This is a genomic window from Shinella sp. CPCC 101442 (assembly GCF_024704725.1).
Lineage (GTDB): Bacteria > Pseudomonadota > Alphaproteobacteria > Rhizobiales > Rhizobiaceae > Shinella.
In genome coordinates this window covers 1-57,357 of record NZ_JALIQS010000014.1, presented here as the reverse complement: position 1 = coordinate 57,357, position 57,357 = coordinate 1, and the positions used below count along the sequence as shown (strand labels likewise).

The 57,357-nt window shown below is 59.2% G+C and carries 52 protein-coding genes and 3 pseudogenes; 18 read left to right on the top strand and 37 right to left on the bottom strand.

The window, feature by feature from the left end:
- Positions 1 to 41 precede the first annotated feature (41 nt).
- Positions 42 to 352: pseudogene (locus MUO32_RS27785) on the top strand (electron transfer flavoprotein subunit alpha/FixB family protein); the annotation flags it as partial.
- Between the two features lie 42 nt (positions 353 to 394).
- Here MUO32_RS27785 and MUO32_RS27780 read toward each other — a convergent pair.
- On the bottom strand, positions 395 to 1,510 hold the full coding sequence (locus MUO32_RS27780) for a helix-turn-helix transcriptional regulator (RefSeq protein WP_257951625.1): 1,116 nt from the start codon (positions 1,508 to 1,510) through the stop codon (positions 395 to 397).
- 126 nt (positions 1,511 to 1,636) lie between these two features.
- On the opposite strand from MUO32_RS27780, the gene MUO32_RS27775 reads away from it, so the two are divergent.
- Positions 1,637 to 3,643, top strand: coding sequence for a calcium-binding protein (locus MUO32_RS27775; protein ID WP_257951624.1), 2,007 nt, complete (start codon positions 1,637 to 1,639; stop codon positions 3,641 to 3,643).
- A gap of 437 nt (positions 3,644 to 4,080) precedes the next feature.
- On the opposite strand, the gene MUO32_RS27770 is transcribed toward MUO32_RS27775, so the two are convergent.
- Genes MUO32_RS27770 through MUO32_RS27735 form a run of 8 tightly spaced genes read right to left on the bottom strand, consistent with a single transcriptional unit; the run spans position 4,081 to position 12,711 of the window.
- Entirely contained in the window at positions 4,081 to 4,776 is a 696-nt protein-coding gene (locus MUO32_RS27770) for an LrgB family protein (protein ID WP_257951623.1), read from the bottom strand.
- Positions 4,769 to 5,143 carry a CidA/LrgA family protein gene (locus tag MUO32_RS27765; protein ID WP_257951622.1) on the bottom strand — a complete coding sequence of 125 codons (375 nt, stop codon included), beginning with the start codon at positions 5,141 to 5,143 and terminating at the stop codon, positions 4,769 to 4,771. Before MUO32_RS27765 ends, MUO32_RS27770 begins: the two co-directional genes overlap by 8 nt.
- On the bottom strand, positions 5,140 to 6,171 hold the full coding sequence (locus MUO32_RS27760) for an aldo/keto reductase (protein WP_257951621.1): 1,032 nt from the start codon (positions 6,169 to 6,171) through the stop codon (positions 5,140 to 5,142). Before MUO32_RS27760 ends, MUO32_RS27765 begins: the two co-directional genes overlap by 4 nt.
- A gap of 10 nt (positions 6,172 to 6,181) precedes the next feature.
- Positions 6,182 to 7,210 carry a Gfo/Idh/MocA family protein gene (locus MUO32_RS27755; protein ID WP_257951620.1) on the bottom strand — a complete coding sequence of 343 codons (1,029 nt, stop codon included), beginning with the start codon at positions 7,208 to 7,210 and terminating at the stop codon, positions 6,182 to 6,184.
- Entirely contained in the window at positions 7,207 to 9,147 is a 1,941-nt protein-coding gene (locus tag MUO32_RS27750) for a hypothetical protein (protein WP_257951619.1), read from the bottom strand. The genes MUO32_RS27755 and MUO32_RS27750 overlap by 4 nt, the downstream gene beginning before the upstream one ends.
- A complete protein-coding gene (locus MUO32_RS27745) occupies positions 9,144 to 10,151 on the bottom strand; it encodes an ABC transporter permease (RefSeq protein WP_257951618.1) in 1,008 nt (335 codons plus the stop codon). The genes MUO32_RS27750 and MUO32_RS27745 overlap by 4 nt, the downstream gene beginning before the upstream one ends.
- A 17-nt stretch (positions 10,152 to 10,168) precedes the next feature.
- The gene (locus tag MUO32_RS27740) at positions 10,169 to 11,740 is read right to left on the bottom strand and encodes a sugar ABC transporter ATP-binding protein (protein WP_257951617.1); all 1,572 of its coding nucleotides are present in this window, start codon (positions 11,738 to 11,740) and stop codon (positions 10,169 to 10,171) included.
- Complete coding sequence (locus tag MUO32_RS27735) at positions 11,740 to 12,711, bottom strand: substrate-binding domain-containing protein (RefSeq protein ID WP_257951616.1); 972 nt, start codon at positions 12,709 to 12,711, stop codon at positions 11,740 to 11,742. Before MUO32_RS27735 ends, MUO32_RS27740 begins: the two co-directional genes overlap by 1 nt.
- A 289-nt stretch (positions 12,712 to 13,000) precedes the next feature.
- Here MUO32_RS27735 and MUO32_RS27730 point away from each other — a divergent pair, with 289 nt between their 5' ends.
- Entirely contained in the window at positions 13,001 to 13,816 is an 816-nt protein-coding gene (locus MUO32_RS27730) for an SDR family NAD(P)-dependent oxidoreductase (RefSeq protein ID WP_257951615.1), read from the top strand.
- Between the two features lie 42 nt (positions 13,817 to 13,858).
- On the top strand, positions 13,859 to 14,719 hold the full coding sequence (locus MUO32_RS27725; protein ID WP_257951613.1) for a sulfurtransferase: 861 nt from the start codon (positions 13,859 to 13,861) through the stop codon (positions 14,717 to 14,719).
- A 177-nt stretch (positions 14,720 to 14,896) separates the two neighbouring features.
- Here MUO32_RS27725 and MUO32_RS27720 read toward each other — a convergent pair whose 3' ends face one another.
- From MUO32_RS27720 to MUO32_RS27690, 7 genes are all read right to left on the bottom strand, one after another.
- Positions 14,897 to 15,679: an ABC transporter ATP-binding protein gene (locus MUO32_RS27720; protein ID WP_257951612.1), complete on the bottom strand. Its 783-nt coding sequence runs from the start codon at positions 15,677 to 15,679 to the stop codon at positions 14,897 to 14,899.
- Between the two features lie 48 nt (positions 15,680 to 15,727).
- Positions 15,728 to 17,077 (bottom strand): ABC transporter substrate-binding protein, encoded by a 1,350-nt coding sequence (locus MUO32_RS27715; protein ID WP_374708731.1) that lies wholly within the window; start codon positions 17,075 to 17,077, stop codon positions 15,728 to 15,730.
- A gap of 52 nt (positions 17,078 to 17,129) precedes the next feature.
- Positions 17,130 to 18,458: an ABC transporter substrate-binding protein gene (locus tag MUO32_RS27710; RefSeq protein WP_257951611.1), complete on the bottom strand. Its 1,329-nt coding sequence runs from the start codon at positions 18,456 to 18,458 to the stop codon at positions 17,130 to 17,132.
- Between the two features lie 18 nt (positions 18,459 to 18,476).
- Positions 18,477 to 19,529 (bottom strand): branched-chain amino acid ABC transporter permease, encoded by a 1,053-nt coding sequence (locus MUO32_RS27705; RefSeq protein ID WP_257951610.1) that lies wholly within the window; start codon positions 19,527 to 19,529, stop codon positions 18,477 to 18,479.
- A 2-nt stretch (positions 19,530 to 19,531) separates the two neighbouring features.
- Positions 19,532 to 20,413 (bottom strand): branched-chain amino acid ABC transporter permease, encoded by an 882-nt coding sequence (locus MUO32_RS27700; RefSeq protein WP_257951609.1) that lies wholly within the window; start codon positions 20,411 to 20,413, stop codon positions 19,532 to 19,534.
- Positions 20,410 to 21,204 (bottom strand): ABC transporter ATP-binding protein, encoded by a 795-nt coding sequence (locus tag MUO32_RS27695; RefSeq protein ID WP_257951608.1) that lies wholly within the window; start codon positions 21,202 to 21,204, stop codon positions 20,410 to 20,412. The genes MUO32_RS27700 and MUO32_RS27695 overlap by 4 nt, the downstream gene beginning before the upstream one ends.
- Before the next feature lie 125 nt (positions 21,205 to 21,329).
- Positions 21,330 to 22,736: an LLM class flavin-dependent oxidoreductase gene (locus MUO32_RS27690; protein WP_257951607.1), complete on the bottom strand. Its 1,407-nt coding sequence runs from the start codon at positions 22,734 to 22,736 to the stop codon at positions 21,330 to 21,332.
- A gap of 440 nt (positions 22,737 to 23,176) precedes the next feature.
- On the opposite strand from MUO32_RS27690, the gene MUO32_RS27685 reads away from it, so the two are divergent.
- From MUO32_RS27685 to MUO32_RS27670, 4 genes are read left to right on the top strand one after another with little or no spacing between them, the layout of a single operon-like run.
- Positions 23,177 to 24,541, top strand: coding sequence for an LLM class flavin-dependent oxidoreductase (locus tag MUO32_RS27685; RefSeq protein ID WP_257951606.1), 1,365 nt, complete (start codon positions 23,177 to 23,179; stop codon positions 24,539 to 24,541).
- A gap of 28 nt (positions 24,542 to 24,569) precedes the next feature.
- Positions 24,570 to 25,538: a glycine betaine ABC transporter substrate-binding protein gene (locus MUO32_RS27680; RefSeq protein WP_257951605.1), complete on the top strand. Its 969-nt coding sequence runs from the start codon at positions 24,570 to 24,572 to the stop codon at positions 25,536 to 25,538.
- Positions 25,539 to 25,542: 4 nt separating this feature from the next.
- Positions 25,543 to 26,391, top strand: a complete 849-nt coding sequence (locus tag MUO32_RS27675; RefSeq protein WP_257951604.1) for an ATP-binding cassette domain-containing protein — start codon at positions 25,543 to 25,545, stop codon at positions 26,389 to 26,391.
- Positions 26,388 to 27,881: a proline/glycine betaine ABC transporter permease gene (locus tag MUO32_RS27670; RefSeq protein ID WP_257951603.1), complete on the top strand. Its 1,494-nt coding sequence runs from the start codon at positions 26,388 to 26,390 to the stop codon at positions 27,879 to 27,881. Before MUO32_RS27675 ends, MUO32_RS27670 begins: the two co-directional genes overlap by 4 nt.
- Positions 27,882 to 28,008: 127 nt before the next feature.
- Here MUO32_RS27670 and MUO32_RS27665 read toward each other — a convergent pair whose 3' ends face one another.
- Positions 28,009 to 28,914, bottom strand: a complete 906-nt coding sequence (locus tag MUO32_RS27665; RefSeq protein ID WP_257951602.1) for a LysR family transcriptional regulator — start codon at positions 28,912 to 28,914, stop codon at positions 28,009 to 28,011.
- Between the two features lie 84 nt (positions 28,915 to 28,998).
- Here MUO32_RS27665 and MUO32_RS27660 point away from each other — a divergent pair, with 84 nt between their 5' ends.
- Positions 28,999 to 29,709: an SDR family oxidoreductase gene (locus MUO32_RS27660; RefSeq protein ID WP_257951601.1), complete on the top strand. Its 711-nt coding sequence runs from the start codon at positions 28,999 to 29,001 to the stop codon at positions 29,707 to 29,709.
- Positions 29,710 to 29,973: 264 nt separating this feature from the next.
- On the opposite strand, the gene MUO32_RS27655 is transcribed toward MUO32_RS27660, so the two are convergent.
- The 10 genes from MUO32_RS27655 to MUO32_RS27610 form a co-directional block, all read right to left on the bottom strand.
- Positions 29,974 to 30,531 (bottom strand): helix-turn-helix domain-containing protein, encoded by a 558-nt coding sequence (locus MUO32_RS27655; RefSeq protein ID WP_257951600.1) that lies wholly within the window; start codon positions 30,529 to 30,531, stop codon positions 29,974 to 29,976.
- A 21-nt stretch (positions 30,532 to 30,552) separates the two neighbouring features.
- The gene (locus MUO32_RS27650) at positions 30,553 to 31,998 is read right to left on the bottom strand and encodes an NAD-dependent succinate-semialdehyde dehydrogenase (protein WP_257951599.1); all 1,446 of its coding nucleotides are present in this window, start codon (positions 31,996 to 31,998) and stop codon (positions 30,553 to 30,555) included.
- 23 nt (positions 31,999 to 32,021) lie between these two features.
- Positions 32,022 to 33,632 (bottom strand): ABC transporter ATP-binding protein, encoded by a 1,611-nt coding sequence (locus tag MUO32_RS27645; protein WP_257951598.1) that lies wholly within the window; start codon positions 33,630 to 33,632, stop codon positions 32,022 to 32,024.
- 7 nt (positions 33,633 to 33,639) lie between these two features.
- Positions 33,640 to 34,527: an ABC transporter permease gene (locus MUO32_RS27640; protein WP_257951597.1), complete on the bottom strand. Its 888-nt coding sequence runs from the start codon at positions 34,525 to 34,527 to the stop codon at positions 33,640 to 33,642.
- 38 nt (positions 34,528 to 34,565) lie between these two features.
- The gene (locus tag MUO32_RS27635; protein WP_257951596.1) at positions 34,566 to 35,519 is read right to left on the bottom strand and encodes an ABC transporter permease; all 954 of its coding nucleotides are present in this window, start codon (positions 35,517 to 35,519) and stop codon (positions 34,566 to 34,568) included.
- A 76-nt stretch (positions 35,520 to 35,595) separates the two neighbouring features.
- On the bottom strand, positions 35,596 to 36,372 hold the full coding sequence (locus tag MUO32_RS27630; RefSeq protein WP_257951595.1) for an alpha/beta fold hydrolase: 777 nt from the start codon (positions 36,370 to 36,372) through the stop codon (positions 35,596 to 35,598).
- An 11-nt stretch (positions 36,373 to 36,383) separates the two neighbouring features.
- Positions 36,384 to 36,602, bottom strand: coding sequence for a 2-hydroxymuconate tautomerase (locus MUO32_RS27625; RefSeq protein ID WP_257951594.1), 219 nt, complete (start codon positions 36,600 to 36,602; stop codon positions 36,384 to 36,386).
- A 35-nt stretch (positions 36,603 to 36,637) separates the two neighbouring features.
- A complete protein-coding gene (locus MUO32_RS27620; RefSeq protein WP_257951593.1) occupies positions 36,638 to 37,663 on the bottom strand; it encodes an LLM class flavin-dependent oxidoreductase in 1,026 nt (341 codons plus the stop codon).
- Between the two features lie 27 nt (positions 37,664 to 37,690).
- Positions 37,691 to 38,710 (bottom strand): flavin reductase, encoded by a 1,020-nt coding sequence (locus MUO32_RS27615; protein WP_257951591.1) that lies wholly within the window; start codon positions 38,708 to 38,710, stop codon positions 37,691 to 37,693.
- Positions 38,711 to 38,815: 105 nt separating this feature from the next.
- Positions 38,816 to 40,408, bottom strand: coding sequence for an ABC transporter substrate-binding protein (locus MUO32_RS27610; protein ID WP_257951590.1), 1,593 nt, complete (start codon positions 40,406 to 40,408; stop codon positions 38,816 to 38,818).
- A gap of 225 nt (positions 40,409 to 40,633) precedes the next feature.
- Between MUO32_RS27610 and MUO32_RS27605 the strand changes: the two genes are divergently transcribed.
- Positions 40,634 to 41,281: a TetR/AcrR family transcriptional regulator gene (locus MUO32_RS27605; RefSeq protein WP_257951589.1), complete on the top strand. Its 648-nt coding sequence runs from the start codon at positions 40,634 to 40,636 to the stop codon at positions 41,279 to 41,281.
- 208 nt (positions 41,282 to 41,489) lie between these two features.
- Here MUO32_RS27605 and MUO32_RS27600 read toward each other — a convergent pair whose 3' ends face one another.
- The 4 genes from MUO32_RS27600 to MUO32_RS27585 are packed head-to-tail and all read right to left on the bottom strand — an operon-like array spanning position 41,490 to position 46,065.
- A complete protein-coding gene (locus MUO32_RS27600) occupies positions 41,490 to 42,623 on the bottom strand; it encodes an LLM class flavin-dependent oxidoreductase (protein WP_257951588.1) in 1,134 nt (377 codons plus the stop codon).
- A gap of 22 nt (positions 42,624 to 42,645) precedes the next feature.
- Entirely contained in the window at positions 42,646 to 43,740 is a 1,095-nt protein-coding gene (locus MUO32_RS27595) for a glycine betaine ABC transporter substrate-binding protein (protein WP_257951587.1), read from the bottom strand.
- Positions 43,700 to 44,932 (bottom strand): proline/glycine betaine ABC transporter permease, encoded by a 1,233-nt coding sequence (locus MUO32_RS27590; protein ID WP_257951586.1) that lies wholly within the window; start codon positions 44,930 to 44,932, stop codon positions 43,700 to 43,702. Before MUO32_RS27590 ends, MUO32_RS27595 begins: the two co-directional genes overlap by 41 nt.
- 2 nt (positions 44,933 to 44,934) lie before the next feature.
- Positions 44,935 to 46,065: an ATP-binding cassette domain-containing protein gene (locus MUO32_RS27585; protein WP_257951585.1), complete on the bottom strand. Its 1,131-nt coding sequence runs from the start codon at positions 46,063 to 46,065 to the stop codon at positions 44,935 to 44,937.
- 242 nt (positions 46,066 to 46,307) lie between these two features.
- Between MUO32_RS27585 and MUO32_RS27580 the strand changes: the two genes are divergently transcribed.
- A complete protein-coding gene (locus MUO32_RS27580) occupies positions 46,308 to 47,177 on the top strand; it encodes a LysR family transcriptional regulator (protein WP_257951584.1) in 870 nt (289 codons plus the stop codon).
- 410 nt (positions 47,178 to 47,587) lie between these two features.
- Here the strand turns inward: MUO32_RS27580 and MUO32_RS27575 are convergent, their stop codons facing one another.
- The 4 genes and pseudogenes from MUO32_RS27575 to MUO32_RS27560 all read right to left on the bottom strand — a co-directional run bounded on the left by MUO32_RS27575 (position 47,588) and on the right by MUO32_RS27560 (position 49,560).
- On the bottom strand, positions 47,588 to 47,962 hold the full coding sequence (locus tag MUO32_RS27575; RefSeq protein ID WP_257951583.1) for a response regulator: 375 nt from the start codon (positions 47,960 to 47,962) through the stop codon (positions 47,588 to 47,590).
- A 410-nt stretch (positions 47,963 to 48,372) separates the two neighbouring features.
- Positions 48,373 to 48,578, bottom strand: a pseudogene (locus tag MUO32_RS27570) (cold-shock protein); the annotation flags it as partial.
- 323 nt (positions 48,579 to 48,901) lie between these two features.
- Positions 48,902 to 49,093: a DUF2934 domain-containing protein gene (locus MUO32_RS27565; RefSeq protein WP_257951582.1), complete on the bottom strand. Its 192-nt coding sequence runs from the start codon at positions 49,091 to 49,093 to the stop codon at positions 48,902 to 48,904.
- A gap of 167 nt (positions 49,094 to 49,260) precedes the next feature.
- Complete coding sequence (locus MUO32_RS27560; RefSeq protein ID WP_257951581.1) at positions 49,261 to 49,560, bottom strand: DUF982 domain-containing protein; 300 nt, start codon at positions 49,558 to 49,560, stop codon at positions 49,261 to 49,263.
- 119 nt (positions 49,561 to 49,679) lie between these two features.
- Between MUO32_RS27560 and MUO32_RS27555 the strand changes: the two genes are divergently transcribed.
- Positions 49,680 to 49,865 carry a hypothetical protein gene (locus MUO32_RS27555; protein ID WP_069058632.1) on the top strand — a complete coding sequence of 62 codons (186 nt, stop codon included), beginning with the start codon at positions 49,680 to 49,682 and terminating at the stop codon, positions 49,863 to 49,865.
- Between the two features lie 107 nt (positions 49,866 to 49,972).
- Entirely contained in the window at positions 49,973 to 50,155 is a 183-nt protein-coding gene (locus MUO32_RS27550; protein ID WP_257951579.1) for a helix-turn-helix transcriptional regulator, read from the top strand.
- Positions 50,156 to 50,368: 213 nt separating this feature from the next.
- Here the strand turns inward: MUO32_RS27550 and MUO32_RS27545 are convergent, their stop codons facing one another.
- On the bottom strand, positions 50,369 to 50,761 hold the full coding sequence (locus MUO32_RS27545; protein ID WP_257951578.1) for a hypothetical protein: 393 nt from the start codon (positions 50,759 to 50,761) through the stop codon (positions 50,369 to 50,371).
- Positions 50,762 to 51,361: 600 nt separating this feature from the next.
- On the opposite strand from MUO32_RS27545, the pseudogene MUO32_RS27540 reads away from it, so the two are divergent.
- The 5 genes and pseudogenes from MUO32_RS27540 to MUO32_RS27520 all read left to right on the top strand — a co-directional run.
- Positions 51,362 to 51,501, top strand: a pseudogene (locus MUO32_RS27540) (SOS response-associated peptidase); the annotation flags it as partial.
- Positions 51,502 to 52,210: 709 nt separating this feature from the next.
- A complete protein-coding gene (locus MUO32_RS27535) occupies positions 52,211 to 53,209 on the top strand; it encodes a calcium-binding protein (protein WP_257951577.1) in 999 nt (332 codons plus the stop codon).
- A 1,662-nt stretch (positions 53,210 to 54,871) separates the two neighbouring features.
- On the top strand, positions 54,872 to 55,102 hold the full coding sequence (locus MUO32_RS27530; protein WP_257951576.1) for a hypothetical protein: 231 nt from the start codon (positions 54,872 to 54,874) through the stop codon (positions 55,100 to 55,102).
- Positions 55,103 to 55,419: 317 nt separating this feature from the next.
- The gene (locus MUO32_RS27525; protein ID WP_257951575.1) at positions 55,420 to 55,662 is read left to right on the top strand and encodes a hypothetical protein; all 243 of its coding nucleotides are present in this window, start codon (positions 55,420 to 55,422) and stop codon (positions 55,660 to 55,662) included.
- Positions 55,663 to 56,053: 391 nt separating this feature from the next.
- On the top strand, positions 56,054 to 56,281 hold the full coding sequence (locus MUO32_RS27520; RefSeq protein WP_257951574.1) for a hypothetical protein: 228 nt from the start codon (positions 56,054 to 56,056) through the stop codon (positions 56,279 to 56,281).
- A gap of 696 nt (positions 56,282 to 56,977) precedes the next feature.
- Here the strand turns inward: MUO32_RS27520 and MUO32_RS27515 are convergent.
- A partial coding sequence (locus tag MUO32_RS27515) for a hypothetical protein (RefSeq protein ID WP_257951573.1) occupies positions 56,978 to 57,357 on the bottom strand: 380 nt, incomplete at its 5' end.

Genomic DNA, 57,357 nt, shown 5'->3' with positions numbered 1-57,357 from the left:
GCGCGCCTCGCTGCTTGACTTTTTTGTAAGAACCCGCGCCGGCCGGCAACTATGACGCCATCATCTCGGCCGCAACCTCGGTCGGCAAGAACGTGTTCCGCGCTGCTTGATTTCGCACAGGTCTCGGAAATCGTCGAGGTCATCAGTGCCGATACGTTCAAGCGTCCGATCTATGCCGACAATGCCATCCAAACGGTGCAAGGTCAAAATCGACCGATGCGGAGAAGGTGACAACCGTTCGCACGGCATCCTTCGCCGCAGCTCCGGAAGGTGCAGCACCTCGATCGAGACCATCCCGGCCGCTGCTAGCCCGGGCTTTCCCATTCACGTGAAGGGCGCACTATCCTTATCGCGTATTGAACACGTTAACGCACTGAGGAGGTGCCAGTTGGCATCAAATTCTCACGAGGCGAATAAGGTCCGACTGTCGATTCACCCCTGTTTTGACGAACACCGATTTCAGGTATTGGCGAGCGGTCCCAACAGATATTGCCATTGCCGCCGCAGCCTCCTTCAGTCTTGCGCCACTGCAGACAAGCGCCGCGAGCTGGGCTTCCCGTTCCGACAAGCCGAATTGTGACGAGAATTGCTCAGCTTTGAAAAGGCTTGTTTTCTCTGGGTCCGTTATCATCAGCACAGCAGACACCGACAGGCCATACCTTTCACCTCCTAACTGGCTGCCCGAAAATACTTTTACCGTGAGCGGGAGCCCGCGTTCCTGTGGAACGGACAAACGGAATAGCGCCGCCGAGCCGAAAACGGGGTGGAGAGTTCTTTTGAAATCGTGATCAGACGCACGCCGTATCGCTGCCTGTAGCGTGATGTCGGTGGCGTTATTCGTTGCTCGCACACGACTGTTGACGCACGACAGACTAGCGCAGTTGGAAAAAAGTGCACCTGCTTCGTGGTTGATGAATACAATCCGTCCCTCCTGATTTAAAAGAACGACCGCCTGGTCAACAAGGTTGAGAACCCCGTAACCTTGTGACTCCCGGTTCCTGCTTGTCTCCATTCGAATTCGTATCTCGTTTGCCTCGATCACGTGCGAGGCTAGAAGATCTATCGTCATCAAATCTTGATTGGAAAAATCAAGCCCCTGTCGGGCGGAGCGGCAGATAAACAGAACAGAGGAGCTTTCTTGGCTTGTCAGCTTGGTGGATGCTCCTAGTCCACCATCTATATGCCGAACGATTTCTTGATAGCGGCTGCTTTCAGTTATCGCTTGGAGCGGTAGAAAATCCGTCACGCGAAACGCTTTGCCTGACGGTATTCGGTTAAATGGCGCGTCTGCGAAATCATTCGCCCAGAGCGGCTCGAGGCTATTCAGCTCATCGCCTGCGAGCCTATTGCAGGCGAGGCGTACATCGGGACCGGACCGGCTCTCACGTGTCAGAATGACATGTTCGGCTCCAACCGCATCACGCAGGATATCTAGGCCGCTATGCGTGGTTGCCTCGTTCGCCCAGCCATAGATAGACCGGATCTTTTCCAGAACGTGTTCAGGTTTCACGCGGCATTACTCCCAGATAGGAATAGCGGAGCTGGTCTAGGCAGGCAATTATGTGTCGGATCACTCGCTTATCGCAAGACATGTTTCAGCATTCAAAGTCGCTGCGTGTCCACAGGAGATAAAAATATGCCTTTTTATATCACCTTGTATGGCGACAACTACGCCAACGTCCTTACGGGCCGCTCATGGATTACAACCGACCCGAGAACCGGCGTAGGTTACAACGATGACAATCAATGGTTTGACACGATCTACGGCCTTGGAGGTAACGATAAACTCTACGGCCTCGGGGGCAACGATACACTTCACGGCGGCGACGGCGATGATCAGTTATTTGGCGGCAGAGGCAATGATCAGCTGTTTGGCGGGCTTGGCAGCGATATTCTGAATGGTGACGAGGGCGACGATACGCTCTACGCCGGGGGTGGAGGATATGATCAACTCTTTGGCGGAACTGGCTGGGATACGTTTTGGGGCGCTGCCGAATACAACAGCGTCATGTGGGGAGATGATGGTGCGGACAGGATGTATGGCGGCACCGGGAACGAAGAGATGCACGGCGGTAACGACGCCGATACGTTGCGAGGCGGTTTTGGCAATGATCAAATGTGGGGTGATCATGGCAAAGATGACATGCAGGGTGGGGACGGCGATGACACCATGTCAGGTGGCGTAGGCGACGACCTGATAGCAGGGGATGCCGGTGCAGACGTTATCTATGGGAACGAAGGCAGAGATAATATTTCCGGTGGGAGTGGCAACGACGTAATCTGGGGCGATGGCGTCAATTTGATCTTCGAGTCCACTTACTATCACAATGACACGATTAATGGTGGGACTGGTAACGATCAAATCTACGGCGGAGTCGGCCTAGACACCCTCAATGGAGGCTCCGGCAGGGACACGATCTATGGCGGCACCGGCGACGATGTAATTGACAGCGGAGATAGTGACAACGGGATGATATTCGTTCTCGGAGACGTCGATTACCTCTATGGCGATGACGGCAATGACAAGATCTACGGCCGCAACGGCACCGACTATCTCTATGGCGGCAGTGGGGGTGATTTGCTGAGTGGTGGTAATGGAAACGACCAGCTTGCTGGCGATTCCGGAAACGACAACCTCTACGGCGATGATGGCGCGGATGCGATACGCGGCGGCACTGGAAACGATAATGTAAACGGTGGCGCTGGAAACGATGCGCTCTGGGGCGACGAGGGCAATGATGGCGTCTATGGAAAGGAAGGCGACGACCAATTATGGGGTGGTGAGGGCAATGACGACATGTGGGGCGACGCTGGCAACGACATTCTGAGAGGCGGAGCCGGCGACGACGTGCTTCACGGGAATGACGGCGACGATATCCTGTTTGGTGATCAAGGGACAAACAGGATATTTGGGGAAAACGGAAACGATCGCTTTATCGCGAGCGATGCGATCGACCATATCAATGGCGGGGCCGGCGTGGATAGCCTGTCCTTTCTCGCCTATCTCTCAGTTGGCGTGTCCGTGAATCTAGCTTCAGGAAAAGGGCTCGCAGGCCACGCACTGGGAGATACTTATGTCGATATCGAGAACGTTGCCGGCAGTTGGGGAGCGGACACTCTTATCGGCAGTGCCGTAGCCAATAAGCTTTTAGGCGATAAGGGGAACGACGCCATTCGTGGTGGCGGTGGGAACGACAGGCTCGAGGGTGGCGACGGTGCCGATTCTCTCAGTGGTGACACAGGAAATGACACTTTGTACGGCGGAGTTGGTAGCGATTCTCTCAGGGGGGGCGCGGGGCGCGATATCATTTTCGGCGGTAGCGGAGCGGATGTTTTCCTCTATTCTTCTACAACAGACAGTGGCAGCGCTGCCGCAACCCGCGACGTTTTGAAAGACTTTGATCGCGCAGAGGGTGATCGTATCAATCTTTCTGGTATAGATGCTTCGGAAATAGCCAGCGGAAATCAGGCGTTCATATTCCGTGGCACAGCGAGCTTTAACGGAGTTGCTGGTGAACTACGTTACAAGGCGACCGATGGTGACGCCTATCTCTATGGAGATACAGATGGCGACAAGACAATCGATTTCTCGATCCAATTCGAGAACATTACTAATCTAATTGCCGCCGATTTTATTCTCTAGGCGAATACCATGAAAATCGCATTCCATTCGGAATTCGTGATGCGGCCGCCGGGCAGCTACTACCTGACATGGAATACTGGACGCAATTTCTCGCAGGCAGCCCACTAGTTTAGGTCTTGGATGAGTCAACTTGGGCGATCAATGGAGCTACCGGTCAAGGTATTGATGAAGGCCTCACACTATCCGTCGCCGGGAGCGACTACCAGTTCAATTTTCCAAATGGCAATACGGCTACGATGTTGGCGTATAAGGCAGCATGCCAAACCTTCGTAGCTAGGTGAGATCAGCAGGATGGCCTTGATGGGGATTTACTCGAGTGATTCAATTTGCTGAGGGGGCCGCTGATTAAGCTATTGAGCGGAGGCAAACCCCGCCACCGCATCAACGCTGAACACCGCAACGCGCGCCCTAGATTGCTTGGGAATAACGCACCGGGATCAGGTTACTGTTAGCAACGCTAGCCCATAAAGGATCGCGGTCATCAGAGCGCTGAGCAACATGCCGCAACTGGCAAGCGAGACATAGTCCGGCGAGACCGCCAAAGTTCGGGCAATCCCCATGGCATGCGAGGAAAGACCGAGGGAGAAGGCCCGCTCCTCCGGGCCGCTCTCGGGCACAAGGTTTTTCCACAGCGCGCTCGAAATGAAAGAGCCACCGACGCCGTTGCACATGACGCAGAGCATGGCGAGATTGTCCCACCCGCCCGTCAGACGCGACAGCGGCAGGGCAACTGCAAGCGTCGTCATCTTCGGTCCCATGCTCGCCAGGTAGGCCTGATTCAAGCCAAGCAGCCAACCGAGCCCGACGGCGGTGAGAATGCCTGTAACCGTCGACGCAAGCGTCGCCAGAAGCATCGCCTGCGCATTCCCACGGATGAGCATCCTTTGCTGCCAGAGCGGCAGAGCGAGCGCCACCGTTGCCAAGCCGACCAGGATTGTCAGCGGCCGGACATGCGCGAGATATTCGCCCGGCGCCACACCCAAGGTCGGCAGAAGAACGCAGAGCACGATGATGCCGAAGAACAGCGGATTGCGAAAGGCGGAGATGCCTAATTTCTCCGTCAAACGCCGGCTGATCAACCAGATCAGGATCGTCGCCGTCAGCCACGCCAGCGAAGGAAGGATGTTATCCATGCTTATTCTTGAAGAGGCAGAAAACCTTGACACCGACGACGAGCGACAGCACGAGCGACACAAAGATCGCGACCAGGATTTTAAGGAGAACCACCGCACCGAACCCATGAAGCGTCAAAAACCCGGCACCCAACGGATAGAGGAACAGCGGAAACTGGCGAAGAAGTGTCTGCCCGGCGGGTTCGACAATACCGACCAGCGACGGCACGCAGCAAAAGCCGAGGAAAAGCAAGGCCAACCCTATGAGCGCGGCAGGTGCCGGCAGGTGCCACCCCATCGCGAGCCCCTCACCCGCCGCCCATGCCGCGAGAATGACGGCAAGAGCACCGATCCATCGGCCGGAGGCCCGAAACCATTCTCTATTCATGCATTCGCCGGGAGCGGAATTTCGGGATGGACCAGGCCTTCCGCTCGCAGGTCCGACCAGAAGCCGGCCGGGATGACGTCGGTGAAATGCTCGACATTCGCTTCGATCTCGGCGGGTTTGACCGCTCCGAAGACGACGGACGCCACCTCCTGTGCGGCCAGGGGAAATTGAAGGGCCGCGGCCGGGAGAGAAACGCCATGCGCCCGGGCGACGTCCGTGAGATTGCGGACCCGCTCGATGATCGAAGGCGAGGCGGCACCATATTCGTACTTCGCGCCTTCGACCGCTCCCGTCGCCAGGATGCCGGAGCTGAATATGCCGCCGACGACGAGGCTCGCACCCCGCTTGCCAGCGCGGGCGGCCTCGTCGAAATAGATGTCATGTTCCAGCAGCGTGTAGCGCGATGCGACGAGGAAGACATCGAGATCGAAACGGTCGAGGAAACGATCGATCATGCCGCGCTCGTTAACCCCGGCGCCGATGGCCTTGATTTCCCCGCTCCGCTTCAATTCCTCCAGCGCCCGATAGCCGCCTTTCTCAAGATCACCGAGACGGGCGTTCAGCTCTTCTTCGCTGCGGAAATAGCCACTGTCGAGGTCATGGATGTAGAGCGCATCTATCCGGTTGATGCCGAGACGCTGCAAGCTGTCCTCATACGAGCGCATGATGGCATCGTAGGTGAAGACGTGGTGGTGCTCGAAAGGCAGGGCTCCGGCCCAGTTCACCGGCTTGAAGGATGCACGGTCGCGCGGCGCGCTCAAGAGGCGGCCGACCTTGCTGGTGAGAACGTAGGAGCCGCGTTCCTTTTCATAGAGCGCGCGGCCCGTCCGGTGCTCGGCCTGCCCGAGGCCATACCAGGGTGCCGTGTCGTAGAGGCGTAGGCCGGAATTCCAAGCCGCTTCGAAGGTTGCGCGGGCGGTCGGCTCGTCGATCGCTTCGTAGACGCCGCCGAGCGGGCAGGTTCCAAGTCCAAGGACGGGAATATGAAGGTTGGTCTGGCCTACGCGCCGGGTTGTATCGGTTCGCATGATCTGTGTCCTAGAGGTTTTTGGCGTCGATGACGCGACCCGTTTCCGCGGATCGATAGGCCGCTTCCGCCAGGGCATAGGTTTTCAGGCTGTCTTCGGCGGAGGTCTCGAAACCGCCCCCGTGCAGAAGCGTGTCGATGAAGTGCTGCTGTGTCCGCGGCACGCTGTCCTGGATCTGCGTCCAAGGCGTCGAGGTCCAGCCACGGCCATCGTCCTTTATCGTTTCGCGCCGCTGCTTACCGCCCGCATGGATCAACAGGACCTCACCCTCCAGAATCTGGATTGTGCCGCGCCGTCCCTCGATCTCACCGAGCGTTTGCGGAAACGGATTGGGAAAACGATGCGAAGCGTAGCTGACATCGACGATCGAGGTTACCTGATTATCGTGGCGCAGCAGGATCGTCGCTGCGTCCTCCCCGGCGAGCCCTTGCTTGACCGACTGGGTGAAGCACGAAACGTCACCGGCGTCGCCGAATAGGAAGCGCGCCAGATCCAGCATGTGGATACCCACATCCATGATCATAAAGCGCTTGGTCTTCAGGAGGTAGGGCTGGTTCGAATAGACATCGATGGCGTTGCGCCAGGAAAGGCGACCAAAGGTCGGTTCGCCGATTTCCCTGCTATCGAGGATTTCGCGGATGCGCCGAAAGATTTTTTGGAACCGAAAATTCTCGTGCACCATCACGGGCACACCAGCTTCGGCTGCGTTCGCGACGATACGACGGCACGTCGCGATATCGGGCGCGAACGGCTTCTGGACGATGACGGGCACGCGATGCCGGAGCGCCAGCGCGACCAGTTCCTCATGCGTTTCCATCGTGGTGCAGATATCCACGAAGTCGAAGACACCGGACGACAGCACGTCCGCTGTGTCGTGCCAGGCGGGAATGGCAAATTCAGCAGCGTAGTTGCGCGCCCGCTCGGCATCGAGATCGCAGACGGCGGCGATTTTTGCACCGTTCGTTTCAGACCAGCCATGAAGCTGGTTACGGGCGAAAAAGCCGCAACCGATGAGCAATCCCTTGAGGGTTTCCGTCATGGGGTATTTCCATACTCCAGGGAGAGGACGCCGTAGGCGCCGATACGAACCGTCTCGGCAAGCGCCTGCGGCGTGTGGAAAGCCGCGCGATCGAGCGCCGCCAGGTCAAAACTTTCCGCGTCCAGCAAAACGCCGGTGACCGCGATTTCGCCAGCAAGGTCGATGGTGACGGAACCGGCCGAGAGATTGGCGAAGAGAGCCTTTCTGCGGCCATCCTTCTCCCACATCACCTTCGCCAGATGACGATCGATGCCGGCAGACACGACGCATCCTCCCGCAGCCTCCGAGATCCAGCGCGCCACGTGGTATAGCGGATAAACCGCGCCATCCGGCCGATGGTCCCATCCATCGCGCTCATAGGGCTGCTGCGAGGCGACAAGCCCAAATGGGCCTGTTGCCGCGCCGAAAGCGAAGCGACCGATACGCCAGGGCGCAATCTGTGCGAGGTAGCCCACATGCCAGGCGGCAGCAAAGAGGCCACGCTGGCGCGGATCCTGCGCGGCCATGGCAACACGCTCGTCCGGCTGGTTGTCGACAGGCGCCGGACCGTAAGGATTGAGCCTTGCGCCGATGCCGACCGGCCCGATGGCCAACGGCAGACCGTTCGAAAGGTTTTGGGCGGAGGAGAGTATATGCGGCAGCGACTGCAACGTCTCGACGACCGACGCATCGTCGGCTGCGTGCACCAGCGGCGTCGTCGCGAAGGTGAGATGTTGGGCGCGTGCCGGGTCGGGCCGCTTGCGATTGAGCTCCGTGAAGAAAGCCGGTGTGCCGCCACCGCGCCAGCTCTCCGGAAACGCTGCCGCAAGTGCTGCTGCAAGCTGCCCTTCGGTAAGGTGCGGCGGACGCGCCTCCCCGGGCTGGAAGGACTGTTCGTCGATCTTCGCAAAGGCCGCGATGTACGAGACGGCGATACCTGCATCCCTGAAGACTTGCGCAAGCCCCTCCAACTGAGCGCTCGCCGCCCCCGGATCGTCGCCGCCGAGAATGACCTGCACATCGAGTGAAGCACCGGTGCGTCGCATCAGTTCCGCAAGCTGGCCAGCCGCCGCGAGCGTATCGCCGCGCGCCGCGTCGTAGCGAAGCAGAAGGCGGGCTGGCTTTAGCTCCGCCAACGCGTCGGCAAACCGGAGCGCGTCCCGCGCATCATCCAGACGGTCGAGCGGGAGCGCGTAACCCGGCAGCGTCTGCCCCTTGAGCGCCGGCACGGAAACGGGGGCGGCCACGGTCGCGTTCGTGCCATCGTCTGCAATCGAGACGATGACCGACTGCCCCATCGGAACCCCGGGATTGAGCATATAGGGATAGGGTAGACCGATGGGACGGCTGTAGGTCTTAAACGAGGCGTCGGACCAGTTGCGGTGATCCTCCATCTCGAAGACGTCGCCTGAGAAACGCGTGGAGACGCGAAGGCCGGCATGCAGTCGATGCGCTATGGCCTGAATGTCCATGAGCGGCTGGCCGGGGCTGATCTGAAGCGGGATGGTCAGCGTCCTTGCAGGCCCGGATGCATGCTCGACCTCCACCTCTGTGCCGGCAAACCCCGACAGGGGATGCAGGATGACGAAGCCCGTGCGGTTGGTTTTAAAAGGTGCATCCGCGTGGATATCCGCCGACGCCTCGACATGGCCTTCGGCCTGCGCCTTGAAGCTGATCTTCGCCAGGACACCTTTGCCGGACTCGCCGAAATAGGCGTCGTAACGCACATCAAAACCAGCTTCATGCTCGTCGATACACAAATCCGCGATGGCAGGCGCAGGCGTACCCCATCCGGGCGTGCGCACGAGGAAGCTGACGCCGCGGAGTATCTCCACGCCGTTCCAGCGTATCCAGCGCAATGCTCCCGCATCGAACGTCGCCTCGAGCGCGCCGGCCTTGAGAACGCGCTTTGCCGGCTCCTCGATAGCAGTGCCGGTCTGGATGACGGAAATCTTCATCGGGATTGCCTTTTCACGAAACTGTCGAAAGCGACGGCGGCCACGATGATCAGGCCGACTAAGATCTGCTGCACGTAGGGGGAGACGTTGAGGATGACGAGGCCGTTGAGAAGGACGCCGGTCAGCAGGGCACCGATGACCGTGCCGATGATGGAACCGGTGCCGCCGCGCAGGCTCGTTCCGCCGATCACGACTGCGGCAATCGCCGTCAGCTCATAACCCGAACCCGCCACCGCCTCCGCCGAATTCAGGCGTGACGCGAGCACGAAACCACCGAGACCCGAGCAGAAGCCGATCACGGCGTAGACCGCCGTCGTCACACGCGTGGTGTTGATGCCGGAAAGCCTGGCTGCATCGGGATTGGAGCCGACGGCATATACAGCGCGCCCAAAGCGTGTCTGGGTCAGCACGATATGCGCCAGGAAAGCCACGACGAGAAAGAGGATGACGGGAACCGGGACCGGCCCGATCATGCCCCGCCCCCACCAGCCGAAGGCGTCGTCGAAGCCCGAAATCGGCCCGCCATTGCCGATGGTCAGCGCAACGCCGCGAAACACCGTCATCCCGCCCAGCGTAACGACGAAGGCCGGGACCGAAAGGCGCGCGACGGCAAGCCCCTGCAGAAATCCCGCAAGCGTGCCCGCAGCGACGGCCGCGATGACGGCGAGAGGCCACCCACAGCCCGTGCCGTCGGCACTGAGCAGAAACCGTCCCTCGATACCACCCTTAGCTATTACGGCTGCCACGAGCCCGGACATCGCCACGAGCGAACCGACCGACAGATCGATACCGCGCGCGAGAATGACGAAGGTCATTCCCACGGCAATAATGCCGTAGATCGATACCTGCCTGAGAATGTTGAACAGGTTGAGCGGCATCAGAAAGCGTGGTTGCAGGACCGCGAAGAGCAGGACTAGCGCCAGGAGGAATATGAGCGGCGCAATCCTGCCGAGAACTGTAAAGGTCTGTGCGCGGTGCGTCGTGGTGAGGGGAATGCTGGACATTGAAATTTCCTTGGAAGTTAGTCGGCCTGCCGGGTCATCTTCGTCATCAGCTCTTCCGCCGAAGCCGATGCACCCGCCGTCTCGAAGACGGAGCGGCCTTCCCGCAGGACCACGATCCGGTCTGAGAGCGCCATCAGCTCCGGCAGATCAGAGGAGATGACGAGGACGGCCACGCCCTGCGAGGCGATATCGCGCATAAGCGCATGCACGTCTTCCTTCGCGCCGATGTCGATACCGCGCGTCGGCTCGTCGACGATCAGCACCTTCGGCCGGCGCGCAATCCACCGGGAGAGAATGACCTTCTGCTGGTTTCCGCCGGAAAGCGTTGCGATGGGGGCATGGAAGGAGCTGGCGCGGATGCCGAGCCGCTCTATGAAACCGCTGAAGAGGAGTTTTTCCGCCGTCAGATCGTTGAGCCAGCGGTAACGAGGCTGACAGGCGCCTGCGAGGGCGAAATTCTCGAGAACGGCACGCTCCGGCAGGATCGCCTGACCCTTGCGGTCCTCCGGCACGAGGCCCAAACCGGCGCGAATGGCCTCGGTTGTGGACGACGGCGAGAAGCGTTGCCCGCCGAGATGGATTTCACCGGCGCCGATCGGATCGATGCCGAAGATCATACTGGCGGTCTCCGACCGTCCGGCGCCGACAATGCCGGCAAGGCCGACGATCTCGCCGGCGCGAAGGTCGAAACTTATATTTGTCACACGGGCCGGGGCGCGTCCCGATGCCCGCGCCGCCAGATTGCGCACCGCAAGCACAATATCGCCCGGCGCAGCAGCCTGCCGCCTGCCGCCGATCTTGACGTCACGGCCGGCCATCGCCCGGATCAACTGCGCATTGCCGACACCGGCGACATCGCCCTCCTCGACCATCCGTCCGTCGCGCAGAACCGTATAGGTCTGGCAGAAGGCCCTGATTTCATCGAGCCGATGACTCACATAGAGGATCGCGACGCCCTCGCGGGACAAACGCCCGATGATCTCGCCGAGGTGTCCGACCTCTTCTGGAGAAAGCGACGCCGTCGGCTCGTCCATGATGACCAGACGGGACTTGCGGGTTAGCGCCCGGGCAATCTCGACCATCTGCTGCTGCGCGATCGAAAGGCTGGCAACGGGCCGGCGGACGTCGAAGGAGGATATGCCGAGTTGGGCGAGCGCATCGCGCGCTGCCTGCTGAACTCGCTTCCAGTCGACCAGCCGAAGACTCGTGATGGGCAGGTGCCCGGCAAAGATCGCCTCTGCGACGGACAGATCGGGAAAGAGCGAAAGCTCCTGACGAATGACGCTGATGCCGGCCTTGTCGGCAGCGCGCGGTCCATCTAATGCGACGGGGGTGCCATCGACCTCGATTGCCCCGGAATCCGCAGGAAAGACCCCCGACAGGAGGTTGATGACCGTGGATTTTCCCGCGCCATTCTCACCAAGCAGGGCGCGCACCTCGCCTTCCCTGAGGGAAAGCGAGACACCATCGAGGACCGTCACCCCGAAGAAGCGTTTGACAAGACCGACCGCGGCTACAAAAGGTACGGGGCGCTCAGCGCGCCCCGACGTCTCGACGTCCACGGTATCTGGACGTGGATGTATAGTCATCAGTTGATGAGCCCTACGCGCTCGGCCTGTTCGAGATTGGCAGGCGTGATCGCAACGGGTGCAACGAGGACGTTGTTGGTTTCCGGCTTCTTGCCCTCGCGGATGAAATCCACGATCGCGCGGATGGCAACGCGGCCCTGCTGTCCCGGGAACTGGTCGACGGTGCCCGCCAGGCTGCCGTCCCTCACGCCCTTCAGAGCATCTTCGGAACCGTCATAACCATAGATCTTGATCTTGCCCTTCAGACCACGGGCTTCCACCGCCTGCGCGGCACCCAGCGCCATGTCGTCATTGCCGGCGACGATAACATCCGGAGCCTCGGAAAGGCCAGTCAGGATGTTCTCGGTGACGGCAAGGCCCTTATCGCGGGAGAAGTTGGCTGCCTGCTCGGAGACGAACGTGTACTTGCCACCTGCGGCATCGAGGACCTTGTGAACGCCGCCGCTGCGGTCGTTGGCGGTTTTGTCGCCCGGAATGCCCTGCAGGTTGACGACCTTCGCGCCGTCCGGGAAATCCTTCACGACGGCCCCGCCCTGCGCTTCGGCACCCTTGAAGTTGTCGGCTGCGACATTGGCCAGGACTTCGGGAACGCCATTGACCGGGCGATCCACGGTGACGACCGTGATACCTGCGGCAATTGCTTCCTTGACTACCGGCGCAAGTGCATCGGCTTCGACAGGCGCAAGAATGATGCCGTCAACGCCCTGCACGATGGCCGCCTCGAGGTCCGCGATCTGCTTGGGCGCGGAAAGCTGGCCGTCCGCCTTAAGGATGGTGACGCCGCCGATCTTCTTCGCCTCGTCTTCCAGTTGGTCGGTCAGGAACACGAAATGCGTGAAGGCAAAGGTCAGGGGCGACACGAATACCGTCACTTCGGCGTCCTTGCCCTTGGGCTCGGCGTGAAGCGCCGAAACGCCGGCAGCAAACAGCGCGAGGCCGGAGGCGACGGTCAGAATTGTCTTGCGAAACATGTTGTGGGATTTCCTTGTTTAGATGCCCAGAAAGTAGCGAGACAGCCAGCCCGATCCAAAGGCGAAACCACCAAAATCAGGAACAAAGCGGAAAATAAAATATGATTATTCGCACGCGATTAGCAAAATTTATCTACTATTTTTATAGAGAAAATGTAATTTCAGCCGCGCCTGGCATTTGCTATTTATATCAGAAACTTACAGCCTCTTTGACTCCTGTCTGGGTGCCAATATCTACACGAAGAGGCCTGAAACGCCGATATACGGCCGGGCCTTTGAAAGGAATGCAATGTCCCAATATCTCTCCTCCCTCTTCTCGCTAGAAGGCAAAACGGCGCTGATCGCGGGAGGCGCCGGCGCCATCGGATCGGCGATTTCGGAAGCCTTCGCCAAGGCGGGCGCGCGCGTGATCGTTCACGACTTGTCCGCCGCGCGCCTTGCCGGTTTGCAGGCACGCTTCGAGAGCGAGAGCCTCCCCTTCCGTGGTCTCCAGGCCGACCTCGACTCCGCGGCTGCCTGCAGCGATCTCGTTGAGAAGGCATGCCAGGTAACGGGACGGATCGACATCCTCGTCAACCTGCAAGGCACCAATCGCCGCAAGCCGATCGTCGACGTCACGCAAGACGATTTCGACATCATTACATCGGTTAATTTCCGAAGCGTCTACTTCCTGTCCAAAGCCGTGCAGCCCGTCATGAAGGCGCAAGGTGGCGGCAAGATCCTGCATTTCAGCTCGCTGTCGGCGAACATCTCCTTCGACACGATCTCGGTTTATGCGGCGACAAAGGCTGCTGTTACATCGCTGAGCCGCTCGATGGCGCATGAATGGGCCAGCGACAATATTCAGGTCAACGCCATCGAGCCTGGTTTCGTCCAGACCGAATTCACGCGTCCGCTTTGGGACGACGAATATCGCAGCCGCTGGTTTGCCGACTACATCCCCGCGGGACATCTTGCCGTGCCAGAGGACCTGATCACCACGTCGCTCAGCCTCGTCGCACCGGCTTCGCGCTACATCACAGGCAGAAGCGTGGTGGTCGACGGCGGCGTGCTCTCCGGAGACTCCTGGGTCGAGAAGCAGGGCCGGCCGGCCGCCTATCCCTGACCGCCCTCCCCCACGCACAAGACTTACAGAAGGAAGACTGCCATGGCCAACTGGCTCATCCAAACCGAAAAGCTTTCCACTCTCCTGGAAAACACGCCCGACAATGTCGTTGTCCTGGATTGCTCATGGTATCTGCCCGAAGCCGGCAAGCACGCCAAGGACGATTTCGTCCAGGGCCACATTCCCGGCGCGCGCTTCATCGACCTTAGCGACATATCGGACCCTGACTCCCCCTATGTGAACATGTTGCCCACCGAAGACTTCTTCGCCGCGCATGTCAGCCAGCTGGGCATCGACAACGAGACGGATGTGATCGTCTATGACGCGGGTTACGTCTCCTGCCGCCTCTGGTGGATGTTCCGCACCTTCGGCCACGACCGGGTCCGCATCCTGAATGGCGGTTGGCGGAAATGGAAAGCGGAAGGCCGACCGGTCGAAGTCGGCGAAAGCCGGCCGATCGAAACGCGCTCTTTCAATGCCCGACTGACTGCCGGCCAGGTTGCTACCGTTGATGACGTCCGCGCTGCCATCGACAAGGCCGATACCACGATCGTGGATGCACGAACGGCAGCGCGTTTCGACGGGCTGGAAGGCTCAGGTTATCCCGGCGTCGCCTCCGGTTACATGCCCGGCGCCATCAACACGCCCTGGGTCCGGTTCTTCGATCCCGAGAGGAATTTCGAGTTCGTAGCGCCCGAAAAGGCCCGCGCCGTCTTCGCGGAAGCGGATGCCGACATTTCCCGCAACGTCATCACCACCTGCGGCTCCGGCGTTACAGCCTGCATCCTCGGCTTCATGGTCGAGCAACTGGGCAATCCAGACTGGCGCCTTTATGACGGCTCCTGGCATGAATGGGGGCAGCGTAAAGACTTGCCAAAACTAGTGAAACAATCCAGGTCTTGAACAGATTCGAACCTTTGGCCGGCCGTTGCAGCTCAGGAGAAATCAACCGCGAATTCCGAAGCGCATTATCGCCTGTCTCTACGGCGGGTTAGCCGCCAGATGACGACACCCTCAAGAAGCAGTTGCAGGGCGTTTTTGAGGACGCCAAAGAATTGGCGTCCTCATGATCTCGAACCACTAAGCGGCTCCAAGGTAGATGTGATGCAAATCATCTCGCACGGCAAGCTCTGCCGAATCTCCCGCCAGCGCGACCCGTCCGCTTTCCAGAATGTAGGCTCGCGATGCATGTTCAAGAGACAGTGCCGCATTCTGCTCGGCAAGGAGGAACGCCACACCCTTCTCGCGGTTGAGCCGGACGATAATCTGGAAGATCTCCTGAACGATCTTCGGAGCGAGGCCCATTGACGGCTCATCCAGCAGAACGAGGCGCGGTTGCGTTAGAAGGGCGCGGCCGATCGCGAGCATCTGCTGCTCACCGCCGGAGGTCAGCCCGGCCAATGTAAGCCTCTTGTCCTTCAGGCGCGGAAACCACGCATAGATATCATCGATCTGACGCGACAGTTCTCGCCGTCCCGGCTTGTGAAGAAAAGCACCGGACAGCAGGTTCTCCTCGACGGTCAGGTGCGGGAAAACATGCCGACCTTCAAGCACATGCACGATGCCGCGTTTCGTCAGGTGGTTTGCAGCGGTTCCGAGAATGTCCTCGCCGTCGAAGCGCACATGCCCGCGGCGAACCGTCGCCCTGTCAGCCGCAGCGAGCCCTGAGATCGCCTTGAGCACCGTGCTTTTGCCAGCGCCATTGGCGCCAAGCAAGGCGACGATCTCACCCGCCCCAACGGCCAGCGAAACGTCGGCAATCGCCAGAATGGCCCCGCCATAGACGACCTCGATGCCCGACACGTCGAGAAGACGGCGGTTGGCGGGGAGCGAAGCAGTCGGTTCATGCTGAAGGGTCATCATTCTCTCTCCGTGACAAACCGGGGCGATATCGGCCCCGGCCCTGATGGATCAGTTGGTGCCAATATCGCGCGGTGTGATGCCGTGCTCCTTGGCATAGGCGGCGGACTTGGCGTCAATCAGCGGGCGCAGCGCTTCGCGGTCGGCCTGAACCCAATCGCTGACGAGATGCCAGTTTTCGCCGGTCCATTGCTGTACGCGTACCGCGCCGCCGCCCTCATGGTCCGCCGGGGTCAGCTGAAGATTCTGGACGAGGCCGAGGAAACCGGCCTTCTCCAGCGCAGCATCATCAAGCTTGAGCTGTTCCAGCGCCCACTGGCCTTCTTCGCCGGTGATTGGCCTGTTGCCGAACTTAGCCTGCGCCTGCCGGACGACTTCGACCGAGATAACCGCATTCACCAGACCGGAATTGTAGTAGACGCTACCGAATGCCTTGGGATCGCGCAGGTCCGACTTGCCGGTATCGATGATGTGCTGCTTCAGACGCTTGTGGATTTCGAAATCGGCGCCTGCCGGATAGGGCGTCAGGGCGAGATAACCCTTGGCAGCGTCGCCGGCGGGAATGACGTCCTCTTCCGAAGAGGCCCAGACATCGCCGATTATGCGGTCTGCCGGGAAACCGAAACGCTGCGCCGACTTGATGGCGACTGGCGTAGAAACGCCCCAGGTCCGCAGGAAGACCCAATCTGGTTTCTGCTCACGAACCTGGCGCCATTGCGAAGACTGTTCGCTGCCCGGATCGGGAACTGGAATCTGGATATTCTCGAAGCCATATTTTTCCGCAAAAAGCGCCAGCGGATCGAGCGTTTCCCGCCCATAGGCACTGTCGTGATAGACAGTGGCGATCTTCTTGCCCTTGAGCTTGTCGAAACCGCCTTCCCTCTCGGCAATATAGTTCACGATGGCGGAAGCTTCACTGTAGAACGTCACCATTACGGGGAAAATGTACGGAAAGACGCGCCCATCCGTCGCTTCCGTCCGGCCATAGGCCATGGTTACCAACGGAATTTTGTCATCAGCCGCACGGTCGGAAAGTGCATAGGCCGCTGGCGCACCGTTCGGGAAGTAAGCCGCAATCGGTGCGCCGTTCAGGCCGCGCTTGAAGCGTTCGTAGCATTCGATGCCCTTTTCCGCCGTCCATTCCGTCTCGCATTCCTGCCAGACGATCGGCACGCCATTGATGCCGCCTTCCACTTCATTGATGTAACGATAGTAGTCGATAATGCCCGCCCAGATTGATGCACCGGATGCCGCATAGGGACCAACGCGATAGCTGGCTATGGGGAAGAATTGCTTTTCGCTCTCGGGTCCCGGCGTCGTATCGACTGCCTGTGCGGAGCCTGCCAGAACCAGCATGGACGCAGCAGTCGCGATGGCGCCGCGCAAAAATGTCTTGATCATAGTGCTCTCCTTCTGAAAACCGGGGCGCAGCACTGGCCGCGCCCCGCATGGATCAATTGGTTTCCGTTTCCGGCGTGCGCGGCGTGATGCCGTTTTCCTTGGCGTAGGCTGCAGCTCCCGCCTGGATCAGCGGATTGAGGAGTTCGTGATCCGCCTTGATCCAGTCGGTCTGCAGTACCCACTTCTCGCCGTCCCAGCTCTGGATGCGAGCCGCACCACCGCCCTCATGGTCGGTCGGCGTGATCTTGATCTGCTGGAGCAAACCCTTGAAGCCGATCTCCTCGAGACGCTTGTCATCGATCGTCAGATGCTCGAAGGCCCAGCGGCCTTCCTCGCCGTTCAGCGGGCGGGCGCCGAAGTGCTTGTAGCCTGTGCGCAGCGCTTCGACGGCAAGCGCCGCATTGACGAGACCGATATTATAGTTGACCGCGCCGAACAGCTTCTGGTCACGCAGGTCGGATTTTCCCTTGTCGAGGATTTCCGCCTTCAGGCGCTTGTGGATTTCGAAATCCGTGCCGCCCGGATAGGGAGCGAGTGCCGAATAGCCGATGGCGGCCGTGCCGGCCGGAATGGCGTCGGATTCGGACCCTGCCCAGACGTCGCCGATGATGTGATCGGCCGGGAAGCCGAAGCGCTGCGCGGTCTTCAACGCCACGACCGTCGACACCCCCCAGGTGCGCAGGAAGACCCAGTCCGGCTTCTGCTCGCGAATCTGGCGCCACTGCGGCGACTGCTCATTACCCGGATCGGCCACGGGGATTTGGATGTTTTCGAAGCCGTACTTCTTGGCGAGAACCTCGACGGCCGGCTGGCTGGCGCGGCCATAGGCGCTGTCGTGATAGACGGTAGCGATCTTCAGACCCCTGAGCTTGTCGAAGCCACCGACTTTCTCGGCAATGTAGTTGATGCCGGTCGAGGCCTGGCTGTAGTAGCTGAAGAGCAACGGGAAGGCATAGGGGAAGACGGTGCCGTCGACGGTTTCCGTCTTGCCACCGGCCGGGTCGATCAGCGGGATCTTGTCAGCGGCAGCCTTTTCGAGCAGCGCGTAGGTCGCTGGCGTGCCGTGGGTGAAGAAGAAGGCGAGCGGCGAGCCGTCCTTGCCGGCCTTTACTCGCTCGTAGACCTCGACCGTGCGGTCCGGGCTCCATTCGGTCTCGAACTCCTCATAGTTGAGCTTCACGCCCTCGACGCCGCCTTCGACCTCGTTGATGTAGCGGAAATAGTCCCGCTCTCCGGCCCACCAGAGTTCGCCCGACGAGGCATAGGCTCCGACGCGGTAGGTCGGCAGCGGGATATACTGGCTCACCTCATCGGCCGAAGCCGGTGTGAGGCCGGAGAGAAGGGTGCCGGCAAGGAGCGCGGCGACAAGCAGACGTTTCATGAGTTCAACTCCTGGGGATCACGATGGGAAAAGACGGCGGCGAGCCCCCTGCGTTCGCCGCAAACTGAGCAGACGGGCCAACCCTTCGGGCTCCTTGATGAGGAACCAAATGATGAGAAGGCCGAAGATGGCTTTCTGAATGTTCTGCAGCAGGCCCGCGTCGACATGGCCGCTGAACAGATGCTGGAACAGCCAATCGAGGGCCAAGGGCAGGAGGCTGACGAAACCAGCGCCGAGATAGGCGCCACGAATGGTGCCCAGGCCGCCGATAATGATGATGAAGAGGATTTGGTAAGAGCGTGTGAGGCCGAAGCTCTGCACGCTGGCCGATCCGAGATAGGCAAAGGCCCATAGCGCGCCGGCGATGCCGAGAATGAAGCTCGACACGGCAAAGGCCTGCAACTTGGCGCGGAAGACCGGCACGCCAATAACTGCCGCAGCCGTATCCATGTCACGGATCGCCATCCAATTCCGCCCCGTCTGACCGCGGATGAGGTTGAAGGACAGGAGCGTCAGGAGCGCGACAATGCCGAGCGTCAGATAGTAGCGCCCGTGCGGGCTGTTCGCATCGAGGCCGAAGAAGGACAGGCCGCGAGACAGCGCAATCGTCGCGGAGGAATTGCCGTTGTAGAACCACGGAAACTTCAGGAACAGCCACTCGAAGAAGAACTGAGCCGCCAGCGTACTGACGATCAGATAAAATCCCTTGATGCGCGTCGATGGGATGCCGAAGGCAAGCCCGACGGCCCCGGCGATGAAACCGGCGACGATCAGCGCCAGCGGTAGTGGCAGCTCGGGCACACGCAGCTGAAGCGAGAAGGTGGCATAGGCACCGACCATCATGAAGGCGCCGGCGCCAAGCGAGAGCTGTCCCCCGTAACCGGTCAGAAGATTGAGGCCGAGCCCGGCAAGCGACAGGATCAGAAACGGCACGATGATAGCATTGATCCAGTATTCCGAGGCGAGGAAGGGCGCGGTGACGAGCAGCGCGAGGGTGGCCACGATGGTCAATACCTTGAGACCGACCTGATCGATGGGTTCAGCGGCGGCGGGCAAATTGATCTCGGACATGGTCAGACCCTCTCGATCTGTCGTTCGCCGAACAGGCCGGCCGGGCGGATGAAAAGAAAGACGAGCGCGAGCGCATAGGCAAACCAGGGCGTGATGCCGCCACCGAGATATGGGCCGATATAGGTTTCCGCCAAACTCTCGCCCGCGCCAACGATTAACCCGCCGACAATCGCGCCGGGGATCGAGGTGAAGCCGCCGATGATGAGGACAGGCAGAGCCTTCAGCACGACGAGCGACAGCGAGAACTGCACGCCCTGACGCGCGCCCCACAAAAGACCGGCGACAAGGCCAACCAGTCCGGCGACCGCCCAGACGATCTGCCAGATACGGTTGATATCTATGCCGAGCGAAAGTGCTGCGCGCGTGTCATCCGCCACGCCGCGCAACTGGATGCCGATGCGCGTGCGGTTGAACAGCAGCGACAGGACGACGACGATTGCGAGCGCCACACCGGCGGCAATGAGGTCGAACTGGCTGATCATGATATCGCCCAGGAAGATCGGCAAATCGTCGATCCCGAGATTGAGCGCCCGCACCTGCGATCCCATGATCCCCTGCGCCACGCCCTCCACGACATAGGAAAGGCCGAGGGTCGCCATGAAGAGCGTCATGGGGCTGCGATTGGTCAGCGGGCGCAACAGCAATTTTTCAATCGTGATCGCGGTGAGGACGAGGAGCCCGATCGTCACGGCAATCGCACCGAGGGCCGGAACGCCTTGATCGGTGAGCGTCACAAAGGTCAGGGCCGCGAAAAGCAGTAGAGAGCCCTGGGCATAATTGAAGACCCCGGAGGCCTTGTAGATTAGCACGAAGCCGATCGCCACGAGCGAATACATGGTGCCAGCAAGCAGACCGCCGATCAGGGTTTCCAGGAACATATTCATGCGGCGGCCTCCGCGTTCTCGGAACCGAGATAGGCGGCGATGACATCGGGATTGTCGCGGATGGTCTCCGGTGGGCCGTCTGCCAGCTTGCGCCCGTAGTCGAGCACCACGACGTGATGGGCGAGTTTCAGGACGATGCCGATGTCATGCTCGATGAGAACGACGGTGAGGTCGAGCTCCCTGTTGAGCCTTGCGATGACGGCGGCAATCTCCTGTTTTTCGGCAGCGTTCATCCCGGCTAACGGCTCGTCAAGCAAAAGCAAACGGGGTTTCGCGACGATGGCGCGGGCGATCTCGACCTTCTTCTGCACGCCGTAGGGCAAGGTTCCAACGAGGGTTTCTGCATATTTTTCAAGATCGAAGAGCTTGAGAACCTCGAGCGCCCGATCCCGAAATGCCCGTTCCTGCCCCAGCGCACGGGGCAGTCGGAACGCCTCTTCGACCAATGTCACGCGGGAATGCCTGGACAGGCCGGCAATGACGTTGTCCAGCACGCTCATGCCAGAAAAAAGCGCGTTGTTCTGAAAGCCGCGGCCTATGCCGCGCCGTGCCGCCTCAAGCGGCTGCATGCGCCGGAAGTGCTCGCCCTCGAAGACGATTTCCCCGGAATCCGGTGTGTAAACCCCGTTCAGAATGTTCAGGAGAGAGCTCTTGCCGGCACCGTTCGGGCCGATCAGGGCGCAGATCTCACGCCGCGTGACCTGAAACGAGAGGTCTGAAATCGCTTTCACCCCCTTGAAGGAAAGCGACACATTTCTGACCTCCAGGGCAGGCCCAGCTGATGCCGTCATCGGATCATGCTCCTTGTTTCGTTCTGAAGCGCACAAAGGGTCCCTCGCCCGCATCGACGATGGGGCGTTTGATCCATGTGCTGGGAATGCCAGGCGGCGGCGGCCGCGCTCGCTCTATGCCGGTGTCATGCGGCTTCACCGGACGCCGCGCGCAGCTCCTCGCGTTTGGTCCGCTCGATATCCCGGAAACGGTGGGCAGGGTGGCTTTCGGGAAGATAGGGACCCTCGCCGAACAGTTTTTCACGCAGCGTGCCGTCGCGGTAGCCGGTTGCGTAGACACCACGCTTCTGCAGTTCCGGCACAAGATAGCCGATCACGTCGGCGAAGGTTTCGTGCGCAAGCGCATAGGCGAGATTGAAGCCGTCGATATCGGTTTCCTCTACCCACTCCTGCAGCAGGTCGGCAACCGTTGCCGCAGACCCGACGAACAGCGGCCCGAGACCACCGATGCCGCCCCACTTCGCCAGTTCCTCGATCGTCCAGACCTTGTCGCCCTCCGCCAAATGCTCGACTGCGGAGATGATGGCGTTGGTCTTCACGTTCTTGACTGTGTCGGCGGGCTTGTAGTGCCCGAAGTCGATACCGGTCCAGCCGGACATCAGCACCAGCGCCCCGTCATAGGAGGCATATTTGACATAGTCTTCGTATTTCGCCCGCGCCTTCGCATCCGTTTCGTCAACAATGATCGTCGCCATCGCGTAGATCAGCACTTTCTTCGGATCGCGACCCTGTGCGGCAGCACGCTGGCGGATGTCCGACACGTAAGCCCGCGTCGCATCCTTGAGCGGGGTGGAGATGAAGACGCATTCAGCATGGCCGGCGGCAAACTGCTTGCCCGCACCCGATGCGCCGGCCTGGAAAAGAACTGGCGTACGCTGCGGCGACGGCTCGCTCAGATGATAGCCCGGCACCTCGAAATATTTGCCCTTGTGGCCGATTTCATGGATTTTTGAGGGATCGGCGAAGATTCCGCGCTCCTTGTCCCTGACAACCGCGCCCTCCTCCCAGCTTCCCTCAAGAAGCTTGTAGAGCACTTCTACATATTCCGTGGCGACGTCATAGCGGTTGTCGTGCGAGCGAAGTCCACCCTGTCCGACATTCTTTGCGCCGCTTTCGAGATAGGACGTCACGATGTTCCAGCCGACACGACCCTTGGTGTGATGATCCGCCGTCGAAAGGCGGCGCGCGAACGTATAGGGATGCTCGAAGGACGTGGATGCGGTAATGCCGATGCCCAGATGTTTTGTCGCTTGGGCAATAGGATTGGCCAGTTGCAGGGGATCGTTGACGGGAATCTGAACGCCCTGGAGAAAGGCGTTGTCGAGATTGCCCTTGTAGACGTCGTAGTAGCCGACGACATCGGCAATGAAGACGGATTCGAAGAATCCGGTCTCCAGGAGTTTCGCGAGGTCCGTCCAGTAGTCGAGATCCTTGTACTCCCAGGAACGGTCGCGCGGATGGCGCCACAGGCCCGGGGACTGATGCCCCACGCAATTCATCTCAAAGGCATTGAACCGTATCGTCTTGGTCATGAATGGCCGTCCGTTTATTTGAGCGGCAGATTAAGAGCCAGAAGTCGCGGAATATAGGTATTCTATTATTTTGATCGATTTTATAAGGAAATAACTTTCCGAAAATTCATGTGCTTTGAGATTTGGGGAGTCACAAGCCGACGGAACGCACAGAGCCATTCACCTCTGCCGGGAACCACATCGAGATTGCAAGGAGATTGAGGTGGCGCTCGAGAAAGCAGCCCCTATCGCCAGGGAAGCCCTCCACTTAGCCTTAAAGCAGCGGATATGCGCGCCGTATGGCCATGAAGCCTACTGTACCCTTCAGGAGGCGTTCATCGTCAGGATGGTTCGCTATTCCAAATACCGCTGGATTTTCTTTTTCCATACAACATATAAATTAAATAGGAATTTCTGGCTGACAGCGCGCAGGGCGGTATTTTCAAGGTGAAGTTTCCTCCTTGAGCACATCCTACATGCCCGCCCGCAAAATCGTTCTCGGTACCATCCTCTACCCCAGCGGCCACCATGTCGCCGCTTGGCGAGCCCCATCGACGCAGGTCGATGCCAATATCTCCGTTGGTCACTACGTTTCCGCCGCGCGTGCAGCCGAAGCCGCTGGGTTCGAGATAGCTTTTATTTCCGATCGTCTCGGCGTGCCAAAAGGTCGTGCGGAGGCCTTGCGGCGGATCGATGAGTGGTCACACGGTTTCGAAGCCCTGACACTCGCCTCAGCCGTGGCGATGGCGACCGAAACGATTGGCATCGTGGCAACGGCATCGACGACTTTCAACGAACCCTACAACCTAGCCCGCCAGTTCGCTTCACTCGATCTCATCAGCGACGGTCGCATCGGTTGGAACATCGTAACCTCCTCGCTTCAACAGGAGAGCGACAACTTCAACGCCGGACCGGATTTCGATCATGCGGCACGCTATGATCGCGCCGGCGAATTCGTCGAGGCCGTGCTATCGCTGTGGCAGAGTTGGGATCCGGGCGGTTTCGTTCGCGACAAGAAAACCGGTGTCTTCTTTAAGCCCGATGCCGTCAAAAACACAGATTACCAGGGCAGGCATTTCCGCAGCAAAGGCCCGCTAAACATCATCCCCTCAAGGCAGGGCCGGCCTCTTCTCGTGCAGGCGGGCTCCTCCGATGCCGGCAAGGCACTCGCCGCCCGCACGGCTGATGTGGTCTTCACTGCGCATAGCGATATCGTCTCGGCACGCGGTTTCTATCAGGATGTTAAGAAGCGCGCTGCTGCCTCCGGCCGGCAGGCCGACGACGTTCTCGTCTTACCCGGCATTTTCCCGGTTGTCGGGAAAACCAGAATGGAGGCGGAAGACAAATACGCAGCTCTTCAGGATCTCATCCAGCCGGATGTCGCGCTGTCTCTGCTGGAAACATATTTAGGTGACGTTGATCTCTCGGGTATCGACATCGACGGCCCCTTGCCCGACTTGCCGGTCTCCAACTCCATCCGCAGCCGCCAGACGCTCCTGAACGACCTTGCTCGCAAGGAGAGCCTTTCTGTCGGCGCCCTTGCCCGCCGGATCGCCGGCGCGCGTGGCCACTGGCAGATCATCGGCACAGCTGAGGACATTGCCAGCGAGATCGAGGACTGGTTTACGAGCCGCGCCGCGGACGGTTTCATGCTGTTGCCGCCGACTTTCCCTGCAGGACAGGACGACTTCATTGCTGGCGTCGTGCCGCTGCTGCGCGAACGCGGTCTTCTTAATCCAGGCAAAGTCGTTGGCTCGCTACGCGAGCGGCTCGGCCTCTCCAAGATTGCACGCTCGGGCCCTAATCATGCCCGAAACCGCGCCTGACAATACACTCAAATCAACGGAAACTCTCGTGTACACAGCTCTCAAAGCCCTTCTCGCCACCTCGGCCGCGCTCGCAGTCCTCATCCCTGCCGTTACCCAGGCAGCTCCTATCACCGTCGCGGACCCCGGCTACGCAACGGCCCAGGGCACCGCCTATGTCGTGAAGGTCTTGCTCGAAGAGCAACTCGGAAAAGAAGTCGAGGCGGTCAAGGCTGGCTCTGTCCCGGTCATCTGGGAAGCTCTGAACCGAAATGGTGGCGAAATCGACATCTGGACGGACGTTTGGCTGCCCAACCAGCAGGCACTCGTCGATCAATATGCCAGCGAAGGCGGCAAGATAAAGCTCGCCGCGAACTCCTATTCTGGCACACAGGGCTATTGCACAACTAAGGCGACGGCGGACAAGCACGACATCCATTCCGTCTTCGATCTTGCCGACCCTGCCAAGGCAGCCGTCTTCTCGCCCGACGGCAAGGGTAAAGGCAATATCTGGGCCGGTGCTGCCGGCTGGCTTTCTACGAACATCGAAACGGTACGGGCCCGCGACTACGGCTTTGCCGACTTCTTCGACCTGCAGACCACCGACGAGGCCGTCGCCACAGCGAATCTCGACGCCGCCGTAAAGGCCGGCACCGGCTGGATCGGTTATTGCTACGGCCCGCACCAAAACTTTGCGCGCTATGAGCTCGAGGTGCTGGAAGAGCCCAAGCACGACGAGGCAGCCTGGACCTTCGTCGAACCGTCGGACCCGAACTGGTTGGAAAAATCCTCGATCAAGTCGGCCTACAAGGATGCCGCGATCCACATCGCCTATTCCAAGTCGCTTGCCGAAAGCGCACCCGAGGTCGCCGCCATTCTCGAAAAGGTGACGTTCTCCACAGATGCGGTCAGCAAGCTCGCCTTCGCAATCGCTGTCGAAGGCAAGAGCCCTGACGAAGCTGCCAAGGATTGGATCGCCGCCAATCCCGATGTCATTGCCGGCTGGATCGGGAACTAACTGTATGATCGAGCTTGAGGACGTCTGGAAAGTTTTTGGCACCGATGAACGCGCGGTTCTCGTCGAGACCCGTCGGCCGGAGCCGGACGAGGACGTCCTCAAGCGGCTTCGCGCCGTCGTCGGCGTACGCGGTGCCAGCCTCTGCGTTAAAAAGGGAGAGCTGGTCTGCCTGATGGGGTTATCGGGGAGCGGCAAGTCGACACTCGTACGCCTCGTCAATCGTCTGCTCGAGCCGAGCACCGGCAGGGTCCGGATCGATGGCAGCGATATCCTGTCCATCGGACCGAAGTCACTCCGCGAATTGCGCTCACGCCGCATTGGGATGGTGTTCCAGTCTCATGCGCTGCTTGCGCATCTCTCGGTACGCGACAACGTCGCGCTGCCGCTCGAAATTCGCGGAGTTGCCCGAACGCAGCGCGAGGATCGGGCGGACGAGCTCCTTGTCCGTGTCGGTCTCGAAGGTCTTGGCGACCGCCGCATAACAGCCCTTTCGGGCGGGATGCAGCAACGTGTCGGCTTGGCACGGGCGCTGGCTGCCGATCCCGATATCCTGCTGATGGACGAACCGTTCAGCGCCCTTGACCCGTTGATCCGCCACGACCTACAAACCCAGTTCATGGCGCTCTCACGAGAGCTGGGCAAGACGACCGTTTTCGTGACGCATGACGTCGATGAAGCGTTCCGCATTGCCGATCGGGTCGTCCTCATGCGGGCCGGTCGCATCGTTCAGGTCGGGACGGCTGACACTCTTTTGAGTCAACCCGCGGATGACTATGTGCGGCGCTTCGTCCAAAACGCCCGCCGTCCCGCGCTGAGCGATTTCCCACCTGCCAAAGCACGAGCCATCGCATGACCCATCACACTGCACGCGACGAAGCGATCATGCATTTTGCCGGCAGGAACGGCCTATATTATCGACAGGCTTTCCAACGCATTGGGGAACGGCGGGGTTATGTGCCCTCCATCAATATCGCCGCAGCCCTGCTCGGTCCCATCTGGCTCGGCGGCCGCCGGCTGTGGTCGGCTTTCTGGCCATACCTCATCGCCGATCTGCTTGCGGTCGTTCTGATCGCCTTCGCGCTTGCCGGCGGCACGAGCGCCGAACAGGGTGCACGAGCAGACCGCCTTGAAAAGCTCGCCGTAACGCGCCTTTCCGAAGCCAAGGCGGCAAACGACAGGGACGCGACATCGACGATCGTCAAGTCATTGACCCGCTCCGCCGCAGCACTTGAAAAAGCCGCAGATGAAGCGCGGCAGGTTGCCGATCATGCCAAGGCTGGCGCCTCCCTGATCCTGGCGCTCGGCGGCAGTCTCCTTGTCGCCACCCGGCTGTCACTGGGTGCGATAGCCAATCATATTGCCGAACGGCGTTTTCGCACGTGGCGGCTTGAAAGCGATCGTAGGAAAGCCGGCTTCAGCCTGTTGCACGCCGGCGGAGCCCCCGTCCTGCTGGCCGCCCTCATTCCCATCATCCTTCTCCATTTCAGCGATCGAACTCTGCTGGATGCCGTCCCGAGCGACCCAGCCTGGAACTCTGCCAGCGCGGCCTGGCTGGATCACATCATTGGCTCGATCAGCAAGGCCGTGGCCCCGGCGGCGGGGACGCTGACCTATGCGATCACCGGTATGCTTGGCCTGCTGGAGGCGGTGCTCACAGAAACGCCATGGCCAGTCGTCATGGCCATCATCCTTGCCATCGCCTGGCAACTCGCGGGTTTTCGCGTCTTCCTTCTAACCTTCGTCGCGATCAGCTATCTGGCAATTCTCGGATATTGGGAAAAGAGCATGCAGACCGTAGCGCTTCTGGGAACCGCGGCACTGATCTCGATTTCTATCGGCATACCGCTTGGCATTCTTTGCGGCTACAATCGGCGTATCGCTGCAATCGTGCGCCCGCTACTCGATTTCATGCAAACCATGCCGGCCTTCGTCTACCTGATTCCCGTTATCGCACTCTTCGGCATCGGCAAACCCTCCGGCATCATCGCGACGGTCATCTTCGGCATACCGCCCGTCGTCCGGTTAACGGCACTCGGCATCGCTTCAGTTCCGGCTTCGGTGCGCGAAGCTGCCGTTGCCTTTGGTGCATCCCGCAGCTTCATCCTCTTCAAGGTTGATCTCCCAACGGCTGGACCGTCGATCATGGCTGGCATCAGCCAGACCATCCTGATGTGTTTGTCGATGGTCGTGATCGCGGCCCTCATCGGGGCAAAGGGGCTTGGCGAGGACGTTCTGCACGCTCTACAGTATGCCGCACAAGGCCAAGGGCTGCTCGCCGGCCTTGCAATCCTCCTGTGCGCGATCGTACTCGATCGAATGGTTCAGGGGGGCCGGACACACTGAAGCGCGAAGCCAACCAACGGGCGCGTACCAAGTACAGATGTAGCCGCACAGCTCAAGACATGTCGTGAGAGCTGCCAGGCAGCGCTGCTTAGACCGCCCGCAATTGGTAACTGTTGCCGGACGCCGTCTAACTCAGACGATGGCGTGTTGCTGCGACAATCGCATCGATCGTCAGGCGAAGACGAGACAACATGATGGGCGAAGCCGGCCACAAGACGTGGACCGGCAAGTGACCGCCAATATTTTCGTCGAGAACAGTCAGGATGCGTCCCGAATGTATATCCTCCTCCACGAGCCAGCGTGGAACGAGGCCAAGGCCATACCCCTCCCGGATTGCTGCCAAAGCCAGCAGGCTGCCTTCGAGTAGTAGCCGGGTATCGGGCGTCCACATGGAGACTCCACCATCCGCCATCTGGAACGGCCAAGGCAATACTTTGCCGTTTCTGGGGGTGCCAATGAGGTCATGACGACCAAGCTCTTCAACCGTCTGCGGCTTTGCCTTGCGTGAGAAATATTCTGCCGAGCCACAAAGAGCCACGTCCTGCCACCCCAGACGCCGGGCCATCAAACCCGCCGTCTCCGGAGTTTCGCCAATACGCACGGCAATATCCACATTGCCTTCGACTAGGTCGGATGGCGCTGTCGTGGCGGTTACATGATAGCGGAGCTTCGGCCAGATCCGAGCCAGAGCATAGAGCGCCGGGGCGATCACATGAGCACCGAACAATGGCGGTAGGCTTATACGGACGAGACCGGCGGGCTCGTCCGGGAGATTGCGTATGGCTTGTTCGACGCACTCGACCTGCTGCCGCGCCGAAGCGCAGACATCCCGATAGGCCGCACCCTCTTCGGTAAGAGAAAGTGTCCGTGTCGTGCGCTTGAAGAGCCTCACGGTCAACCGGACTTCAAGGCGCGCTACCGCCTTAGCCACGGCCGACGGCGAAAGGCCAACCCGTCTTGAAGCTGTTGCAAAGCTTCCAGCCTCACAAACGGCCAGAAATACCCCGACATCATCACCTGTGAAATGCTGCATGACCACATATTAGAGAAAATAGGGAATGAATAAAGGGAATTCCTTTCGCTTTTCCCGTTCGAAAATCGCGAATATCTTTGTCATATGAGCACCAAACGAACCTACGCCATCATCGGGGGCACGGCCGGCATCGGTCGGGCGCTCGCCCACAAACTCGTCGAACGCGGCGATTATGTCCTGATCGGAGGGCGTTCGCCCGACCGATTGGAGAGCACGCTCGCGTCCCTCGGACCGGCCGCCACCGGATGCCGTGTCGACATTGCGGACCGGGCATCGGTGAGCGACTTCCTAGCGGATTCGCCAGCGCTGTCCGGGCTCTTTACACCGGCAGCCTCGTATCAGACAGGCGCCTTCCGCGATGGCGATACGGAAACGAGCGAAGCGCTTTTCATCGCAAAGTTCTGGTCGCAATACTGGGCTGTACACGCAGCACTTGCCCATCTCCGATCAGACGCATCGATTGTCCTTATGGCCGGCGCGGCCTCCATTCGCCCCATCGGTGCTCCCGCCTATGCCGCATGCAACTCCGCACTGGAAGGTTTGGCACGTGGCCTTGCTCTGGAACTCAGCCCTATCAGGGTCAACTGCCTCTCCCCTGGAACCACCGACAGTGACCTATGGCGCAACCGCGCTGAGGACATTCGGGAGCCGGCCTATGCCGCCTGGCGCACTCTATGCCTTGCCCAGCGCCCGGCAACCGTCGAAGAGCAAGCACACGCCGCGCTGTTCCTCCTCGACAATACCAACATGACGGGCAACACGCTGTTCTGTGACGGAGGCTATACACTTCGATAGATACCCCTCGCCCTCGTGCATGAGAACTTCGTGACCGAAGTCACTTACGAATTCCTCGCCTCGGTCGAGAACGTTTTATCTTTTGAAAGGATAAGAACCGCTTAGCCGCGTTTCCTATCGACAAACCGCAGCATTCATTTCCGTTTTCGGGCGCAAGCACCTTTTTAGAGCCAGCAGTCATTCGAAGAAGGAAAACTCCACGATAGAAATTGACTCGGATGTTGCCGTTGCGATCGCCGGTGCAGTTGTTGCCTCTCGCCAGAATTAACCGGCGTATGCGCTGGGCGAGGAGATGCAAATCAGCCGAACCTCCTGTTGATCACCGCTTGAGACTTCAATCTGATGACCGTTGAAGCTTTCGAAGGTATCACCCACACTAAGGGTCAGACATTGGTTATCGTAGAGAAGTGTGATTCTACCGTGCGTAACAATTAGGTATCTTATGGTCGCGGCAGCGCCCTTACCACCCAACAATGTCCTCTCACCGGAGCGCATGGCGATCATATCCACTCGGGGCCTGCCGCCGGAGAACTGGTCAATAGATACGGAATAAGTGTGCCCAACCAGGTGAAAACCGCAGTTTTCCTTGTTGTGGACGATACGGTTCTGAAGCTTTCGACCGATGCCTAGACCGGAGTAGGACAGGTCTAGGCCGTTTGAGATGCGAGCAATCGTCGTCTCATTCGCCCCACATTTTCCGCGCTCAAACTGGCTCAGAAAACTTGGCGTCAATCCTGTTATTGCAGCGAGCGTTCTCAGCGACATGCGTTGAGCAGTCCGTGCAGTGCGGATCAAATGATGGATTTCGAGATTCCCGGTCATTAAGCATCTCCGGCACACTACTCAGGTCACTGAGACGAACTTCGTCACGAGATAAGCGTCGATTGCCTCAGAACCACCTTCGTTGCCGTAGCCGGAATCCTTCAATCCGCCGAAGGGTACTTCAGGCAGTGCAAGGCCGTTGTGATTGATCGTTGTCATCCCGGCTTCGATGCGTGTAGCAAGCGCCTGCGCACTTTCGATCGACTTGGTGAAGGCATAGGAGGCCAAGCCGAACGGCAGCCGGTTGGCTTCTTCAATCGCCGCGTCGAGATTCTTGACCGGATTGATGATCGCGAGCGGCCCGAAGGGCTCTTCGTTCATCACCCGGGCTTCCGTCGGCACGTTCGCCAGCACTGTCGCCTCGAAGAAGTTGCCCTTGTTGCCGACCCGACGCCCGCCAGTAACCAGCCTACCGCCCCGTTCCACGGCATCACTGATGAGTGACTCGAGAACCGGAATTCGCCGTTCGTTGGCGAGCGGCCCCATCGTGACGTCCTTTTCCAATCCATTGCCGATCTTGATGGCGCGTGCGGCTTCGACGAAGACATCGAGGAACCGGTCGAACACTTTCTCCTGAACCAGAAAACGCGTCGGCGAAACGCAGACCTGACCTGCATTGCGGAACTTCGAGAAGGAAAGAACCTGCGCGGCCTTCGCGATATCGGCATCATCGAGCACAATTGCGGGAGCATGGCCGCCGAGCTCCATTGTCGCTCGCTTCATGTGCAGGCCTGCAAGCGATGCCAGTTGCTTACCGACCGGTGTGGACCCCGTGAAGGAGATCTTTCGGATAACCGGGTGCGCGATAAGATATTCTGAAATCTCCGCAGGCACACCGAAGACGAGCCCGATGACGCCAGCCGGCACCCCGGCATCGACGAAGGCACGTATGAGCTCCGCGGGAGCGGCCGGGGTCTCCTCCGGCGCCTTGACGATGATCGAGCATCCAGCGGCAAGCGCCGCCGATAGTTTGCGAACGATCTGGTTAATCGGGAAATTCCACGGCGTGAAGGCAGCAGCGGGCCCGACTGGGAGCTTGATGGTGGTCTGGGAAACGTTGGCGCTGCGGCCGGGGATCACTTGTCCATATGTGCGCCGTCCCTCTTCAGCGAACCATTCGATGAGATCGCTCGCCGCACCGATTTCTCCCAGCGACTCGTTCAGCGGCTTGCCCTGTTCACGCGTCATCAGAACGGCAATCCGCTCTTTGCGCTCCCTCAGGATATCGGCGACCCTGCGCATAATCTTGGACCGCTCATAGGCGGATACGACGCGCCATGACTCGAAACCCGCAGCGGCCGCAGAGACGGCCAATTCGAGATCAGCCTTGGTCGCCATCGACACCTTGCCGATCGCTTCGCCCGTCGCCGGATCGAAAACAGGCAAGGTTGCCCCCTCCAAAGCATCTCGCCACTCACCGTTGATCAGCAGCTTGGTGTCGCCATAGGCATGGTCGTCGATCGTCATTGCTATCTCCGGTCTTTAAGGGGTCATTTATCGGCGCTCGAGCGCGCAGTGAGCGTATCGAGCCAGCCATGGTCCATCTGGGGGACGGACGCGATGAGTCGTTTCGTGTAGTCGTTGCGCGGACTTTTCAGCACCGCATCACGCCCATCCTGTTCGATCACTTCGCCGTTTTTCATGACGACCACCGTGTCGGCGATCGCAGCAACGATCTTCAGGTCATGCGTGATGAAGAGGTAGGTCTTGCCGCTCTGCTTCTGCATGTCGGAAAGCAAATCCAGTATGCCTTCTGCCACAAGCGGATCGAGGCCGGACGTCACCTCGTCGCAGATGATCAGATCGGGATCGGCCGCAATCGCGCGGGCGATGCAGACACGCTGCTTCTGCCCGCCTGACAATTCGCCTGGAAACCGGTCGCCGAGCGCGGGGGAAAGCTCGACCTGCTCAAGGAGTCGCGCTACCTGCTCTGCTGCAGCCTCACCCTTTACGCCATTGTAGAGCGTTAGCGGCCGGCCCAAAATCTCTGACACCTTCTGGCGCGGATTGAGTGCGGTATCCGGCATCTGATGGATCAGCTGAATGCGGCGCAACGTCTCGGAGGCGCGCTGGCCGGTCCCTCTTCCCAGAACGGCGCCATCGAAGCGCAGGGTGCCGGTGTCGGGTGCAAGAAGACCCGTAATGACACGCGCCAGCGTGGACTTGCCGGATCCCGATTCCCCGACGATCGCCATGGTGCGCCCCTTCGGCACCCGTATCGAGATGCCATCAAGCACGCGACGCGCACCATAAGACGCCGACAGATTGTCGATTTCGAGCAGATGACCGTCAGCGGCGCGTTCACGTCGAATGGTCGGATCGGCAGTCAGAAGGCGGCGTGTGTAGTCCTGACCGGGTGTACGAAGAAGGGTTTGCGTCTCGGCTTCCTCCACCATCTCCCCCTGTCGAAGCACCATGATGCGGTCAGCGACCTGAGCCACCACAGCAAGATCATGCGTGATGTACAGCGCGGCGGTCTCCGACCCGCGGACAGCGCTGCGCACGGCGGCAAGCACGCCGACCTGGGTCGTGACGTCTAGTGCCGTCGTCGGTTCATCGAAGACGATGAGATCCGGGTCGCCCGCCATCGCCATTGCAATCATCGCCCGCTGCAATTGCCCGCCGGAAACCTGGTGAGGGTAGCGTTGGCCAAAGCGGGCCGGATCTGGAAGGCCGAGGCATGCATACAAATTGCACGCCTTCGCCGCTGCGGCCGCGCGGTCGGAGAACCCGTGCACTGCCAGCACCTCGATGAACTGGTCGATCAGCCGGTGTGCCGGATTGAAAAAAGCCGCCGCCGATTGGGCGACGTAGGCGATACGCATGCCCCGCAAGCGGCGCAGCTCGCTTTCGGACATGCGCAGAAGATCGCGCCCCTCGAACAGCACTTGACCGCCGGAAAAGCGGCAACCTGGGCGCGCATAGCCGAGTGCGGCAAGGCCGATGGTCGATTTCCCAGCGCCGGATTCGCCGATCAGGCCGAGCACCTCGCCGCGATCGAGCCGTAGTGAGACGCCCTTGACGATCTCTTGCCACCGTCCGCCGCTTTCGCCTTCGATCCTGAGGCCGTTCACATTTAGGAGAATACCTGCCTTTGTCATTGGAACCTCACTGTCCTTCACGCAGGCCGCTGGATTTGTCGAGGAACCAGTCGACGACATAGTTTATGCCGATCGTCAGCACGGCAATCGCGGCGGCCGGCAGCAGCGGGCTGATGTCGCCGTAGGTGATGAGCGTAGCGTTGTCGCGCACCATAGAGCCCCAGTCTGCCGTGGGCGGCTGAATGCCGAGGCCAAGGAAACTCAACGCGCTGATCATCAGGAACACGAAGCAAAAACGAAGGCCGAACTCGGCTACGAGCGGCGACAGGATATTCGGCAAGATCTCGCGCCGCATGATCCAGAGCCAGCTTTCGCCGCGCAGCCGCGCCACGTCGATATAGTCCATCACCGTCACGTTCATGGCGAGCGCGCGCGCAAGACGAAAGACACGGGTGGAGTCGACCAGCGCGATGACGACGATCAACACCGGGATGGACATGCCGAAGATCGTTAGAAGGAACATGGAAAAGATCAGCTGCGGTATCGCCATCAGCACATCGACGGTGCGTGACAGCAGATGATCCGGCCACCCACCGGCCACGGCAGAAAAGATGCCGAGCGTTCCGCCGACTGCGAACGCCAGCAGCGTCGCTGCAAAGGCGATCCCGACGGTGTTTCGTGCGCCAAAAATCAGCCGGGTCAGCATGTCGCGGCCGAGATTGTCGGTGCCGAGCAGAAATTCGCTGCTCCATGCCGAAAATTGCGGCCCGACGATTTCTGCCTCGCCATAGGGGCTGATCCAGGGTGCCAGAAGGGCGAGCCCGACATAGAAAATGACGATGAAGAGGCCCAGCTTTGCGCTGAGCGGGGCTGCAGCAAGTGCCTTCAGCCACTTGGGGGAAAGCCGTCCGCCTGTTGCGGACGACACGGCGCTGCCGCGCGCAAGTACAGTCATGGACGGTTCCTTGGGAAGAAGCATGGTCTCTCGGCGTTTCATCGGCGATGCAACAGGCGCGGATTTGTCACCGTTGCGAGAATATCGGCCGTCAGATTGAGGAGGATGTAGGTTGCGGCAAAGATCAGGCTGCACGCCTGCACCACCGGAATGTCGCGCTTCTGCACACTGTCGACCATCAGCTGGCCGAGACCCGGATAGACGAACACTACCTCGACAACGACGACGCCGACAATCAGATAGGCGAGGTTCAGCACCACGACGTTGATGATCGGGGCAAGCGCATTCGGCAGGGCATGGCGCGTGATGATGCCGAGGGGCGAAACGCCCTTCAGCTTCGCCATCTCGATATAGGGACTGGCGAGCACTCCAACCAATGCGGCGCGCGTCATGCGCATCATGTGGGCCACGACGACCAGCGTCAGCGTCAAGGCCGGCAGGATCATTCCCTCGATGCGCCCGAGAACCGTGCCGTCGCTGGAACCGGCAAGGCTCGGCAGCAGACCTGTCTTCACCGAGAGGAACAGGATCAGCACATAGGCGACGAAGAATTCGGGAAAGGAGATCGATGTCAGCGTCAGCATGTTTATGACGCGATCGAAGACACCGTTGCGGTAGAGTGCGGCAAGAATGCCGAGAGCGAGCGCGAGGGGCACAGCCATGACGGCGGCCAGAAGCGCCAGCTCCAGCGTGCTCGACAGGCGGCCGAAGACGAGATCGCTGATTGGTCGGTGGTTGGCGAGCGATGTGCCGAAATCTCCGTGCAGGATGCCGGAAAGCCAGGCGACATAGCGCTCATGCAGCGGCAGGTCGAGGCCAAGCTGGATGCGGAAGGCGGCGACCGTTTCAGGCGATGCACCTTGGCCCAGCACCTCGGTCGCGATGTCGCCGGGCAAGGCGGATACGCCGAGAAAAATGATCACCGATACGATCCAGAGCGTGAGCACGCCGGTCGCCAGCCGATTGGCGATGAGAACAAGAATGTTGCGCATGACCGGTCCCGTTCACACTTGCCACTGTTTGAAGTAACTGCGCACGGCGATGCTCGCCGTGCGCCGTCCACGCCGATCAGGCGTGTTGTTGCAGGAAGGCCTTCATCGGTTGGCCAACCCGCTCCGACGCTTCGATCAGGATGGCGTGCTTGAGGCCATCCAGGATGATCAGTTCGGAATTCGGCAGCGCTTCGGCGATCTGTTTATTGAGCCGCGGATTGCAGCCGCCGTCGAGTTCGCCCGTCAGCACCAGCGAGGGCGCGCTCACCTCTTGCAGCCACGGGCTCATTTCCGTCTCGGCGTAGATGTCAAAGACGTTCAGGAACACGTCCCCGTCGGTATCGACAACCTGCTTCTTGCGCCATTCGATGACATCCGGCCGAGCAGCCGCGAAATCGTCGGTGAACCAGCGTGCCGTCAATGTGTCGAGAACCTGGGGAATACCCTTCTCGCGCATCGCGGTGACGACGGCCTTCACCTTGGAACTGTCGTCTTCGGTGCGGAACGCTGCCGTCGACAGCAGACCGAGCGACAGCACACGTTCGGGATAACGGCGCGCATAGGCCGGGCCGATCATGCCACCCAGCGAGTGGCCGGCGAAATGCGCCGTCTCGATGCCAAGCTTGGCGCGCAGCGCCTCCAGGTCGTCGACCAGATCGTCGAGGCCGAAGCGGCCATCGGGAAGTGGCGAGTCACCATGGCCACGCAGGTCATAGGAAATGCAGGTGAACTGATCTTTCAGCTGCTCGACGATCTTCGTCCAGCCTGTCTTGCGTGCACCGATACCATGGATCAGGAACAGCGCAGGCCCCTGCCCCTCGATCGCATAGGCGCAATCAATTGCCTTGCTCATCGTGGAAAGCCTCACTTCTTTTCGGCCAACGCGGCGGCAGCTGCTGCCCGGTCCGAGCAAAGCTCTCCGGCAACAGCCCAATCGTCCTGCGCGATCTCGCTGAAGATGATGTGGACCGACTGTGGCGTTGCCTTAGCGGATTCGACGAAGCTATCGGTTACTGCCTTCGCGATGGCGCGCTTCTGTTCGAGCGTACGTCCGGGAAACATTTCGATCTTGATTACAGGCATGGTCATTCCTCGAATCTTGGGTTGAGACGTCGCATTCACGCGACGGATTTCTGGCGAACTCCGGAAAGGTGCGGCATGACGTCGGATGAAAAACGGGCCATCATATCCAGTGTTTCGGATTGCTCCTGGCCGAAGTTCGAAGTGACGATCACCTCGTCGATGCCGGCCTCCGAATAGGCCGCGAGACGGTCGATCATCTCGTTCGTCTCGCAAATGATCAGACTGCGGCCGAGTTCCTCGACCGTCTGCTTGCGTGGCAACGGACGGATACAGCCGTTGTCGACGATACCGGGACCGCTATAAACGTTGTCGAAACGCTGGTAGTAGGTGGAGGCAAGTTCAAGCTTAGCGCGTGCATCCGCCGCGTCACGCGCAAGATAGATGCCGCGCTGGAGTGCGAGGCGGTTATTCTTACCACTTTCGATCTTGCCGCAGCGGAAGGCGTTGACCTGCTCCAGCAGAACCGTATGCGATGCTTGCAACGGCGTCGTCTGCACATGATAGCCCTTGCGCGCTGTGTGGTAGATGCCTTCCGGCGCCATCACAGCCAGCATCAGCGGGATAACGCGCTCTGGGCGCGGCATCACGGTGATCGGATCGAACGTGTAATAATCGCCGTTCCAAGACACTTCTTCCTTCGTCAAAAGCGCCTCCAGCACGGCAAGCGATTCCTCGAACTTCTTCTTGGTCTCCTCAAGCGGCGTGCCGAGGCGGCCCACTTCATAGGCGAAGGCACCGCGGCCCACACCGAGAACCAGCCGTCTTTCACAGAGCATATCGGCCTGCACGACCTCGCCGGCGAAAATCCGCATGTCGCGGATCGGCAACACCGCGATCGAGGTCACCAGTTCGATGCGCGAGGTCGCCGAGGCGATCTTCACGGCAAGCTGCAATGGCGACGGCACGAGCAGGATATTGATGAGATGGTGCTCCGGGATCGATACGCCGCGGTAGCCGCATTTCTCCGCCTGGACCGCCTGTTCGACCATGTCGCGATAGAGCCGGGTACCGCCATAGCTCGGATCGGGCAGGTAACTGGAAAGGAAGTGGTTGAAATCCATCGTGATATGTCCTCTTTTCTTGCTGTCCTAGCGGGCAGTCGCCGGCTTTGCGGACAGGTCGGGCCGCCATTCGGCCCAGGGGCGCGGCTTGCCATCGAGTGCCATAACGCGGCCCCCGTCGGCGGTGTCGTAATAGATGCCAAAGCAGCCGGCTTCGCGCTCCCGGAAAAAGCGCATCAACATGCCCTGCTTCATCTCACCGTCGATCAGCTCCCAGGGGTGTTCCTGAACGCTGAACAGGCGGGTCTCGATACCGTTAGGGCTTTCCGGCTCGGCCTCGCCATTGCTTTCGACGGAAAACATCATCGTCGTGCGCCGCTCGCCCACCTCCTGGAACAGGGAGTAGAGAAGCGAGGCTTCCGCCGGGATACCGAAGCGGGCAAACAGCGAACGCAGCACACCGGTGTGATGCTCGCCCGCTGAGAGTGCCGCACCCGGCAACTCCCAGCGATCGCTGCCCTGCCGCCGGCACAGCAGAACCTTACCGTCGCGTTCAAGCAGGCCTCCGACAAAGAGAGGCGCGCCAAGCTGCTCCAGTTCGCGCACGGCAAGACCGAAGCCGACATAGCCGCCACGGAAATAGCCGAGCGGCTGGCCGTTCTTCGACTGGAAGCGATTCACGGCGCCAAGCAGAATGATGTGATCGCCGGCATCGATGACCCGGTCGCGTCCGCAGATCATCGTTGCCAGGCTTTCGTCAACGAAGGGCACAACATCACCAGCAAGCCTTGCCAGCGCATCCGCCTTCATCGACAGATCGCGCGAGGCGAAAGCGTTGGACATCTGGCGCTGCCAGTCGCCCAGCACGCTGATGCTGAAATTCTCGGCCGAGACGAAGGTGTCGAAGCTGCCGGAGGTCTTTGCCAGGCATACAAGCACCAACGGCGGATCGAGCGATACCGAGGTGAAGGAGTTGGCCGTAAAAGCGCGAACCACACCATCCTCACCGCGTGTCGATACCACGGTTACGCCGGTCATGAAGGAGCCGAGCATGTCGCGGAAAAGACGGCGCTCGCAGCCGTTCGCATCCACCCAGGTGTGTGTCATCCCAAGTCCTCGGGTTCAGGTTTGGCCGTGGCCGATTTCGCCGGCTGATTGCGCCCGCCCCGCCCCCTGCCGCTTCAACAGCGGAGAGCGCGGCAGGCGTTCATGTCAGGCGGTGACCCACCAGCGTTCGATCGCCTTCATGCCATCCAGCGGCAAATCGGCATTCTGGCGCTCAGGGGTCTGTACCGCCTCACCCAGTCCATTGACGTAGTTCATGAACATCGGAACGATGGTGCCGCCGTCATCGCTTACGATGGCCTGCATCTCGCCATACATGTCCTTGCGCTTCACCTCGTCGAGTTCTGCACGCGCCTCGAGGAGAAGGCTATTGAAGCGCTCGTTGTCCCAACGCGTATCGCCGAAGGACGCGCCCTTGGCGTAGATCAGCGAGAAGATGGCGTCAGGGGTCGGACGGCCGGTCCAGTAGCAGGTGCAGAACGGCTTCTTCGCCCACACATTGCTCCAGTAGCCGTCGCTCGGCTCCCGCTTCACGTTGATGTCGATACCAGCGGCAGAAGCGGATTCCTTGAACACGACGGCAGCATCGACAGCGGTCGCAAACGCCGCGTCGGAAGCGCTGAGCTCGACCGACAGGCTATCGAGGCCTGACTGCTTCAGATAGTGCTTCGCCTTGTCCGGATCGTAGGCACGCTGCGGCAGTTCGGCATTGAAATAGCGCTGGTTGGCCGGGATCGGGTGGTCGTTTCCGACGACACCATGCCCTTGCAACAACGTCGCGACCCACTGTTCGCGGTCGATTGCATGTTTCAGCGCCATGCGAACGTTCTTATCGTCATAGGGCTTGATATCGACCAGCATCGGCATGGTGGCATGGCAATAGCCCTGCACCTCATCGACACGCACCTTGCCGGCGCGCTGCAGCAGGGCGATGGTCTTCAGATCAACGCGGTTCATCACGTTGATCTGGCCGGTGACCAGCGCGCTCTGGCGCGCGGTGACGTCGTTGATCGCGATCAGCTCAACCGCATCGACGTGGGCGCGCCCCTGTTTCCAGTAATTGGCAAAACGTGTTGCCGTGGCCCGCACGCCCGCCTCGAAGCTTTCCAGCTTGTAGCCACCGGTACCCATGCCCGACTGCCAGTCGACGCTGCCGTCGGCATTCGCCGGCATGACGCCGAGATGATAGTCGGACAGGAGAATGGCGAGGTCGGCATTGCCGGCAGCAAGCTCGATGCGGACGCTTGTGGCATCCTCTGCCTTTACGTCAGCAATCTGGGAAAAGATGCTCTTTGCAAGCGATGTGGTCTTCTCGCCACGATGATGGTTGATTGACGCGATCACGTCGTTGACGTCCAGCGACTTGCCATTGTGGAACTCGACGCCCTTGCGCAGGCGGAATATCCACGTCTTAGCGTCCGCACTCGATTCCCAGCTTTCCGCGAGCTCTCCAACTGCATTGCCGTCCGCATCGAGCTCGATGAGGTTGTTGCGCAGGCCGCCATAGCTCAGCGCCATCATGAAATCGTCCCAGGCGAGAGCCGGATCGAGCGTGTCCGTGGTGTTGGCGCCGCCGAGACCCATGGTCAGCGTGCCACCGCGCACGGGCTCAGCCCGCGCCGTCCCCGGCAGGGAGAGCCCGCCGAGCATTGCCGCGCCACCAATGGCAGCCGCACCCTTCAGAACCCCTCGGCGGGAGAGGTTGCGCTTGGAAAAACGATCCCAGTCGAAATTGCTCATTTCTTTCTTCCCCAATGGCGCCGCTTCAGTGCGGGCCGCAACGTCGAATATTTGTACATCCGTACGATCTCTATTTCGTACATCTGTACCATTCATCTTGTCAATACGGAAAGTGTGACTTATGAGACGGTTGATTGAACGCTCCGCGAATGCGCGACGCCATGCTCTTGCCGGGAGCGCGATGTGCGATGAATATGGCGCGCGGACAGATGAGGAGGATGCAGCGTGACTGAAGCCAAGAAGAAGCAACGCACCTTCCGCTCCTCGGAGGATCGGCGGGCGGAAATCATCGAGGCGGCCTTTCAGTGCATCCAGGACGTCGGATATGCGAAGTTGACCGCGCGGAAAATCGCCGAGCACTCGAATATCTCGCTGGGCCATATCACCTACCACTTCAAAGATATGAACGAGGTGTTGGTCGAGACCTACCGCTATGCATCTCGAACCCTGCTGGACGCGACGTTTCAGGACGTCGGCCGTTCCTCGAAAACGCCGATCGAGCAGCTGAAGGCCTTCCTTGGTACAGGCTTCAGTCCGGCTTTCCTGAAACACGAATATCTGCGTGTGCGTGTCGATCTCTGGTCGGCGGCACTTTCCCATGCGCAAATTGCGGAAACCGAGCGTGAACTTTACGACCGCTACCGACTGAATCTCTTGGACGTGCTTCAGAAGGTGCGAGAGGAAAGGCAGGGCAGCGAGGGGGACGTAAACCTCCTCGCCGACAGCATAATGGCAATGCTCGACGGCCTTTGGCTCGACTGGGAACGTCATCATAACGATGCATCCATTCGCAACGGGCTGGAAGGCTGTATCCGACTGGTCAACGCAGTCCTTCCAGCTGCGGAACACTCCGTTACTCAACCGATGAACTGAACGCCACGGTGCTTTCCGGCTTCCGCCTGGACCCTGTCGCAGCCCTCTCCAAACCGAGCGCGGCCGTATCGCAATCTCCGATCGGCAAAGGCACGAAAAGCGGCGACCAGCGACCACGACGAGACGTTGCCTCCGCAAGCGGGTGCGCCACCAATATTCGTTGCCACAAAGATAGTTTCGGGCTCGACACGTTCATGGGATTCTCCGATCAAGCGACTGCGTTAAGGTTGCTCTTGCAAAAGTGCGGTGCGACCTCGGATGCGAAACGGTGCATCATCTCAAGCATGTCCGCCTGGCTCTGGCCGAAGCCGCCACTGAGGATGACCTCATCAATGCCGGCCTCTTCATAGGCTCCCAGGCGATCGACCATTTCGGCCGGCGGACACACGAGAACGTTGCGTTCCAGCTCCTCGACCGTCTGCTTGCGGGGGAGCGGCTCAATCAGCCCCTTGTTGACGATGCCTGGGCCGGAAAAGACGTTGTCGAACCGCTTGTAGTACTCATGGATCAACGCGACGCAGCGTTTTGCATCGGCGTCATCCCGCGCAGAATAGGCAACACGCTGCAAGGACAGCCGGCTGTTCTTGCCTTTTTTCCCGGCCGCCGCCTTGCCGCGCTTGAACGCATCCACCTGTTCCAGCAGAACGGAATTCGATTCCTGGAGCGGCGTCGTCTGGACGCTCAGGCCGCGGCTTGCGGCGGCGTAGATCGCCTCCGGCGCCATGGCCGCGACCATCATCGGGATCGGCCGCGCCGGCCTTGGCATGATGGTAATCGGCTCGAAGCGATAGTATTCGCCGTCCCAGGAAACCTCTTCTCGCGACAGGAGGGCGCAGAGCACATCGAAGGATTCGTCGAATTTCTTCCGGGTTTCGGCGATCGGCGTGCCCAGTCGTTCAACCTCGTAGGCAAAGGCACCACGACCGACGCCAAGCACGAGGCGGCCATTGCACAGGATATCCGCCTGCACCACTTCGCCCGCAAAGATGCGCATGTCACGGACCGGCAACACGACGATCGCCGTCGTGATCTCGATGCGGTTCGTCATGCTCGCAATCTTGACGGCCATTTGCAGCGGGGAAGGCACCAGGAGGACATTGACCAAGTGATGTTCGGGGATCGAAACGGAACGAAACCCGAGGCGCTCCGCAAGAAGCGCTTGATCGATCATGTCGCTATAGAGCCGTTCGCCGCCGAACTCCTTCGTCGGGAGATAGCTGGTCAGGAAGTAATTGAAATCCACGGAAAAGTGCTCCCTCTCTGTTACTCGTTGGAACGCCGCACATGAACGACCTTGGCGTGCCGGGGAATCACCACCCGGCTTGCAAGCCGGGTGGTGCATGAAAAGTTCGTTGTGATAGCGCCTACTTGCCAGTCCAGGATTTGACGCGCTCCGGATTTGCCGAAACCCACTCCTTGGCGACGGTGGCAGGGTCTTTCTTGTCGATCGTCATGGCGTAGATCCACGCACCGACTTCGCTCGGCTCGATCGCTACTTTGTTCAAGAAGGCTGCAATTTCCGGCGCACGTTCCTCAAGCGAGGAGGAGTAGGCGATAAAGATCGGCTGCGGCGGAGTCGCACAGGTAATGCGGCTCTGCTTCAACCAATCCGGCGACTCTTTCGGGTCGACATAGTTGTAGCAACCATCGGCCTTGTACTCCGGTGTGGCCTTCTTGCTTTCCATGGCAAAGCCATCGAAGTCCGGCTCTTCAAGCTGTGTCAGTTCATATGCCTGATGCAGGGCTTCCGGTTTCCAATAATAGAACAGCAGGCCGTTCGTCTTCTTTGCCTCGACGCTGGCAAGCTGCGTCTTCATCAGGGCATCAGAGGCAACGATCGGGTCGTAGAACTCTTCCAGTCCATAGCTCACACCCTTGACCCGATAGATGTTCGTAACGCCCCAGCCCGGGGCACCCGGCCAATAGTCGCCGCGGCCGTCGCCATTGATATCGAAGAGCGCGGCGATTTCCGGCTTCTTCAAATCCTCAATCGACTTGATGCCGTGCTGTTCGGCGAAGAACTTCGGAACGTAGAATCCGTCAGTGGCATCGTAGGGCTTGGCATTCAACCTCACCTTACCCTCGCTGGTGACGAAACGGTCGATATTGCTCTGCTGCGCGCCAGACCAGACCGCCGGATGCACATCCACCGAACCGTCGCCCTTTCCCATCGCAGCGAAGATCGCTGTCTGATCGGCGGCGATTAGGCTGACCTCAGCCCCGTAGGTGTTGGTAAGGATTTCGGCGAGAACCGCGTTCACCGCTCTCGGTTCATCCCAGGTGAGATCGGCGAGGACGATCTTTTCTCCGGCACCTGCCGCAAGCGGCTGAATGAGCGCAAGGACGCCGGTAAGAGCAAGCGCACGGATCCGTTTCTTCAACTGCATGTCATTGTTCCCCTTGTTGATTGGAATGGATTCAAAGATCTGTCTTGCGGCCACTGCCCGCCAGGCGATCAAACAGCACGGCACAGAAGACGATTGCGAGGCCCGCGAGGATGCCTTCGCCGTATTGGACGTTCTGCAGTGCGAAGAGGACGTTATAGCCGAGCCCGCCACCGCCGATCAGCGCGGCAACGACCACCATCGACAAGCACATCATGATCGTCTGGTTGATGCCTGTGCGGATGGAGGGCAGCGCCAGGGGAAGTTCCGCCTTGAGCAGCATCTGAAGGGGCGTGGCCCCATGCGCCTGCATCGCTTCACGAACATGCAACGGAACCTGCTCGATGCCGAGGCAGGTGAGCCGGACGAGAGGCGGCAGCGCGAAGATCACCGTCGCGATCAATGCCGGCGGCTTGCCAATGGAGAAAAATGCGACCGCCGGCAACAGATAGACAAAGCTCGGCATAGTTTGCATAAGGTCAAGGACCGGTGATGCTATGGCGCGGCTGGTCGGACTTTTCGCAAGAAGAATCCCGGCGGGGATACCGATGACGACACAAACACAGAGCGACGCCAACACCAGTGCCGAAGTCTGCAGTGCCTCCGCCCAATATCCGAACAGCCCCAGATAACCGAGCGCCATCCAAACCAAGACGAGCAGCCCTGCCCCGCCCCGCTTCCAGGCGGCAAATCCGACGACGGCAAAAAGGACAGGCCAAGGCGCCAATGTCAGGACATTCTCCAATCCCTTCAGAAGCGCCAGAAGCCAGCGTGTCACGATGCGAAAGAAGACATCGCCCTGCACGGTGAGATACGTGACCGCCGCATCGATCGAGGCTGCGGCTGTGCCGCGCACAACCTGCGACGATGGAAATGTAGAAAGCTGCGCTGCGATCGGCCCGGTCATGTTGGCAATAGCGATAGTGGCTAGGCTGAAAACATAGAGTGACAGTTCGATCCACGGCTGCCACGCCGAGACCTCACGACGGAATTTCGTCTCCGGCCCGGCAAACCGTGCCAACGCGATCGCCGCCGCGCGCGAGAGGCCAAAGACGAGAAACATGCTGCCGAAAAGACCCTGCATCGCCAACCACATCGCAGCGCCATCCGCGAGCAGATAAAGCAGCGGGAAACGTCTTGGCCGCGCTGAAGCGCAAAGAGGCCCGACCAGAAGATCGGCAAAATGGAGGATGACCGGTTTTCGGTTGCTTTGGCGTGCCGCCACTGCTGCGGTCAACGTTGCGGAATCAGCGGGCTGAAATACCATCGTCACATCTCCTTCTGTCTCTTGCCATGCCCACCAACGGCGACCAGAATTTCCCGCGGCCCAACAACACCGATGATCAGCCCCCCATCGACCACAGCGATGGGGCGATCACTCTCGGTTTGCAGGGTGATGAGCCTGGCAAGTAGTGTGCCGCGTTCGCAGACCGGCCACCCCTCCGGAACGGCGGAGGCCAAAAGAGCTGCGGCATGCCCTGGATACTGTGTTGGAAGCACCATGATGCGCTCGGCATCGACGAAATGGACCGGCGATATGCCCTCGACGAATTGGGCGACATAGTCATTGACGGGCGACAGCACGATCTCGGCGGGCGTTCCTGTCTGAACGATCTGCCCGTCACGCATGATCGCAATCCGGTCACCAATACGGATCGCTTCGTCGAGGTCATGGGTAATAAAAAGCGCAGTCTTGCCGAGTGTTTTGACAAGCCGCCGGAACTCCGTCTGCAACTGCTTGCGGATCAAAGGATCGAGCGCGCTGAACGGTTCGTCCATCAGCAGGATGTCGGCGTCCGCTGCAAGCGCCCGCGCCAATCCCACGCGCTGCTGCATGCCGCCGGAAAGTTCGCTCGGATAACGATCTCCCCAAGCCGAAAGCCCGACGACAGATAAAGCCCGTTGGACGGCCGCATGTGCCGCGAGACCCGTTTCGCCTCGCAATTCGAGCGGAAGACAGGTATTCGCCTCCACCGTACGGTGCGGCAGGAGAGCGACATTCTGGAAAACCATCCCGATCTTTCGGGCCCTCAGCTCCCGTAAGGCTCTGGCATCGAGAGCTGAGATTGAACACTCGTTGACAAGGATATCTCCGGCCGTTGGCTCGATCAGACGGTTGACGTGACGGATAAGGGTCGACTTTCCCGAGCCAGAAAGCCCCATGATGCAGAAAACCTCGGACGGACGGACGTCGAAGCTGACATTTTTCACCGCGACGACGCAGCCATGCTCTCGGCGAGCGCACTCCACGTCGATCCTCTCAGCAAGAAGCTCGCCTACAATCCTGTCAACGACCGGCTTGTGTCCAAAGACCTTCCAAACGTTCCGGCAGGAAACAACCGGTGCTCGAGCTTCGCCGGGATACCACGTGTCGAACTGCATGTTGGGTACAGCGTTCATTTGACCTCATCGACGGATCGAAGTTGCAGAAGCCGGGCGGGCGGCTTGCGAAAACGTGATCGGGCCTCGTCCGGCAAATCAGTTGCCGACCCGAGATGGAGACCGGCGTGAAGAGTTTTCCCTTCGCGGCCGGTGGATGAAGAAAAATTGACAGAAAGCCATAATCCTGTAAATCAAATTATTATGGTAATAATATTCGTATTTTTCGAACTTTCTCATTCATTTGAAACGGGACGGGACACATGAATCTTTCTCACGTGCACACGTTTGTGGTGGTGATGGAAACGGGTAATCTCAACAAAGCCGCCGCCAAGCTGAACGTCACGCAGTCGACCGTGACGGCGCGCATCAACGCGCTCGAAGATTTGCTTGGTCAGAAGTTGCTGCGGCGGGTTAAGTCCGGCGCCGAGCTGACAGCCACGGGTTCCAAATTCGTCAAGCACGCCCAGATCCTTATGCAGGTCTGGAACCAGGCTCGTCATGACACCTCGCTGCCGAGCGGATTTGACGACGTGTGCAATCTTGGCTGTACCGACGCTCTGTGGAACGGAGCAGGAGAGCTGTGGCTCAATACGACCCGGTCCCGCTGCCCAACGGTGGCCGTGAACGTCGAGAGTGGAAGCGAGGCGGAGATGCGTCCGTGGATCATCAATTCCATTGTCGACGTCGCTATCGCCTATGAGGCACCTCCGGCGACTGGCTTTTCCATTAGCCCGCTTTTCGAAGATATCTTCATCGAGGTGGCGACGGTCGAGCGCGGCCTTATGCGGTGGGACCCTATGTACGTCTATGTCGATCACGGCGAAGAGTTCCGCCGCTGGCACGCAGAAACGTTTCCGGTTGATGACACAGCCGTGGTGACGTTCACCAACGGCGTCTTCGCCTTGAACCATATCCTGAAATGGGGCGGATCGGCCTATTTGCCGTATCGGATTGCCAAGGACCGAATGGACGCCGGCCAGATTTTCGAAGTGAAGGATGCTCCTCGCTTTCGCCGCACCGCCTATCTCGCCCGTAACACAACTCGAACCGAGAACTGGTCCTGGTTCGATGAAGTGCATGCCGGGTTCAGAGAGGCTGCGGAAGAACTCGAGCTTTCCGCTCTGCGCTGATTTTGGCCTAGCGGGAAAGCTTGGGTAGAATAGGTACCTATCTAGGGGAAACAACAGTAGCCCTCTTGGTACATACGTACAAAAACTTCGTACATGTGTACCAATTAGTCAAGTGCTATTAGCAGGCACCCTTCGGACTGGAGTGCCCGCGACACAGAGGTTATGACTCCAAAGATCGAATTGAGCAGCAAGCCTAACATAAGTGCCGACCCCATAGGCAAGACCGTCACCAGACGCCGTCAAGACAATGCTGATACTTATAGGCAGGACAGAATTCTCTACGCTCTTGGGGGGTGACGAACCTGCTACCCGCTCATCAGACCCAATAAGTAACTCGATTGCCATCAATTCGAGTATGCCGGTCGATAGTGAGGCGTAAGGCCATATTATGGTCTGAGACGGCTCTGCCTTTACGCGGTTAAAGCGCATGGCACGCGTATCGCTGCGTTCACTTCGGCCACCACAGTTTCCAGACTGTAGGGCTTCTGAAGGAAACGCTCATTTGGCGGAAGCTCGCCCTCGTTCGGCACTCTCCCGGAGGTGACGATGACAAACATGGAATTGTCGAAGCCGCGGACGAATCTTATGAGGTCGAGTCCGCTCAGTCCTCCCGGCATATCTACGTCGGTAACAAGACAATCTACGTGTCGATTTCCCAAGACAGCAACGGCTTCCAGGACACTAGAGGCCTCGATCACGAGGAAGTCCTCGTGTTCCAGTGCATCCGCCAATACCATTCGGATCAAGGGTTCGTCATCGACAACAAGGACGGTACGCTGTGACATGCTCGCCTCCAAGGTTCGTTAAACAGTCAACTCGTGCCCCATGGGTTTTGGTCGTCCCCGACAAAAACTCTTTGCCAACAAACTTAATAAAATGCCAACGATCAGCCGTCCTGCAAGGCAGATGGGTCTTTGGTTGCGCATGTTCGGAGTCGTCACCCCTTTGCCCCCAAACAGGGTGTGTCGGCACTACAATGCCTTGCCCCCGCCAAGGGGAACATGTGAACCTCCAGGGCGTTACCGCCGCGTATCAAGTACGCGTGATGTTCAGATCGAGCACCGCAATTGACGATACCCGTCTCTACCGCCCTTCCCCACGAAACCGTCCAAACGAACCTTTCGACGCCCGCCGCCATTGACAACATCAGCCGGGGCGCGATTTTCGCAGGCGTGACGATCGCGCTCGCGGCTAATGCAGCCTGAAGGTTGCAGGCCGACATCTTGCCGGACTTGTTGTCACGCTCCAGCTCGTAGCCGAGCCTCTGGCCCTCTACGATTTCGCGCATTCCGGTGCGTTCGACAGCCGAAATATAAACGAACGCGTCAGCGCCGCCGTTGTCGGCTAGATGAAGCCGAAGCTCTTGGTGGAATTGAACCATTTTAGTGTGCCTGTGGTCATGACGATGAACCCTTTCAAAGCAATCTTTAACGACCGCGGAGCCGAAGGTCCGCCGATGGTGGTAGCGATTGATTTTGAGAGGGAAGTTCGTCAGGCGCGGTGCTGATCGCGCGGCAACCAAAGTTCAGCAAGCAAAAGATCGATAAACTCAAAATAGTCGTTTCGGCGCAGATCTCAATCGTTGGTTATCCTCCATCCGGCCCGGGGAGCCAAATTAAAAGCTAAGAGCCCGTTATCGTTGAGAAATCCGATAACGGGCTTTTTCTTCCCCACAATCCCTCCCCGCTTTTGAAATCCGCATCGTTCAATGGTGGAGTCGAACCTCAACGCGGGTTCTCAGCGCCGGCAAGTGCGACCGACTCTGTTTTGCCTTTCCGCGATTCCTCGTAGATCTCTTCGTCGACCTCTTTCTCCGCCTGCAGCCAATGGCTGAGGCTTCGCCCCTCTAGGGACCCTTCAGCCTGCCAGAGATCGAAAGCTCGCGCTGTGATGCGCCTTTCGCGTGGATCGTTCATGGCACTCACCTTAGACCGAGGAACGACAAAACCACCAGGACGACAACGACCAGTCCAACGATATAGATTATGCGGTTCATGACGCTCTCCTGTTTTGATCAGAAGGCGAACGTTGTGTGCGAATGTTTGTTCCTAAGCCGCCGCACCTTGGCGAGCGGCCGTGTGCTTTAGGCACTCTTACGTGGGGGTGACGACTGTCCTTGCTGCCAACTTGGTGCCAAAGCCTCGACAGGTAACCCCGCTTCAAGGCAGGCGGACACAAACGCCTCACGCGCGACAGCTACCGGTGCCATTCGATAGAGTGCAGCGCGACACTTCTCGCACGCGCGCTTGTATCGCGCGCCGTGCCGCAAAGGCCATTCATTATCAAGGAAATCGACGGTGTCGTGCAGGCTCTCAAATGAGCGCGACACCCCGTTGGGGAAACGAACGTGAAGGGGTACAGAGAAGTAAACGTCAGCCAGCATCGTGGTGCTCCTTTCAATTACAATTCTGGCGGATTCGATATGGTTTTCCTCAGGGCGTTTTCAAGATCGGAACAACGTGAGCCCAGGATCGTTTCCAGCGCATTGCTAAGGAGGATTCAATGGCTATCGAAAACGCACCGACCGAAGAAGGCAAGGAAGGCGCCAGGGGCCTACACAAGGCCGCACGGGCCGATGAGCGCAAAGTTGAAGCTGAGAAGGGTTCTGACCTCGCCAAAGGCGCGGATCGCTTTGAGGAGCGCTCCAGAAGCTCTGACGGCAAAAGTGCCGGTGAAAAGCAGCGTTGACGAGAGGCCATTGAGTGACGGGCCTTTCTTTAATGACGGCTGAAGCACGTAACTCTTGTTGTGCGTCGCAAACGACCTATATTGCGACGCAATAACAGGAGAGAAAAATGACGATTAACGTGCCGAACCCCATTGCCGAACTGCGTTCCTCCAAGGGCTATTCGACCGAACAGCTTTCCATCCTGTCGGGCCTCACTGAATCGGAGATCATGAAGCTGGAGAGTGGCACGCTCGTCGATCCGGCTAAGATGGCCAGGTTGCTTGCCGCGGCGGGCGTGAAGGCGCTCTAAGCACGCCGTTTTGGGGCCTTCCTGACGTTGGGTTTAACTCCTTGCAGACAGCGGCATCGCCTCAGGCAATGTGACGGCCATACCTTGAGTGGCCCGCGCTCCGCGGTGTTGGAGCGGGTGGTCAGCGCGGGCCTGTGGTATAAAAGGCCGAGGCAGCCACGAGGGCGCCACCGGCAAGAGCCAGCCGACAATGCGGGAACGGCTGGCGGGAAACTAGTTGGTGTAGGCGATCTCCTTAGAGAGCCCTACCAGCTCGCCATACATTGCTACACTCTCGGTGCTGGACTCTTCAATCCGGATGATGCGTAAAGAGGCAATGTCCTCGAACGAGCAGTCGAAGCGGTGCGGCATTCCGTCATAAAAAAGAGCAGTGAGGTCGCAGCCGTTGATTTCCATGATCATGATTGAGCTGACCGTGCGATCTGCCTTCCGGAAGGTGATGATATCGCCGACCTGGTAGATAGGCGCATCCGCCGCGTGGAAGACCTCTTCCAGGTACGCTTCGGCCGTGTGTGGGTTATTCGCGTGCGGATGCGCTGGCGATCTTCTCGGTACCAGCCGGCGTGGAGCGAGCCTTCTGTCGACAGTATGGGGGGCGGTATGCATGGCTTGGTCTCCTCGTTGACTTGTTACTGTGTAATAGTTATTTGATACAGGGTGTCACTTATGGATCCAAGTCAACTTAGGATGGCTCGCGCTGCGCTAAAAATTGGCGTTCGAGACTTATCCGCTATCGCCGGCGTCACGACGGCGACAATCACTCGATACGAGAACGAGCGCGGTGGGCTTAACGCAGTCACCCATGGAAAGCTCAAGTCTGCCCTCGAAGGCGCCGGGATTCTCTTCATCGATCAGAACGGCAATGGCCCTGGTGTCCGCCTGCGAGATCGACAGGAGTAGCGTACAGAACGTGGGCTATCCGAACCTGCTAGGTTCTTCTTGAGGAGGGCCGTTCAGGACGTAAGTCAGAAGGCGTAAGGCGACATCGCTTCCGTGACCTAGAGGGTCAATAAGTCGAATATATTCCTTCAATATCTGTATCGTAGCCACATCTGGCGCGGCCGCGGCAGCCTCTAGTTCGTTCAGGAGATCCAACGCGTAGCGCGTTTCAGAGTAGCTGGCGGCCATTCGCTGAAATTGCTTCACAGTGTCTCAAACGCGCTCCTCGTACGAACTCGGCCCCGGAGCGATCAGCGTTACCGGCGGGATCGCGCTCCCTATCATGAACGCCAGATCGTCATCCTCCAGCGCGATGCGGGATGGGCTGGCTTTACCCCTCGGTTTCGGCCAAGCCGCTGAGCAAGCCGCTCCCGGCCGGCTCTCTTTCCGTGGAGCAGGTCGGCTGATGCGCTATTGCTTCCCATATAGCCATGCCGCCCTCGGCTGCTAGGTACACGTCGAAGATGCCGAAGCGGCTGAGGGCATGCGCTTGGTGGAGTTCGGCGACGGCATCGCGATGATCGGGGATTGGCACCGGGACGGCGACGACACTCACCTCTGCGTCCCGGCGTATCGCACGGCCGGCGGCATGGATGTCGATATGCGCCGCGGGCGACTGCTCAGGAGCGAGACTGGAACCTGGCGTTCGCGGCGATCAGCGTGACGCACCCTCCGGCGCCTTCCTCCCGAAATGACGAAGGGCGCTCAACCCTTTCGGGGAGCGCCCTTCGAACCCGAATGACTGCGAACGCGCGACGAGTTTCGTCGCTGCAGGCAGATCATCTGTGACGGGCTGTAAACGATAGATGGGGTGAGGCATCCGAGAAATCAAGATCGTCGAGATTCTCGATCGCCTTTAGTGGCGCATCCTTGACGATTGCCTGCCCTAATTGCCATTCACAGGCTGGGAACATACTCGCACCGTTCGCGTCTGCCTTCTTATAGGAAGCCCTAGCCTTTCCGGGAAACACTTGCCTCCTCGATTTGAAGCTCCGCAATGAAGCCGGCCTTCGCAGCGCGTTAATCCTAACTCCTGTTAACCCAGCGTGTTTGGTTCACACGTTTACTCTTTGGGCCTAATCAGTCTTTCGTGTTCGAACGAAAGCTCTTCTCTCCATGGCAAAAATTATCGGTACTGCGTCAAACGACCTCCTCTATGGCACCGACGTCATCGACATCTACAAAGGGCTGGGTGGTGATGACAAGTTCGTCTGGAGCAAGGGGAACGACCTGGTCTACGGAGGTGATGGCTGGGACACAATGTCCTACTATCACTACATAGGCGACGTGACGGTAAAGCTCGCCAGCGAGGGGCGTGGCGACGCTATCGGCTCTCTCGGTGATACGAAATATCTTTACTCCATCGAGGCGGTCATTCTCGGCAACGGCAGCGATGTGGCCACTGGTGATTCGGGCGCAAACACATTCTTCGGGCGGGGCGGCGACGACCGCTTCATCTATTCGCCCGGCGAAGATATCATGTACGGCGATGACGGCTGGGATACGCTCGATTACTTCGCATACGCTGGCAATCTCACGATCAAAATGAACGGCGAAAAAATAGGCACGGTCAAAGCCTCGGATGGCGACCTGCAATACTTCTATTCGATTGAGGCGATTATCCTCGGCCGCGGAAACGACCTTCTCACAGGCGATGCCGGCGCGAATTCGATCTGGGGCGGCGCAGGCAATGACATGCTAGACGGCGGCAAAGGCAATGACATGCTGAAGGGTGGTTCCGGTAACGACGTGCTGCGCGGATACGTTGGCGCCGACCGCCTTACCGGCGGCAAAGGCGCAGATCAGTTCATTTTCAAATCGATCGGTGAATCGACTGTTAGCGCTTCGGGCCGTGACGTCATAACCGATTTCAGCCGATCGCAGGGCGACAGGATCGGCCTGTCCGGCATCGACGCCCGCGATGCCACGAGCAAGAACGATGCCTTCACCTTCATCGGCGAGAAGACGTTTTCCGACAAGGCCGGCGAACTTCGTTATTTCCACAAGAGCGGCGACACCTTCGTCTATGGCGACGTGGACGGCGACGGCAAGGCCGACTTCGCGCTCCGCCTCGACAAGACAATCGACTTGGTGAAGGGCGACTTCATCCTGTAGAGTGCGGCTCGCGCCGATCGCTAATGCGCCGCGAGGAACAAATCCAGCGCTAGCCGGTTTGAAGGCGGTACTGGTCTAAAGCCTATAGCCCCGCCTCGCGCGGGGCTCTTTTGTTTCTCGCGCATTGCGGATCAGCGAACTTGGGAAGGACCGAACCGCAGGCTTCGTACGAGCGATGCATCAGTTTGGGAGGCCTTGAAGCATGGCCGCATCCGAGCGCCGCCGCATTAGCAATGCCTCACTCGTGCGATTTGGATCGGCAAAGCATTGTCATGAAGCTGAAGAAACTGCGTCTCCTCTTCGGGAAGAGAAGCTTGCAGGTCGCAAACGTGGCGGTCGCAAGCAGGCTTTGGGAGCGAGACGGCTTATCGCACGACCATCACGGGCCAACGAATCGAGTCACCGCGCGAAGCGAGGGCTATACCCGTGTCTGCGCCTGGGCCAGGAACAACCAACTGTTGCTCTCTCAAGGATCTGGTTCCAATCGGAGCCTTTTCTCTGACGTAGGCTGCGGAATAGGCTTGCAAGTTCGCCCTGAGGTCTATTCACACGCAGTTCAGATTGACGGTCTTATGTTGTTCTCGGTTGCTGTGCATGCGACCTGAGAGGGGTCCGCATCCCAAGCGCCAAGCTCCTGCGGACCTCTCACAAGGGCCCGCGTACTATCTCGAGCCCCGAGCGCGACGTACCCAAATTAGGCTCTCAGCAACGGCACCCTATCGACTTCAGGCGCGGTGGGGGTGCCTGAGAAAGCTCGCTCAACAGCTACACCTGGATCCCCAATTGACGATTGATTGAGGCAATGCTTAACTAAATCACAAGATGAAAAAGAGGGGATGCGGTGAAGATGAGTGCATTACAATAGGCATCCTTATCGTCGCGCCGTGCGCTGCCTTGGGGTGCGGAAGCAATGAATACGAGCAGTGTTGGAGAGTCGATCTTGGCCCACTGGGGGAGGCAAAGGATTGCAAGTGCCTGCCTAAAATCGGAGGAGACGCTGGAAGATTGGCCGAAGAGGTGAAGCCACACATTGCGCAACTTGCAGAAGAAATTCAAAAGACGCCAGAAGCGCTTCAAGAATGTTTTAGCGACCTAAACAAATGTAAGGATCAGATATTGGCTGCGCCGCTATCTATTCCGGTACAGATTTACATGGATGGCCTCTACAAGCAGTCGCATGGGCGAACGCAGTCCTTTTCTCCAGAATTCGTTTCGCTTGCTCAGCCTAAGCGTCGATGGCGGCGATGTGGCCAAGCCCGCCTTCACCTTTTTTTCATTCCTCTGAGAGGTAGCGACCACTTCACCTAACACATGGCCGACACGCCGATCAAGAACGCCGCGGCATGCTCCGCGGCATGCGCGTCGGCTGGCAGCGGCCAGTTGATGACGCCCATAGTCAACGCGATATGATCTACGTTGGCTCAACCCTAGTGATTGCGTCTGCCATACTCGCCACCATGCGGCAACGATCTGATAACTGCTCGTGGCGGCTGTCTTGAATAGCGTGGCGGCGTCATTCCCGCTGGAGATTTATCTGGGGCGGTAAGCTCGACGGCTGCATAAAGCAAGCGGCTATGCCGAATTTTCGGTACAAATTGACAGTTGTCAGGCGTAGCGGAACCGCCTTGCTGGGGATGCATTTCCAATCGAAAGGAGATGCACATGAGAACGATCACTCACATCACTATCGTCGTCTCGATGATGGTCAATGCCGTCATCTTCGGGGTTGGCACTATCGTCATATTGACAGTGCCCGCACTCAACGATCAGGCGAAGTACCTGCTTCCAGTCTGGACGACCTTCACCTTCTTAGTAAGCCCCGTTGTTGGTCGCTTTCTGGCGCCAACACTTCGTCTGCGTGAACATCCCGGCGACAAGCCGACCCTCCAATAGATTCGGGGGGATTTTTGGGCAGGAACAAACCTGGACACATTCCGATTATCGCTCTGCGCTGATCGAGCCCCTTTGCCCCGACTTCCTCAGCGGGGATTTTTTTGCGTAGCAGGACGAATGCAACGAGGAAGATGGGAATAACGTTTGAAACGATGAAGCTCGGGCAATACCGAGCGATGACCAGCGCAGCGGAGGCAGCGAAAGAGGCAGGGGTATTTATCCGGCAGCCTCTCTTTGACCGCCGACGATCCTGTTTTACGTCGGCGAGCGTTCGGAGATGGAGTGTATCTGGCAATGCAGAACTTGGAGGCCGCTGAATGAACAAGAAATCCGATGAGATTGTCGAGGCCATTGCGGCCATTCATGCCGCCCACACAAACGCGTTGGTTGTTCTGGTCAAAACCCTCAAGGAGGCTGGCGTACTAGATCCGACCCACTACGCCGCAAATATCCGGATGACCATCGAGGCCAACAACTCTCGTATCGGGCCGGACGTTCAGAGGTTGCTCTTCGACCTTGCAGAACTGATGGAGATGCAAGACGAGGTCGGCACTGCGTGAGCTCGCGCGCGGTTACGGGCGTCGCAAGTCGCTGTGCGTCCCTTCGTTTAGAAGTCCCAGGCCGACCCCCATCTTTGTTGGGAACATTCCAGTGCCTTCAGAGTTTCTGTCAATAGATATGCATCACCCGATGCTAATGCAAAGCCTTCTTCAGCTATGAGACGTTTATCAAGGGCCAGCATCGGAAGTCTTTTGGAATATCCCGGTGTCTCAAGACCACCTGGATTAGGGAGGCTGGACATTCCCCCGAGCGGCCAGCCTCCCGTTCCGGTCTTCTGGTCAGTCGTGTCACCGCATCAACCATTCAGATGCGACCGGCGGCGGCAGTGCCGAAAAGAGCCGCTGGCGGATGCTCGCATCTTTTCTCCGGCAAGCAAAATCAGAGGCGAGGATGAATAGGGTTTCCGCTGATCTCGTCTTAGTCGGTAACGATTGGGTTGTTGTGATTCTTGAGAATGGTGAAGAAACGAGCTTCTCCTTCGCTCTGAAGGAAAATGCTGAAAACTGGCTTCTCGCCCAAGGCATTCGGCTGGGTTTCGTTGCCCCACCTAACGCCGCGGTCGGCGATTTTGTCGCCTTTTGTCCAACAGCCCTGTATGAGGGCCATAGTGAGAAGTAATCGGCTCGAAACAAACTGGGCCTGGTGCAGCTATTCGCCGATAGAGGCTCACTTCCCAATCAGTTGAAAAAGAGAAGCACCTGATGTCCGATCAAGCCTCACAACGCATCAACGGCGCTCGGGATCCGCTGATGCTTAATTGCCCCGGCAGAACTTGGGGCGACGCGGACGAGACGAAAAGGGCCGTGCAGGAGATGGCTGACACTGAGCGACGCGCTCGGCAAAAGAAAACAGTAGCTCTCCGGGCTCTGCGGCTTTCAAAGGCACTCGCGTCGCGGGACTAAACGCTCGATGTTCGCTTCTGCCGATGCACTATGCCCCGCCCTGTGCGGGGCTTTTCTGTTAAAGGGAACCAGTGATCCACTTTCGCATTTTTCGAGGGAGCGAAAGATATGGAGCCTGCCGTGTACGCATCGATCCCCTCACCCCGTGAACCCCTTAGCGATACCGACACGCAAATCGAATGCGAGCTTGCAATTGATGCGCCAGTGCGGGACCTGTTTGACTCGATAATCCAAGCCGGCTGGCCGCCAAAAGTGGCCTTCTCGGCTCTGAAGAATGTCGCTGAGCATCAAGCTCTAGCATACGTTGAAGACCCAGATCCCGCAGATGATCCGCCAGAATCGCGGGCGCCTGTAAAAATCCCGCTCGCTCCCTTTTGAGACGACTACGGAACCATTCCCTTGCGCAAGCATTTCAGATCGCCATTTTTTGGTTCAGCCTTTGCCCCGCCTCGCGCGGGGCCTTTCTTTTGAGGAGCAAATGCCCCACCGCATCAATCTTATCGGTATATGCCTTTTGTCGATGTTTATCGTTATCTTCGGGTCGATCTTGGTTATGCCTTTCCTCAGCAGCAAGAGCGGTGCGCCGACGGAAGTCAACGTTGATGCCGCAGCCGCCACCGGCGAGCCGTGACCGACAATCTAGGGAGGCAGGCAAGGCAGAATCCACCGCGACCGTGGAGGCATCGACAATAACGGGACGTGAACCCTTTCTCGTCGCAGACAGCGGCGGTGCTGGATTCGACTTCCTGCCGAATGAGCGTATCATCGCCCGATCGATGGCCATTGATACGG

Coding starts and splice junctions, on each gene's coding strand:
- MUO32_RS27730 (WP_257951615.1), top strand. CDS start 13,001: ATGTCCCAATATCTCTCCTCCCTCTTCTCGCTAGAAGGCAAAACGGCG.
- MUO32_RS27745 (WP_257951618.1), bottom strand. CDS start 10,151: ATGTCCAGCATTCCCCTCACCACGACGCACCGCGCACAGACCTTTACA.
- MUO32_RS27760 (WP_257951621.1), bottom strand. CDS start 6,171: ATGCGAACCGATACAACCCGGCGCGTAGGCCAGACCAACCTTCATATT.
- MUO32_RS27590 (WP_257951586.1), bottom strand. CDS start 44,932: ATGGTATTTCAGCCCGCTGATTCCGCAACGTTGACCGCAGCAGTGGCG.
- MUO32_RS27660 (WP_257951601.1), top strand. CDS start 28,999: ATGAGCACCAAACGAACCTACGCCATCATCGGGGGCACGGCCGGCATC.
- MUO32_RS27560 (WP_257951581.1), bottom strand. CDS start 49,560: ATGCTGGCTGACGTTTACTTCTCTGTACCCCTTCACGTTCGTTTCCCC.
- MUO32_RS27755 (WP_257951620.1), bottom strand. CDS start 7,210: ATGACGGAAACCCTCAAGGGATTGCTCATCGGTTGCGGCTTTTTCGCC.
- MUO32_RS27630 (WP_257951595.1), bottom strand. CDS start 36,372: ATGAGCAAGGCAATTGATTGCGCCTATGCGATCGAGGGGCAGGGGCCT.
- MUO32_RS27715 (WP_374708731.1), bottom strand. CDS start 17,077: ATGATCAAGACATTTTTGCGCGGCGCCATCGCGACTGCTGCGTCCATG.
- MUO32_RS27690 (WP_257951607.1), bottom strand. CDS start 22,736: ATGACCAAGACGATACGGTTCAATGCCTTTGAGATGAATTGCGTGGGG.
- MUO32_RS27770 (WP_257951623.1), bottom strand. CDS start 4,776: ATGGATAACATCCTTCCTTCGCTGGCGTGGCTGACGGCGACGATCCTG.
- MUO32_RS27750 (WP_257951619.1), bottom strand. CDS start 9,147: ATGAAGATTTCCGTCATCCAGACCGGCACTGCTATCGAGGAGCCGGCA.
- MUO32_RS27550 (WP_257951579.1), top strand. CDS start 49,973: ATGACGATTAACGTGCCGAACCCCATTGCCGAACTGCGTTCCTCCAAG.
- MUO32_RS27545 (WP_257951578.1), bottom strand. CDS start 50,761: ATGCATACCGCCCCCCATACTGTCGACAGAAGGCTCGCTCCACGCCGG.
- MUO32_RS27600 (WP_257951588.1), bottom strand. CDS start 42,623: ATGCACCACCCGGCTTGCAAGCCGGGTGGTGATTCCCCGGCACGCCAA.
- MUO32_RS27700 (WP_257951609.1), bottom strand. CDS start 20,413: ATGAATATGTTCCTGGAAACCCTGATCGGCGGTCTGCTTGCTGGCACC.
- MUO32_RS27555 (WP_069058632.1), top strand. CDS start 49,680: ATGGCTATCGAAAACGCACCGACCGAAGAAGGCAAGGAAGGCGCCAGG.
- MUO32_RS27535 (WP_257951577.1), top strand. CDS start 52,211: ATGGCAAAAATTATCGGTACTGCGTCAAACGACCTCCTCTATGGCACC.
- MUO32_RS27565 (WP_257951582.1), bottom strand. CDS start 49,093: ATGAACGATCCACGCGAAAGGCGCATCACAGCGCGAGCTTTCGATCTC.
- MUO32_RS27580 (WP_257951584.1), top strand. CDS start 46,308: ATGAATCTTTCTCACGTGCACACGTTTGTGGTGGTGATGGAAACGGGT.
- MUO32_RS27640 (WP_257951597.1), bottom strand. CDS start 34,527: ATGACTGTACTTGCGCGCGGCAGCGCCGTGTCGTCCGCAACAGGCGGA.
- MUO32_RS27695 (WP_257951608.1), bottom strand. CDS start 21,204: ATGACGGCATCAGCTGGGCCTGCCCTGGAGGTCAGAAATGTGTCGCTT.
- MUO32_RS27740 (WP_257951617.1), bottom strand. CDS start 11,740: ATGACTATACATCCACGTCCAGATACCGTGGACGTCGAGACGTCGGGG.
- MUO32_RS27645 (WP_257951598.1), bottom strand. CDS start 33,632: ATGACAAAGGCAGGTATTCTCCTAAATGTGAACGGCCTCAGGATCGAA.
- MUO32_RS27530 (WP_257951576.1), top strand. CDS start 54,872: ATGAGAACGATCACTCACATCACTATCGTCGTCTCGATGATGGTCAAT.
- MUO32_RS27670 (WP_257951603.1), top strand. CDS start 26,388: ATGACCCATCACACTGCACGCGACGAAGCGATCATGCATTTTGCCGGC.
- MUO32_RS27585 (WP_257951585.1), bottom strand. CDS start 46,065: ATGAACGCTGTACCCAACATGCAGTTCGACACGTGGTATCCCGGCGAA.
- MUO32_RS27725 (WP_257951613.1), top strand. CDS start 13,859: ATGGCCAACTGGCTCATCCAAACCGAAAAGCTTTCCACTCTCCTGGAA.
- MUO32_RS27610 (WP_257951590.1), bottom strand. CDS start 40,408: ATGAGCAATTTCGACTGGGATCGTTTTTCCAAGCGCAACCTCTCCCGC.
- MUO32_RS27520 (WP_257951574.1), top strand. CDS start 56,054: ATGAATAGGGTTTCCGCTGATCTCGTCTTAGTCGGTAACGATTGGGTT.
- MUO32_RS27650 (WP_257951599.1), bottom strand. CDS start 31,998: ATGACGATCGACGACCATGCCTATGGCGACACCAAGCTGCTGATCAAC.
- MUO32_RS27525 (WP_257951575.1), top strand. CDS start 55,420: ATGAACAAGAAATCCGATGAGATTGTCGAGGCCATTGCGGCCATTCAT.
- MUO32_RS27575 (WP_257951583.1), bottom strand. CDS start 47,962: ATGTCACAGCGTACCGTCCTTGTTGTCGATGACGAACCCTTGATCCGA.
- MUO32_RS27620 (WP_257951593.1), bottom strand. CDS start 37,663: ATGGATTTCAACCACTTCCTTTCCAGTTACCTGCCCGATCCGAGCTAT.
- MUO32_RS27625 (WP_257951594.1), bottom strand. CDS start 36,602: ATGCCTGTAATCAAGATCGAAATGTTTCCCGGACGTACGCTCGAACAG.
- MUO32_RS27675 (WP_257951604.1), top strand. CDS start 25,543: ATGATCGAGCTTGAGGACGTCTGGAAAGTTTTTGGCACCGATGAACGC.
- MUO32_RS27710 (WP_257951611.1), bottom strand. CDS start 18,458: ATGAAACGTCTGCTTGTCGCCGCGCTCCTTGCCGGCACCCTTCTCTCC.
- MUO32_RS27765 (WP_257951622.1), bottom strand. CDS start 5,143: ATGAATAGAGAATGGTTTCGGGCCTCCGGCCGATGGATCGGTGCTCTT.
- MUO32_RS27635 (WP_257951596.1), bottom strand. CDS start 35,519: ATGCGCAACATTCTTGTTCTCATCGCCAATCGGCTGGCGACCGGCGTG.
- MUO32_RS27615 (WP_257951591.1), bottom strand. CDS start 38,710: ATGACACACACCTGGGTGGATGCGAACGGCTGCGAGCGCCGTCTTTTC.
- MUO32_RS27720 (WP_257951612.1), bottom strand. CDS start 15,679: ATGATGACCCTTCAGCATGAACCGACTGCTTCGCTCCCCGCCAACCGC.
- MUO32_RS27735 (WP_257951616.1), bottom strand. CDS start 12,711: ATGTTTCGCAAGACAATTCTGACCGTCGCCTCCGGCCTCGCGCTGTTT.
- MUO32_RS27655 (WP_257951600.1), bottom strand. CDS start 30,531: ATGACCGGGAATCTCGAAATCCATCATTTGATCCGCACTGCACGGACT.
- MUO32_RS27705 (WP_257951610.1), bottom strand. CDS start 19,529: ATGTCCGAGATCAATTTGCCCGCCGCCGCTGAACCCATCGATCAGGTC.
- MUO32_RS27775 (WP_257951624.1), top strand. CDS start 1,637: ATGCCTTTTTATATCACCTTGTATGGCGACAACTACGCCAACGTCCTT.
- MUO32_RS27665 (WP_257951602.1), bottom strand. CDS start 28,914: ATGCAGCATTTCACAGGTGATGATGTCGGGGTATTTCTGGCCGTTTGT.